The sequence below is a fragment of the Trichocoleus sp. FACHB-40 genome, from assembly GCF_014695915.1.
Taxonomy (GTDB): domain Bacteria; phylum Cyanobacteriota; class Cyanobacteriia; order Cyanobacteriales; family FACHB-T130; genus Funiculus; species Funiculus sociatus.
In genome coordinates, this window is the sequence record NZ_JACJPF010000060.1 from 57,672 (window position 1) to 115,342 (window position 57,671).

A 57,671-nucleotide genomic window follows, 5' to 3' on the forward strand; every position below is an offset into this window, starting at 1 on the left:
TATCCCCGCGTTGTCCTCAACAACTTGTACAAGCAAACGCCTCTCCAAGCCAACTTTGGGGCGAATATGTTGGCACTGGTGAATGGGGAACCCCAAACGCTCACAATCAGACAGTTCCTCACCGTTTTCCTAGATTTCCGGATTGAGTGCATCACCCGCCGCACCCGCTACGAACTGCGGAAAGCAGAAGAAAGAGATCATCTGCTGCAAGGGTTACTGATTGCCCTGTTGCACCTAGATGAGATGATTGAGTTGATCCGCCGCGCCGCCGACACACCAACGGCAAAGACGCAGATGATGGACAACTACGGGCTTTCTGAGGCGCAAGCGGATGCAATTTTACAGATGCAGTTGCGGCGACTAACTGCACTGGAAGCTGAGAAAATTCGCTTAGAACACGACGAGTTACAAGCGCAGATTGCCGACTTGCAAGATATTTTGGCACGACGCGAACGTATCTTAGAAATCATCCAAACCGAGGTGACGGAAATCAAAACCGTCCACGCGACACCTCGCCGCACCGTCATCGAACACGCGGAAGGTGAAATTGACGACACCGACTTAATCGCCAACGAAAAAGCCTTGATTCTGCTAACAGAACAAGGTTATCTCAAGCGGATGCCAGTTAACACCTTTGAAGCGCAAAGCCGCAACACCAGAGGTAAAAAAGGTACTGGCATGAAAGAGGATGATGGCGTTGAGCATTTCCTTACCTGCTGCGACCACGATAGCGTTTTATTCTTTAGCGATCGCGGGGTTGTCTACTGCCTCAAAGCTTACCAAATCCCAGCTTCTTCTCGCACAGCGCGGGGTATCCCCATCGTGCAAATGCTGCCCATTCCCCGCGACGAAAAAATCACTTCAGTCGTGTCGGTGAGCGAATTTAGCCGGGAAGAATACCTGGTAATGCTGACTAAAGGCGGCTACATCAAAAAGACAGAATTAGCTGCTTTCAGTAACATCCGCTCGAATGGCTTAATCGCCATCTCCTTAGAAGAGGGAGATCAATTGCGGTGGGTGCGACGCGCTAGAGTGGATGATAGCATCATCATCGGATCGCGCCAAGGCATGGCAATTCACTTCCGCACCAATCACGAGCAACTGCGTCCCTTGGGTCGTGCAACTCGCGGAGTCAGAGCAATGGCTCTCCGTACTGGAGATGAACTGATAGGCATGGATATACTGCCAAGTCAAGTAGTCGCCAAAATAGCGGAGATTGAAGAACCGGAAGCAGCTGAAGACGCTCCCATCCTCAACGGTAACGGGCCGTGGGTGCTAGTAATTACAACAGGCGGATATGGGAAACGGGTGCCAGTTGCTCAATTCCGGCTGCAAAATCGCGCTGGGATGGGATTAGTTGCCACTAAGTTCCGCAAGCCTAACGACAAACTAGCTGCTCTGCGAACCATAAATGAAGGTGATGAGCTAATGATGGTGACAAGCCGAGGCATTATCATCCGTCAAGCAACAGATGCGATTTCCCTGCAATCAAGAATGGCAACAGGGGTGAGAGTGCAACGACTTGATGAGGATGATGCGATCGCTGCGGCGGCGTTAGTTCCCCCCTCTACTGGTGATGAGGAAGAAGTTCCAGAAGAATAAACCATGAAGGAGGAAGGATGAATGATGTTGAACATATTTCGCCTTCCTCCTGTCTTGACAAAGCGCATTTCTTGGCGTTCACTCATCGCCTTAGTGAGTGGTATCTTGATGGGGTTAACCACTGCACCAGTAGGTGCGTGGTTTTTTGCTTGGATTGCCTTAGCGCCCCTGTGGGTTTTGGTTGTCGAAGAACGTAAAAAGTTAGAAGTAAAAGAGCAAAAAAAACGAAAATTCTTTCTTTTACCTTTTCCTGTCGCCCTTAAAAAGGGGGGTTGGGGGGATCTCCTTTTGCCTTTACTTTGGGGAATCGGCTATCACGGCGTAGCTTTATTTTGGATTACCGGAATTCACCCGATGACGTGGTTGGGAGTTCCCTGGCTGGCGAGTTTAGCGATCGCATTCTTCTGCTGGACTTTTATCATCCTTTGGGGAGCCGCATTAGTTACAACTTGGGCAACTTGTCAAGCTTGGATTAATCGAAACTCCAAATCCGCCTTAATTCGCGTTCTAATTGGAACAGCTTTGTGGTGCGGACTGGAAAGCCTTTGGGGTTCCGGAAGCCTGTGGTGGACTTCCCTTTCCTTCACCCAAAGCCCTCACAATCTGGCAATTTTACACCTTGGTCAAATCTCAGGCCCCAACACAGTAACAGCAGCAATCGTAGCAATAAATGGCTTAATTGCCGAAGCCTTCATTAACCGCAAAGAACGCCAAGAAAAAACTAATTCTACCTCTTCCTCTATATCTTCTGCACCTGGACGGTTCCTTCTCCACCTAGGCTATTTAGGTATTGCGGCTGGAATATTTGTAGGGTTGCATCTCATAGGATTTGGATTGTACAGCCGTCCCATACTCCAACCGCAAGCAGCAGCATTAAAAGTAGGAATTATTCAAGGAAATATCCCCAATAAAATCAAATTTGATCGGGCTGGCTGGGAGCGCGCCATAGAAGGATACACCAGCGGTTATAAAGCTTTAGCAACAGAAGTTGATGCAGTTATAATCCCAGAAACTGCATTGCCCTTCGTATGGAATCAGCCAGAAAGAGTTGGCAGTTCCTTCTACTCAGCTATTAAGGAAAACGGTGTTGTTGCCTGGGTGGGAGGATTTGGTAAGCAGGGAAATAACCTGACAAATAGCTTATTTACTATCACTGGCAATGGTGAAATTTTTAGCCAATACGACAAAGTTAAACTGGTGCCTTTGGGAGAATATATTCCCTTCGAGCAATTTTTAGGAAAGATTATTGATAAACTTTCCCCTTTAGATGCTCAGCTAATTCATGGTAAACAAAACCAAATATTTAATACACCTTTTGGTCGTGCCATCATCGGGATTTGTTATGACTCCGCCTTCCCCGAACTTTTCCGACATCAAGCGGCTGCGGGCGGGCAATTTATTCTTACAGCCTCTAACGATGCTCATTACACCTCAACTATGATGGGTCAACATCATGCCCAAGATTTGATGAGGGCGATTGAAACTGATCGCTGGGCTGTCCGCGCTACGAATACTGGATTTTCTGGTGTGATAGACCCCCACGGCAGAACGCAGTGGATTTCTAGAATGAATACCTATGAGATTCACGCACATACAATTTACCGCAGACAAACGGAAACTTTGTATGTGCGTTGGGGTGATTGGTTAACGCCATTGTTGTTGATTGGGGGCGCGATCGCGTGGTTCTTCAACACCTTCTGGAGAAATAATTATCGTCCGCGAGACTGATGGCAAACCAAAGTTTTGAAAGGCTACCATCGAAGTGCGATCGCATTTCGTAGATGAGAGGCAGTGGCATGAGTGACTTAGATCGACGGAAGCTTTTATCTGGGCTATGTCATGGAGCAATCTTTTTGAGTTCCACTATCGTATCTATCGGCATACCCATTGCAATATTGTTCATCATCGATGATCCAGTTGTCAAAGAGAACGCCAGAGAATCCCTAAACTTTCACATCAATCTTTATATTTATTCAGCCATTTGTCTGATGCTGAGTTTTATCGTAATCGGTATACCACTGTTTATTTTGCTAGGCATTGCAAGTTTTATAATGCCAATTATCGCTCTTGTCAAGGTTCTCAGCAATCCTAATAAACCCTACCGTTACCCGTTGATTTTTCGATTAGTGCAGTAGCAAATAATAGCGATCGCTCGGTGTAGATCCAGATTTACTAACTTAAAAAAAGACTTTTGGTAAACCGCGATCGCTTACTTCCTGAATTTTATGTATTACCGCTAATGGAACTCTCTTGAGCATCGGCCATCTGCTGCACATCAGCAATCATTTGCCTAACCTTCTCTGCATCTGGAGAAGTGAGTTGTTGAAAAACTGCTAAAGATTCCTGCAAGTAGGTTAAGGCTGTAATAAAATTTTTCTGAGCATATGCTAATAACTGTCCTATTTTCATCAAAGCTAATGCTTGAAAGTTCTCCTCACGCAGGTAATTCCAACATTTAAGAGCCTGCTGATAAAACTCAATTGCCTGTTGATATTGCTCTGAGAAAGTGTAAACATCACCCAGACTATGCACAGCTACGGCTTCAAGCCGGCAATCGCCAATTTCTTGTGTTAAGTGCAGGCATTGCTGATAAAACTCAATTGCTTGCTGGTACTGCTCTAAGGCAGTGTAAGCCTTACCGAGATTATTCAAAGTTAAAGCTTCACGCTGGTGATCGCCAATTTTCCGTGTTACTTTCAGACACTGCTGATAAAACTCAATTGCCTGCTGGTACTGCTCTAAGACAGCGTAAGCATTGCCTAGCATACCTAGCGAGGGGACTTCCCCCTGGCAATCGCCAATTTCCCGTGCAATTGCTAAGGACTGCTGATAAAATTCAATGGCTTGGTGGTACTGCTTTAGGGCAACATAAACATTGCCCAGACTGCGTAAAGTTTTGGCTTCACGATGGCGATCACCAGTTTCCCGTGCAATTGCTAAGGACTGCTGATAAAACTCAATGGCTTGCGCGTAATCCTCTAGGGTAGCGTAAACATCGCCCAGTTTATTCAAAGTCATACCTTTGAGGGGGCGAGTACCGATTTCCCCTGAAATTGCTAAGGACTGCTGATAAGACTTAATGGCTTGCTGGTAGTGCGCTCCTAAAGAGTAAGCATAGCCCTGAAAATTCAGAATTATGCCTTCTAGCAAGCGATTGCCAGTTTCCCTGGCAATTAAGAGTGACTGTTCTAAGAGGGAGATCGCTTGCTCAACTTGCCCCTGAAGAATGTAGACAACTCCTAATTCATACAGAACAGTCGCTTTTTTACCCTTTAAATCCTCATTTTTGTTTGTTAGCTCAAGTGCTTTTTCCAGGTATTCTGTCGCTTTTGTGAATTCAAACTGGCTGCGATTAGCCTCTCCTAACTGAATCAAAATATCAATCCGTGTCTGTAAATTATCTTCTGTTTCATGACAACCAGAGGGGCTGTATTCCATCAAGAGTCTATGTAACAGATCAACTCGCTCTTGTTTTTCAGGCAACTCTAACTCATCAAGGATTTTTTCAGACTGGAGAGTTTTGGCAAGGGCATCATCTTTAGTGGATTGAGCTGTATTGAAATGGAATATCCCTGATTTCCATGCCCAAAAATCAGGTGCAAATTTAGCTAGACGAGTAATGGCATAATCTGGCAAGCAAAAAAGAATAGGATGAGGGACGCTTTTAGTAAAGGAATCCCGAACAAAGTTGAGATCCTGTAGCACGGGTGGGTATTCCCCAAACATCCCAATTGATTTTTCTAACCCTTGCAGAATTAAAACTAATTTTTTATCAGGGTCAATATTTATATCTAGCAGATTTTGGATTATTGAATCCCTCAAAAAACGTAGCTCCGGGTTATCAAAATTTAGTAACTCAAACTGAATATCTTTGTATTTAGAATGTTTTTTGAGTGCTTTTATTAACGTATCTAAATCTTTATAAAAATTAATTTCTATAAATCCAATTGTAAAACCTTCAGCAAAATCTAGAAATGTCAACAGTTCAGATAATTGCTGCTGATTCATAGAAATAAATGTATCGACATCTGAATTTAATTCAGATAACTCTATATAATCATTAAGAAGATTGGAGAGCTTGTTTGAGAGCTTTTTGGAAGGCATCTATTTGCTTAATCACTGGGTTGACGTAGTTCCACCGATTGTTGCCGTTATATTCTAAAACAGATGTATTAAACAGCATCAATTGCCCTATTTCGTCTTTATTAATATCTTTATTTATGCAGACTTGTGCTAAGAGAGCATAGTGTTCTGTAGGAATAACCCGCTCAAAATTAAATTGTTCCTGTTTAACTGCATAGGTGACATCTTCAACCGTAATTTTATTGTGACCGCGAGTGCTAGCAGTTTGGCAAGCAGTTCGCATCATTTGCATTAACTGACGGACATGACCACCGCTGGCTCTTGCCAAATCTAGCAAGGGTTCGCGCGATTCAAATACAGCCTCAATTTCGACCCGATGCTCAATCAAACTGGCAACCGCGTCTAGTGCTTTTTGGTTATAATCTAAATCCACGCGATCGCGTTCAAATTCATAAATATTTACCATCGGCACAATATTGGGTTTATCGAAAACGTTATTTAAGTTTTTTTCTGAATAAAGTATAGAAATAGGTACCGTGTAGATAATCGTGCAGTGTAGTTCTTGTAACTGTGCTGCATAGTCAAAAAACAAATGATTGCCAACATTCGGTGGTACTCGATCTAAATTGTCAAAAATTATCAAAAATCCTTTGGAATGCGGAAATTTAGTTCGTAATTTTTTATAGCCATCACTCACTAAAAGATTAATATCGCTTTTGAGGCGAGAAATATCTCTTTCTAGAGCTTCTCTAATTGATATCTTTTTCTTTTCAGAACCTTTGATTTGAGCAGTTACTTTAGCTAATAATTTAGCAATAAAAGGAATCTCTGCACCTGCTTCTGCTGTTGTTTCTATACCAACCGAGTTTTCTATACTTGTTTCCGTCTCTTCAGTAATATCTTTAAACCAGGACTCAAAGCTATTTAGAAGTTGAGTGTCAAACTTTAAACCCAAAGTGCGTAATTCATACTCAACAAGCTTGATAATCACCAAATACAAATCTGTATAACGAGCATCGTTAATATCAATTTCTTCATCTGATTCTAAGTAAATCACCCGATAATCAGATTCCCATCGACTCTTAATGCGTCTCAGCTCTGTACTCTTACCGCAGCCTCTATGCCCTGTAAATAAAAGTGTAGTAAATTCTCCAGCTTCTTGAAAGTCTAAAATGGTGCTAACATCTTCAACCGCCTGAGTTTTCCGTACTGTTGATAAGTGAACATAGTATCGCTGGATATTTTCACCTTCTAGCGGGCGTACATCACAAACCCGATACGCAGCTTTAAGAGTCGTAGCACGATTGGGAGGAAGTGGAACCATCGGGTTAGCCTAGTTGTAGTAACTGAATAGAGCTATAAAAATTTATATAGCCAAATTCTAGGCGATTTGCTGTGCCATCTCAAACCCTATCGTGTCTTGCGGCAAAATCTACAATAGCGATGAGCAAGTAGCGCTTGCATACATACGCTTTGCGATCACTCCTTCCTCAAAATCTAGCAAAGAGCGATCGCACTCTCCTCGAGGAAAATGCGATCGCTCTTTAGTTATTGCCTGATACTACTGGTTCATCTGTGTCCCAGGAGTCGTCTGGGTTCCACGGTTCATCTGTGTCCCAGGAGTCGTCTGGGTTCCACGGTTCATCTGCGTCCCAGGAGTCGTCTGGGTTCCACGGTTCATCTGCGTCCCAGGAGTCGTCTGGGTTCCACGGTTCATCTGCATACCCGGTCTTGCAGGGGTATCATCGTTTCTTCCAGCAAATGTGTTGCGTGTCATCGTCGCCGCCATTTGCAAATGGCCCTGCACCCTTGGCAAAATCCTAGCAGCAAAAGTTCTCAGATCAGGATCTTGTCCCAGCAGCACTTGACGCTGGTACACCGCCTGACTTTCCATGTGACCGTTAAGCCCGCCCTCCATCATATAGGCTTTATCGAAATTCTCTCCAGACAACTGCTGAAGCTGCATCATTGCTGCTTCATACTTTGGCCCGGGAGTGGTTGGAGGAGTGATACCCTTTTGGGCGGCTAAGCTCATGAGTTCTTTATTTGCTTGCGTATGCTCGTTAATCATCTGCTGAGCGAATTGCTTTACCTCAGCGTTTGTTGACTTTCGCAACGCTAGTTGCCCAAGTTGTACTTCTGCCATTCCCCCGTGAGCAGCATCGATAACAAACTGCCTGTCTAAGGCGCTAAGTTGATTGTTTCTTGGCGACATTCCAGGTGCTGGCGACATCGGCCGGTTTGGTGACATTCCAGGTGCTGGCGACATTCCAGGTGCTGGGGACATCGGCCGGTTTGGTGACATCCCAGGTGCTGGCGACATTCCAGGTGCTGGCGACGTGGGTCGGCTTGTTTGAGCTACCGCTGAGTAACCCAAAGACGCAAATAATCCGGCTGCCACCAGGGCGGCAGTTGCTGTTGCCCGTCTAATCATTGTCAAAGTTCCTTATCTTTCTGAGTTTATATGTGTCCTAATACATTAATTAATCTGGTGAGAGACTAACAATTTTAGGACGGTTTTAAAGCGCCATTTTTTTGTTTTCTACCCAGACTAGGAGGAACATCTGAGCAGTAAACCATCTATTGTTAATGATGCTTTACTTTTGATAAATTCCCTCTTTCTTTAGGTATGTGTGTTTACCAATGAAAGCTAAAACTTAATTCTAAAGATAACTATTAAACACCTAACTATAGATAGATGAAGGTTTATCAAAAGGCGAAATTTAAAAAACTTTAAAAGCAGTGGTTGGGCAACATCCAAGTGACAAAGACGCTCTTGTGTAGCGAAAAGCTTGCATTGAACAATTTCGGAGTGGTAGCGTCACAGAGCTAGTTAAATTTACGTGGAAGCTGCAATATAGCCCAAATGATGAAGCGATCGCTCCTTAGCCTCACTCTAGGCTTAACTTTCCTAGAATCAGTCGTTCCAGTCGCCTTGGCCGCGCCACCCAGAAGCCCAGACCAAACTGTAGAATGTGAAATTTTGGTTGCGGGAGGCGGACTTTCCGGTGCCGCAACAGCATATGAAGCCTTGCTATCCGGGCGAACAGTTTGCTTAACTGAGATTACCGACTGGGTAGGCGGACAGATTTCCGCCCAAGGAACTTCGGCACTGGATGAACGCCCGACCCAGCGCCAGCAGCTATTTTATTCTCGCGGTTACTTGGATTTGCGGCAGCGGATCAAGAGTAAATATGGAGAACTCAACCCAGGCGACTGTTGGGTAAGCGAATCCTGCTTTTTGCCCAAAGATGCTCATAACATACTCTTCAATCAGTTAAAAGATGCCGCCAGACGGGGAAAAGGTACGCTGAAATGGTTTCCCTCGACGGTGGTTAAGGAACTAGACATCAACCAAAGTGGGAAACTGATTCAAGGCGCGATCGCTATCCAGCATCGTCCCGTTAAAGGCGCACCACCGCTAAACACTTCACCGCTGTCTCAAACCATCGAAGATTCCTATCGCTACGAGAACTCCCCTCAGTTTGAAAAAAGTATTGTCCGCTTCGTACCCCAGCAGCGGAAAAAGCAAACCGGGGGAACAGGCCCTGATTGGTATGTAGTTGATGCAACGGAAACCGGGGAACTGATAGGCTTGGCGGACGTTCCCTATCGGCTAGGTATCGACCCCCGATCTTATGTAGAACCATCGTCCTCCAGCGAAACAGGCGATCGCTACTGCACCCAAGGCTTTACCTACACCTTTGCTATGGAGGCAACCGATAAACCGCAAGCCCACACTCCGCCGCCGTTTTACGAACAATATGCGCCTTACTACAGCTATGAATTACAGCGATTGGCGGATTTTGGGCTTGTCTTTACTTATCGCCGCATTTGGAGTCCGAAAGAGGGACAACAAACCAAATTCGGGGGCGTTACTTATAGCGCACCAACACCTGGCGACATCTCGATGCAGAACTGGACTTGGGGTAACGACTACCGCCCTGGAACTGCCGAAGATAACTTAATTTACTCCCGCGATCAGTTGCAAGCTAGCGGACAGCTACAGCCCGGAGGGTGGATGGGAGGACTGCGGACAGAAACCCTCCGTAAAGGTGAAGAAAATGCCTTGGGATATTTCCATTGGTTGGTAGCTGGAACTACTGATTCTCAACTAGGCGCAAACGTCAAGCAGCCGCAACCAAATAATCGCTATTTGAGTGGGTTAGATTCCCCGATGGGAACAGCACATGGCTTGTCTAAGTACCCATATATGCGGGAAGGACGGCGGATTATTGGACGACCTGGTTGGGGACATCCCCAAGGCTTTACCTTGTGGGAAATTGATATTTCTCGCCGCGACTATAACGATGAATATTACCGCAACACTCTCTCACCACAAACCTATCGTAGTTTACGGGCAGCATTGGCTGGTTTTGAAGCAGCAAGTGCGATCGCAGGCACCAAGCCTTTAGATCAAATCATGCGGCGCAGTCGTTCCACAATTTACCCGGATTCTATCGGTATTGGTCACTATGCGATTGACTTCCATCCTTGCATGACTATGAGTCCGGCAGAAGCCCCAGGTAACAAAGAACGTGAGGGTGAACGGCGGGGTGCAGGACAAGCGTATCCGTTCCAAATTCCACTCAGAGCATTAATTCCCCAAAAAATCGACAATATGTTAGTCGCTGGGAAAAGTATTGCTACCAGCCACATCGCCGCCGCCGCCTATCGGGTGCATTCCTTTGAATGGTCAGCTGGTGCAGCTGCGGGAACAACAGCCGCTTTTGCCTTGGAAAACGGAATAATGCCTTATCAGCTAGTAGATGAACTGCCACGTCAAGAACCGCAATTAGAAGCGCTCAAACGTCGTTTGCAGAAAAATAGCAACCCAATTACTTTTCCAGATACCTCAATTTTTAACCAGAATTGGGAAGAGTGGAAGTAATATTTGCTAATGGCTAATGGCTAATTGTTTTTTATTAAAATAGCAATCCTATCTGAGGCATAAAATTCTTTCTTTTTCTTTTTAGAGTGCCTCGGCGGTTCGTTTTTTTACAAACCCATTAGGATTGCTATATTAGCAATTAGCAATTAGCAATTATTTTGCCGTTTCTACAGGTGCAGCCAACCACCCATCGCTGACACCAGCGTCGCGCAGCCGCATAGCACCGATATTGCGGCTGAGTACCGCTAAACCTGCCAAGTGAGCTTGCAAGCCTGCCGTACTAGCGCAGCAATCGGTGAGTATAATTGGTTCTACGCTGATGTCAAAAAGATCCATTGCGATTTTTAACACGCACATATCGGTATCAATACCGACGATGAAGATCCGCTTAATATCATGCTTTGAGAGATAGTCTGCTAAGGAATCCGGCAGTCCGCACAGTCCCGACTTGGAAAAAATGAGGTCTTCTTCTGCAAAGGTTTGGAGTTCTGGGACAATGTTTGTGTCTGGTTCGTGGTTGCAGCCGTCCCAGTTGAGGAAGCGACTATAGGGGCCATTTTGCGAGTTGATAAACCGAGTAAACAAAAGCGGTGTATAGTGCGATCGCGCGATCGCACGGGCGATGCGTTGTGGGATGTGATGAGTGAATTCGTTGATGAAACCGGGTTGCACATCAACGATCAGTAATGGCTCGGACATTTATTAAATGGTCTTATATACATTGAGGAATCTATCTTTCATAATTAGAAGAGTTATTAAAGGGAATTTCTACCCCTCTAAAGTTATAAACCCACTTTTGTAGCCTAATTTTAGGTTAGGTTGAGGCAACCGAAACCAAACAAAGGCTCATTAATGATTGCTAGTGGCTGATTGAATAATTACCATTAGCCATTAGCCATTAACCATTAGCCACTAACTACTTTTCAGACCAAATTGGCAATTGATTAATTTCTTCTAGGGTTAACTCGACATAGGTGATGTCATTTTCCTGGGCAACTTCTTGACCAAAATAGCCTTCCGGGCCATCGTGGGTGTGGGGGCCGCTGATACTAGCTGTATACTTGCCTTGCAGACGAGCTTGATTATATTCGCTGCCAACGTTCCACAGCCAGCGCGACGGGAAAATAATGCCGCCTATATCTTCAACCCAGTCTCGACGACCTCGCAGATGGTAGAAATGCTCGCTGGCATTAAAGCCAGTTCTGCCATTAAAGACACCACCAATCGAAACTATAATGATTTTTGCATCTAGCCACTTGTCAAGATAGCCAGCTGCACCCAAGGAAACTTCTACACCGCCACTCGTACCAGCGAGAATAATTTTAAAAGGTTTATTCTGAACCTGTGCGATAGGATGTTTAGCATTCATCCGTTCGATGATGGCATCGGCAATCCCCTGATTATAAACCTCGCCATAGCGAGGATCGGCTGAGATTGCGAATCGCCAGATATTGCGAATTTTGATCAGCACGTTTGCTATTCCAAACCAACCATCTGCCTTATTAGCAAAGTTCCATAGGGGAGCTAGCACCCGCTGACCTCCTAAACTTTTATTAGCTGCTGAGTAAGGGAAAACATCCCCTACGGCTACGCAACTGGGATGAATTTTAACTATCCGGTCTAGAAACTCTTCTTCTCCGGGAGTTAATTCATTAGCAGAAAAATCTCCCACTCCTGAAAGATAAACAATGTAACAATTTATTTGGGAAGATTTAACAACAGAAGTTACCGCATTGTTAGGTGGCAGGGTATAGGGCTGGTTTTTCTTCAATCCTACAGTTTCAGCCCCTTGCCCTAGCCACCACATCAGTGTTCCCACAGGCGATATGATTCCCCAAATTAGGAGGATGAATCCCGCTAGGATCAATAACCTTAAGGTTCCACCCCGAAGCCATAGAAGTATCCGCCCAATTAGTTGCAGCATTCAAGAATGTCTAGTTACCTGATTTCATTATCATGCCGCAAAGGTTGAACTTTTTTTTGTAATCTGCTGTCTGAAACTGTATGCTATCAAGTTGTCAGCAATTGCGATCGCAGGGATTCAACGTGAGTGACCAGAAATCAAAAGGCAGTTTTGGAAAGACGCTTTGGAAGGCCCTCTCTTTGGATGCAAATTTTTATGAAAATGCTCCCAATAATCCAACAACGAATCGCATAGCCCGCACAATGGTGATTTTCGCCGCAGTGTCTCACGCCTTGGGCAGTGCAGTCATTTTATTAATTAATCGGGCATCGCTTCCTGTGCTGGTTGTCGCACTTTTGATAGATGGCATCAGCGTCATGGCAGGCTATTATTTTTGGACTCTAACTATCTCCAAGATCGGGGATTGGCTAAAGCCGAATCACGTAGCGTTTGGAGATTTGCTGATTCCGATTGGCTTTGCCTATGCTCCCCAAGTGCTGAACTTCTTAACGTTGATTCCTTTGCTTGGGCGGGGTATTGAGTTGGGGCTATCTGTCTGGAGTTTGCTGGCTGTTATTGTTGCAGTACGCCAAGGTTTAGATATTACTACGGTTTGGGCGGCGTCCATCTGTTTGGTGGGGTGGCCTCTGGTTCAGATAGCGATTGGCTCTGTACAGGTACTTCAACAGGATTTGGTAGGGCGCTTTTAAGGGATAAAAAATTTAAAATGCCAGACAAGCGTGGTGGGAGACGTATTACCCGAAGCGTCGCCAGCCTAGAAGTTGGGGGAGGTTAGGCTTTGGTTTGCGGGATTTCTGTAATAAATCGTTAAAATGAGATAAATAGCTGTAAGTTAATTTTGTTAAAGTATTTTCGGAAACTGCCTTATGACTAGCAGACTTTCAGCGGTTGACGCGATCGCCTCTGCACCAATTCAAGCTCCTGAACGGTCTAGTCAAGTTGTCCGCAAACAATATCCCAATTACAAAGTCATCGTGTTGGACGATGATTTCAATACGTTTGAACACGTTCACGAGTGCTTGGTGAAGTATATTCCCCAGATGACCAGCGATCGCGCTTGGGAACACACCTACGAAGTCCACTTTGAAGGTCAAGCACTCGTTTGGGTTGGCCCCCAAGAGCAAGCCGAACTTTACCACGAGCAACTTTCTCGCGCTGGGTTAACTATGGCTCCTCTGGAAGCGGCGTAAAAAAGATAGCTAATGGCTAATAAACAATTAGCCATTAGCCATTAGCCATTAGCCATTAGCTATAATTGTTGCCATTGCTTTTTCAACTGCTTGCAAGGCTTGGTCTATTTCTTGAGCTGATACAATTAGCGGCGGGACAAAGCGGATTACTTTGGGGCCTGCGGGGACGAGTAACACACCGTTAGCGATCGCTTCTTTGACGACATCAGCACTCGTTAGCTGAGTTTCGGTATTTAATTCCATACCGTTAATTAAACCCCAACCGCGCACTTCGCTAATTTGGTCGGGATATTTAGATGCGATCGCTTTCAACCCTGCTCTTAACTGTTCGCCGCGTTCTTGCACATTAGCAAGCAGATTTTCTTTCTCTAGGGTTTGACAAACAGTTAAAGCTACAGCACAAGCAAAAGGATTTCCGCCAAAGGTGCTGGCATGATCTCCCGGCTGGAAGACATCACAGAACTTCTTGCACATTGTGGCACCAATCGGGATGCCACCGCCTAATCCCTTAGCAGAAGTGAAGATATCCGGTTCAATTCCCAGATTTTCATATCCCCAGAATTTGCCGCTGCGACCCATGCCAACTTGCACTTCATCTAAAATTAGCAAGATGCCGTTCTCATCGCATATTTTCCGCAATTCTTGGAAGTATTCCACATCGCCGGGACGCACGCCGCCTTCTCCCTGCAAGGCTTCCAGCATAATTGCGGTGACGGCTTGATCGCCTTCGTCGAGGGTAGCGATCGCATTCTTGATCGCCCCAATATCGTTGTATGGCACGTAGAAAAATCCCGGCATCAACGGGTCAAAATTCTTCTGATACTTCGGTTGACCTGTGGCGGTAATTGTTGCTAGAGTGCGCCCGTGGAAGCTGGCGTGAGCAGTCAAAATAATCGGCTTTTGTATCCCTTTTACCGTGTGGGCGTACTTCCGAGCTAGTTTAATCGCTCCTTCGTTCGCTTCAGCCCCAGAGTTGCAGAAAAACGCCCGATCAGCACAAGAATGCTCAATTAGCCATTTTGCCAGTTCCCCTTGCACGGGGATGTAATACAAGTTAGAAACGTGATGCAGAGTCTGAATTTGCCGCGTTACTGTTTCCACCAAGGCTGGGTGAGCGTGTCCTAGAGTACAGGTAGCAATCCCGGCTACAAAGTCCAGGTACTCGCGTCCCTCGGTATCCCACAGACGGCAACCTTCACCCCGTTCTAAAGCGATGGGATACCGCCCGTAGGTGGTCATCACAGACTCGTTAAAGCCTGCTGGATCGTAGGGGGAAGATACTACTGGCCCTGACTCGGCTGGTATTGACGGATCTTGAATGAGAGTTTCTATCACTGGTTACTCCTGGTGAATTTTTTATGGTTATTTCGCATCTTAATGGGAATTCTCAAAAAGTTTTGTCTAAACGGAACATCAAACCATGACAAAGCAATTATTACATCTAAAAATACTGGTTGCTGGTGCGATCGCTCTGTGCTAACGTAACTGCGAAAACTCTACATCTGTAAATGTAAACTGGAGCGTGGAATGCTGCGATCGCTCCTCACGTTTGTTTGTACCAATCAGCTAAATCAGATGATGCGTCTATTATCCTTAGCGAAACCCCCCGTCTGGTGCTTTCCGCAGCCGTTTATTCTCGCTAATCTTAACCAAACCAGCCAACAGCCTCAAGCAAACATTGCAGAATTAGTCCCGATTCTGATTATTCTCCTGCTAATTGCCACAGTTGTTGCCCTAGTGACACAGCGGCTTCGCGTTCCCTACGTCACGGGTTTAGTGTTGGCAGGTTTGCCGATTACGGAGCTATTTTCTCGTCGGATTGGACTAGATCCTTCCCTGGTGTTGAATCTTTTCCTGCCAATTCTCATCTTTGAAGCTGGCATCAATACAGATGTCAGCCGTCTCCGAAGCACATTTAAACCAATTGCCCTCTTAGCTGGCCCAGGGGCTTTACTTTCTTCTGCGATTATTGCCGTTCTGTTGAAATTTGGGCTGGGGCTAGATTGGATACCGGCGCTACTAATTGGAGTCATTCTCGCAAACACTGATACAGTTTCAATGATTGCCGTTTTTAAGGAGATACCTGTACCCTCCCGGCTTTCCACCATCGTTGAAGGAGAAACCCTATTCAACGATGCCGCTGCCCTAGTTTCATTTAACCTGATTCTGGCAGTTTATTCGACAGGTTCGCTCACGGTATTAGAAGGAATCCAACAACTGTTATTTGTTGCCGTAGGAGGCAGTCTCGTCGGCTTAGTCTTGGGCTACTTAAGCATACCTGTATTTATTCGTTTACACGACCCCCTTAGCAGTCTCTTACTAACAGTTGCAGTTGCATTAGGAACCTTCCAGATTGGGCAATCTTTAGGGGTATCCGGTGCTGTGGCTGTGGTTGTGGCTGGATTAATTTTCGGGAATATTGGACTTTCTCGCAGCACGTCTGCTTCCGAGCGAATTGCGTTGTTGAGTTTTTGGGACTATGCCAGTTTTGCGGTCAATACCTTTATTTTTCTGCTGATTGGTGTAGAAATAAACCCGGTGACGTTCTGGAGGACTTTGCCAGCGGTTCTGCTTGCGGTTTTGGCTTACCAAATTGCGCGAGTTATCACTGTCTATCCGTTATTGGCTGGGGTGCGTTTGTTTGACCGTCCGATTCCATTGCGTTGGCAGCACGTCCTATTTTTAGGTAACATCAAAGGCTCTCTTTCAATGGCTCTTGCCCTCAGTTTACCTACAACACTACCGGGGCGAGAGCAGTTGATCGCCTTAGTGTTTGGTGCGGTGCTGATATCTCTCGTAGGGCAGGGCGTAAGTTTACCTTGGTTTGTACGGCGGTTGCAGCTATCCCATTTCTCAGATTCTCGCCAGCAGGTTGAGGAATTGCAAGCTCAGTTGATTGCTTCTAAGGCAGCTCAAGATGAACTGGATAGTCTCCTGAAAAAAGGAGTTTTGCCAAAAAGTGTTTATGAAGAAATCCGAGCCGCATATCAGGTGCGAGTGGCAGGGGCAGAAAAAGCGCTGCGGAATCTTTATAATCGTCGTCCGGGAGAATTAGTTGAAGGCGATCGCTCAAAACTTGACGCGATTAGACGACGATTGCTATTGGCAGAAAAAGGGGCGTTGAATGAGGCAATTCGGCAGCGAATTCTTTCTGAGGAAATCGTGCAAGGGCGGATAAAAATGATTGATGAACAACTGATGAAACTAGAAGATGATTAGGTGCAACCGTTGATAAAATCGATGGCTTGATGTAATGATCCTGGCTTCGTTACCATTAATATCGTCGCTCCCGGCTCTAACACTGTACTGCCGTTGGGAATCTCTAAATCCATGTGGGGATGGGATTGATAACCAATAATTAAAGATCCCGTAGGAAATTGGGGTTCTTGAGCGATTTCAGCAAGGGTACGACCGACAACATAGCACTTTTCTGGAATCGAGAGTTTTAAAACTTCTATTTGACCCTGCTCAAAGTGCATCATTGATTCTACTTGCGGATACTCAATCGCATTCACCATTGTGGAAACTCCCAAATCGACGGTACTGATGATATGAGAAGCCCCGACAAGGCGTAGAGGTTCGGCAAAATCACGGTGGCGCATTCGACTCACAATATGGGAAACGCCGTAGTGTTTAGCGAGAGTGACCATTGCTAGATTTAAGGCATCGTGCCGGAGAACGGCTGCTACGGCATCAGCTTTGTGAATCCCGGCTTCTAATAGCACTTCGGTACTGACAGCACTGCCTTCAAAAGCCATTGCGCCGACTTCTTCGCGGGCATAACGGCAGGCACTCGGATCGATATCAATTACGGCGACGGTATGCCCCAGTTCTACCAGCCGTTGCGCCAAATCCAACCCAACAAGTCCGGCTCCGCCAATGAGTACGTACATAGTTTATCTCTACGAATGTTGACTTTATGTTTCACTTTACAAGTTGGGAACAGTTATCCTGCGATGGAATCCTCATTTTTTTTACCCCTATTTTGATCTAAGTGAGTACAGGAACTGTACGCGATTCTCGGACAGCACTTGAACAAAAATATCGACGTATCCGCCAAGAGCTAATTGGCGGGACGATCGCTCTCGGCGGCGTAGCCCTCGGCGGCACTCTCTGGTATAAGCTGGTTGAAGGCTGGTCGTGGTCAGACGCGGCTTATATGACTGTGATCACCCTGGCAACTGTGGGGTATGGGGAAACTAATCCTTTAGGCGATCGCGGTCGGCTGTTTACCATTACCCTGATTTTGATGGGTGTGATCAGCATTGGTTATATCGTCAATCGGTTTACAGAAGCCCTGATCCAAGGCTACTTTCAAGAAGGAATACTACTGAGGCAACGGAGGCGTTTGGTGGATTCCTTAAATGAACATTACATCCTTTGCGGATTTGGTCGCACCGGGCGGCACATTGCTGTAGAATTTGCTGCCGAGGGCATCCCATTTGTGATTATTGACTCTCAGCCAGAGCAAGTAGAGGAGTCGCAGGGGCTGGGTTATATTGCCGTACAGGGCGATGCTACTCTGGATGATACTCTGCATCGGGTAGGAATTGAGCGGGCGATTTGTTTGGTGGCGGCGTTACCTTCGGATGCGGAAAATCTTTATACGGTGCTTTCGGCAAAAACGCTGAATCCGCAAATTCGCGCGATCGCGCGTGCTAGTACGGAAGAAGCTGTACAAAAGTTGCAACGCGCCGGGGCTGATGCTGTTGTTTCTCCTTATATTACTGGCGGTAGGCGCATGGCTGCTGCTGCCCTTAGACCCCAGGTGATGGATTTTGTGGATGGGATTCTCACGGGGACAGATCGGGCTTTTTATATGGAAGAGTTCTTAATCGATCCCCAAAGTTGTCCGGTTGTCGGGCAATCTTTAAGGGAAGCGAGGTTGCGATCGCAATCTGGTGCTTTAGTTCTCGCGATTCGTCGCGCTGATGGCACTCTTATTGGCGGCCCCACTGGTGAAACTCAATTAATGCCTAAAGATTTACTAATTTGCATGGGTACTGCTGAACAATTACGAATGCTCAGTCAAATTCTTATTCCCATCAGTTCCCGCAAGTTCCGCCCACCTAAACACACTTAAAATTAAGCTTATGTCCAATTACTAATTACCAATTATTACCTTCATTAATCCTAAAACTGATTATGCTTTCAAGAAAATCTTTGGTTCTCCGCAAAGTAAGGAGCTTCTAATCAGTTTCTTAAATGCTCTCCTCTATGATGCTCAACCTGTCATCAAAGATTTAAAAATCATCCATCCTTATCAAGTTCCCCGCGTTTCTGGCTTAAAAGTGCAATAGTAAACAAAATCTTTTTCAATTTTGGGCTAATAAAAGGTAAAAGGTAAAAAGAAGGACTTTTTTACCTTTTACCTTTTACCTTTTTACCGCCGCCGTTCTCTAAACACGATCATGTTTTGCCGCATCGTCACGTTATAACCGCTGAAAAAGTTTTGTCCTAAAAGTGGCGCTCCGGCTACTAAAACTGTAAAATCTTCTATTACAGCACCGCCTACGTCAATAGAAGATACACGTCCTACTGGTACTTCAATAGTCTCACCATTAGCTACTTTTACTCGTGTTGTACCAGTCTTGCGAAACCCTATTTGATTTGCCATCTGTGGGGTAATTATTGTTACACTTGCCCCAGTATCTACCATCATCGGGAATCTACGCCTGTTGTTAAAAGTAACTTCAACTACGGGTATTCCCGACTGCCGTCCTATAATTGGAACTTCAAATATCTGTTGGTTCCTTCTTTGTTCCAAACGCTCTCTTCTTTGAACCAATTGGTTTGTGCTTGCGGGACGTTCATTTAGAGATGAGTCTAAAGCAGCTGCTAAAACTTTTTCAGAGGTGTCCCCATAACTGTTATAGGCAACAGTGGTAAATGCTAGTGTGCCAGATAGTAAAAGGAGTGTGGCACCAAATCGAGAATGTTTTTGCATCATAGTGTGTAATAGATGCGCTCAAGAGCGTCAAAAAGTGAGTTTTACAAAACTGAATTTTACACTACGCTGAACTTGCAATTCGCGTAAGCAACAACTGTTTGGCTTTACTGAAGTTATGGTAAAAACAGTAACAAGAAATACCTAACTTCTCAGGAGCGGCATGACATCAGTAGTCACTTTTGTTTATCGCCACAAAGTCAGAAGATCCAAATTTATCTACAAGTGAAGTTGCAGTTTTCCAGATTAATTAGCAAATAAATTTGCCAAACTCCAGATGATCCCAATCGCACCCCTGACGCAAGAGCTAATAAACAAGAGCTTTCATCGATTATTAATCTAGCTTTAGGGCGTTAACTGGCACTTCGTCCCAAGAATCGACTGTTCGCAATCTAGCAATCCAACCTGCACATTTTTGAACTTCAGTCAAGTTCTGTTTATAGGAATCATGACAATCTTTTGCCTGCTCCTCATCACAACAGGCAATGCAGGCATGGATCATACCAGACGGGTCGATCTGTTCGTTTACCCAAATCGTCATTAGGCCATTCCCCCTGAATTTTAAATGGATGGACTGGTTGAGTAGAGTTATTTGTTCAACTCAAGAAAAATCGCTTACCTCAAGGGCTGCACTCGCGCTTGTTCGAGGGATTTTATATTGATTTGTGCTTAATCTACTTATACCAAGTCGTGTTATCTCATACACCAGACCGTAATCGCAAGGCAAAGGTGTTTTGCAATTGTGGATTCAGTTGTGTAACTGATTGACCTGCATTGATACCAATACCATTAACCACAGATATACAATACCACCGTTAAATCTTAGACAAAATTGGGAATTCTAAGAAAGGAACCGGAAGCGGTAGCCTTCTTAGCGCATCACTCAATTGGCTCAAGGGAGGGAAACGTTACCAAGCGTTCTGGACAGCGATCCATCCCCAAGACAAGCGAAGGAGTTAAGAATCGCCATCCTATTAGGTTAACTGCGAAAGGCAGTAGGACTCTAGTTCAGTCACAAATTTAGTTTCATGAAATCTCGACTTCTCCGCTTTGCGTCCCTTTTCTTACTAAGCCTGGTACTCGTCACAGCTTGTAATGGCACGACAACCGTAACTTCCCGCCCAGAACAGCCGCCCTTGGAAGTCGGCTACAATCGCTGGACTGGGCTGTTTCCGATAGCGATCGCATCTGAAAAAGAATTCTTCACGGCTCAAGGGGTGAAAGTCAAACCCGTCTATATCCAAAACTTTTTAGATTCGGTGTCTGAGTTCGCTGCTGGAAAATATGATGGAGTCGCCATCACAGTAAGTAGCCTGATGAACATTATTGGGAAAAACCCAGATGTGCAGATTGTGATGGCAACCGATGAATCGGCTGGTTCGGACTCAATTGTAGTTCGCCCAGATATTAAAAGTGTCCCTGAGTTGAAGGGCAAGCGGCTCGGAGTCAGGTTAGGCGAAGGAGAATTATTTGTGAGCGAAATGCTCCAGAAACATGGTTTGACTACCGATAATGTAACCCTAGTCAACGTAGAAGGAGAAGCGGTTCCAGCACGTTTTAAGAGCGGTGATATTCAAGCAGGACATACTTGGGAACCGTATTTATCTGAAGTTACCGAATCGGGAGGGCGAGTATTATTCAGCAGTAAGGATACACCCGGCTTAATTTCAACTGTAATTGTGTTTCGCACCTCCGTAGTACGCGATCGCCCAAAAGACGTTCAAGCTTTTATTCGCGCTTGGTTCCAAGCTCAAGATTACTGGCAGGCAAATCCCGAAGAAAGTAAGGCGCTGATTGCGAAAACGCTCTCCATCAAACCTGAAGAAGTTTCCACTGAGGGTGTCAAGTTGTACACCTTAAAAGACAACATAAAAGCGTTTACTCCCGGTTCTACAACCGAGTCGTTGTACCATACCGCCAAATTGTACGCCGACTTCTATATTCGCACCGGAGGGCTAAGCACTGCGCCAGATATTCAAAAACTGATTGTTCCGTCTTTTGTACAGCAGTTGCAGCCAGGAAGTTGACATAACAGGCAACATCACCCCATTCAATGAAAAATTAACAGTTTTTCTGTATGAAATCTCGGTTTATCCGTTTTGTGTCTCTTTTATTGCTCAGCATTGTGCTGGTTACAGCCTGCAATGGCACAACCTCTACAAACTCTAAGCCTGAGCTTCCACCCCTGCGAATTGCCTACAATCTGTGGCCAGGATATTTCCCGATGGAGATCGCTTCAGAAAAAGGATTTTTTGCCGCTCAAGAGGTGAAAGTTGAACCTGTGTATTCAGAAAACTATTTAGGGGTTGTCTCTGATTTTAGTGCAGGTAAATATGATGGCATCATCGTAACATTGGGTGGTGTTATGAGCATCATTGGGAAAAACCCAAATATACAAATTGTTCTGGAAACCGATCAATCGGCTGGTGCTGACACCGTAGTGGTGCAACGCGATATTAAAAGTGTGGCTGATTTGAAGGGCAAGCGACTCGGCGTGAAGTTAGGCGACTACGGAGAATTGTTTGTTGTCAAGATGCTGGAGAGTAATGGTCTTACGACCGATGACGTGACGCTAGTCGATATAGAAGGGGAAGCGATTCCAGCACACATAAAAAGCGGTGATATTCAAGCCGGACAAACTTGGTATCCCTACACATTAGAGGCAGTGAAAGCCGGAGCGCAGGTACTATTTACCAGTAAGCAAACGCCTAGGTTGATTCCGAATGTCATCTTATTTCGCAGCAATGTAATACGCGATCGCCCTGGACAGATAAAAGCATTTGTCCGAGCTTGGTTCCAAGCCCAAGATTACTGGAAAGCCAACCCAGAAGCAAGCAAAGCACTGATTGCTAAGCGGCTGAAGATTAAACCTGAGACCGTTTCAACCGATAACATTCAGTTGTCCACCTTAAAAGAAAACTTAAAAGCGTTTACTCCAGGTTCCACAGAAGAGTCGTTGTACCATACCGCCAAATTGTACGCCGATTTCTCGATTCGCACTGGAGGATTAACTGCTGCGCCAGATATTCAAAAACTGATCGATCCGTCTTTTGTGCAGCAGTTGCAGCCAGGAAGTTGACCGCATTTAGTCACACACATCAACAGGTTTTAGGATGAAATATCGATTGCTACGCTTTGTATCTTTTGTATTACTCAGCATTGTACTCGTCACAGCTTGCAATGGCTCGACAACAGTGACTTCTCGCCCAGAACAACCGCCCCTGAGAGTTACCTACAATCTTTGGTCTGGGAATTTTCCAATAGCGATCGCTCACGAAAAAGGTTTCTTCCAAGAGCAAGGGGTGAAAATCGAACCCGTGTATATAGAAAACTATCTACAATCAATTTCTACCTTCAGTGCTGGCAAATCTGACGCGATAGCTACCTCAATGGGTAGCATCATGAACATTATTGGGAAAAACCCAGACGTGCAGATTATTCTGGCAACGGATCAATCGGCTGGCGCAGACGTTTTGGTGGTGCAAAGCGATATTAAAAGCATGAACGGCTTAAAGGGCAAGCGGATCGGCACTAAATTAGGGGATTTTGGAGAATTATTTGTCACCACGCTGCTGGAGAAAAATCGCCTCACTACTGATGACGTGACCCTAGTCAATGTAGAACCGGAATCGGTTCCAGCGCGTTTAGAAAGCGGTGATATTCAAGCTGGAAATACATGGGAACCATACACATCGCAAGCAGTTAAAGCCGGAGCGCAGGTGCTAGTTAGCACTAAGCAAACCCCTGGATTGCTTCCGAATGTCATCGCGTTTCGCACTTCGGTATTACGCGATCGCCCAAAAGACATTCAAGCTTTTATTCGCGCTTGGTTCCAAGCTCAAGATTACTGGCAGGCAAATCCCGAAGAAAGTAAAGCACTGATTACTAAAACCCTATCCATCAAACCTGAAGAAGTTTCCACCGATGGAGTCCAGTTGTTCACCTTACAAGACAACTTAAAAGCGTTTACTCCCGGTTCAACCACCGAGTCGTTGTACCATACCGCCAAATTGTACGCCGACTTCTATATTCGCACCGGAGGGTTAAACAGTCAGCCAGATATTCAAAAACTGATTGATCCGTCTTTTGTGCAGCAGTTGCAATCGGGAAATTGACCGCGTTCAGTCACACACATAAACAGGTTTTATCATGAAATATCGATTGCTACGCTTTGTATCTCTTGTATTACTCAGCATTGTGCTAATCACCGCCTGCAATAGCACGACAACATTAGTTACTTCCCACTCACAGTCTTTGCCTCTTAGGGTCGGATATAATCTTTGGGCTGGACAGTTTCCGATGGCGATCGCCCAAGAAAAAGGGTTCTTCCAAGCGCAGGGTGTTAAAGTCGAACCCATTTTTTCAGAAAACTATCTCCTACCCCTGTCTAACTTCAGTGCTAATAAAAATGATGGGGTTGCGCTGCCATTAGGTAGCGTTATGAGTACCCTTGGGCAAAACCCAGATGCAAAAATTGTTTTAGTCACTGACCAATCAGCGGGTGCTGACGCAATGGTAGCTCAGCGCGATATAAAAAGCGTGGCTGATTTGAAGGGTAAGCGGATCGGCACTAAGTTAAATGATTTTGGAGAACTGTTTGTCACCAAGATACTAGAAACTAAAGGTCTTTCTACTCAAGATGTCAGCTTAGTCAATATAGAAGCGGAAGCAATTCCAGGTTTCTTAAAAAGTGGTGAAATTCAAGCGGGGCAAACCTGGGGGCCCTATTTGTCTCAAGCAGTCAAATCTGGGGCTAAAGTGCTATTCACCAGTAAGCAGACGCCTGGGTTGATTCCAGATGTGATCATGTTTCACAGCAATGTGCTACGCGATCGCCCTCAAGATGTGAAGGCATTTATTCGAGCTTGGTTCCAAGCCCAAGATTACTGGAAAGCCCATCCAGAAGAAAGCAAAGCAATAATTGCCAAAACCCTGAAAATTAAACCTGAAACCATTTCAACAGATGGCATCCAGTTGTTTACTTTGCAAGACAACTTAAAGGCATTTACTCCAGGTTTGACAACAGAGTCGCTGTATCATACAGCCAAATTGTACGCCGACTTTTATACTCGTACCGGAGGGCTAAGCGCTGCACCGGATATTCAAAAACTAATCGATCCGTCCTTTGTGCAGCAGTTACAAAAGGTAAATTGACCGTGAAACATTTCCAACTTTCTACCCTACGCAATAAGCTGATCTTTTCTTTCTTGGGTGTGGCGCTCCTTCCCTTGCTGGTACTGGCATTCTTGAATCAGCGAGCCACGCAAAAAGTGTTGACGGACAATGCTAATCAAACCCTCTTAGCAGCAGCCACCCAAACTGCTCTCAGTATTGATGCTTTTATTAACTCTAATCTAGACGCTGTACGAGTGGAGGCACAGTTGCCAGTCTTCAGCAAGTACTTAAGTTTACCTACTAATCAGAGACAAAGTATCGCCGCAGAAGTCGAGGGCGCTTTACGTTCGCTCAGCCGTAAAGATACTTTGAATATCTCGTCATACGCGCTGCTCGATCGTCAGGGGCGAGATGTAATTGATACCTATACACCAGATATCGGTATAGATAAATCTGACTGGGATTACTTTCAGAAACCGCTCAAAACTGGCTTACCCTATGTCTCGCCCATCCAGTTTTCTCCAAGTAGTAATGACATCGGTTTGTACTTCAGTAGCCCGATACGAAATGCGTCGGGAAATATCATCGGTGTCTTGCGTATTCGTTATAACGCTGCTGTTGTCCAGCGATTGGTTAGCCAAAATACCGACCTGGTGAGAGGAACCGCATCCTTGGCGATTTTGCTGGACGAGTACCATATCCGTTTAGCTCAAGGCAATGCACCTGAGTTAAATTTTAAATCAGTCACGCCCCTGCCACCTGGCCAAGTGAAAGCTCTGCAAGCAGAAGGACGGTTGCCGCAGGGGAAAATGGCAGACCTGTCAACAAATTTGCCTACTTTTGAGCAAGGTCTAGATAACGCTGCAACATCCCCTTACTTTACAACCGTCTTAGACGCTAGAAGTAATAAGCCGAACGCAGCAGCAGTTACCAAGTTAAAGACGCAGCCGTGGTTTGTGGTTTTCGTCCAGCCTGAAGCGGTATTTCTTGCACCAATCGAAGCCCAAATCCGCGACACGCTGTTGCTGGCTCTAATTATTACCGGGGTTGTGATCGTCGCTGCTGTTACGATGGCACAACTGCTGGCTAAGCCGCTGATTTACCTAAGTAGCACGGTTACGCAATTTACTACTGGCAACCTCAACGCTCGTAGCTCGATCCAATCAAAGGACGAAATTGGCATCTTAGCATCAAGTTTCAATCATATGGCACAGCAGGTCGGTAAACTGCTGCAAGGCTTAGAAGAGCGTACTAACGAACTGGAAGTGAGCCAGCACGTTACAGTAGCGGTGAGCGAACTCTCGAAAGCGCTTCTCGATCCGGAACTGCTATTGCGGGAAGCGATCGCCCTGATGCAAAATCGCTTTGGTTTACACTATGTTCAGATATATCTATTAGATCCAACAAACAGCAAACTGGTTAGGTGGGCTGATTCTGGCAGTTACGATATACTCAGGCAAGACGAAAGTGCCTATATCTCGCTGGAGTGCGATCGCTCTGTTGTCGCTCATGCCGCCAGAACACACCAACCCGTCTGGGTGGATGATATCAGTAATGTATTGACAGAAAAAGAATTACAACCTGGTCAAGGGGGTTCCGAGGTAGCAATCCCGCTGATCAGTCGTGGCACGCTTTTGGGAGTGCTTAATATCCAAGATTACCAAAGCGATCGCTTCAGCCAAACCGATCTTGATACATTCAACACTTTGGCTGGACAAATCGCTACGGCTTGGGAAAACGCTCGCTTATTTGAAAAAATTCAAAAAGCTGAAGCTAAATACCGAGACAAAGCTAAAGAGTTGGAACAAACGCTACACGAGTTAAAACAAACTCAAACCCAATTGATTCAAACCGAAAAAATGTCTAGTTTGGGCCAATTAGTGGCTGGCGTAGCCCATGAAATTAATAATCCGGTTAACTTCATCTATGGGAACGTTACCCCTGCCAATGAATACCTGCAAGATTTATTGCAATTGCTGGATTTGTATCAGCAGTATTACCCCGATCCTGCCCCGAAAATTCAAACGCATATTGAAGACATTGAGCTGAACTACCTGACCGAGGACTTTCAGAAAATCTTGTCCTCTATGAGAGTGGGAGCTGAGCGTATACGTCAAATTGTTCTTTCTCTAAGAAACTTTTCTCGTTTGGATGAAGCGGACATGAAAGAAGTTGATATTCACGAAGGCATTGATAGTACGCTGGTGATTTTGCAAAATCAACTCAAAAATAAACCGGGGCATCCTGAAATTCAGGTAATTAAAGAGTATGGCGAATTGCCCTTGGTCGAGTGCTATGCCGGACAAATCAATCAGGTATTTATGAATTTACTCACGAATGCGATTGATTCTCTAGATGAGTACAACCGTAAGCGATCACTAGAAGAAATAAAAGACGATCCCGGCACTATCCGGATTTGCACCAAGGTTGTAGACCGCAATCAAGTAGAAATCCGGATTATAGACAATGGTTTAGGTATTACACCAGAGGTTAAGCAAAGACTATTCGATCCTTTCTTCACCACAAAAACTGTTGGTAAAGGGACTGGGCTTGGCCTAGCGATTAGCTACCAAATTATTGTTGAAAAACATAAGGGAAATTTAGAGTGTATTTCTGCACCTGGAAAAGGGGCTGAATTGGCGATGAAGATTCCGATTAGAGTTTAGAATAAGTGTTTTTTTAAGAGAGCGATCGCGTTTAGCAATCTCATACCACTAATTCTCTATTAAATATACATAGTACACCGTTTTTGTCAACCTGCTATTAAAAACCTAACCCCCAACCCTCTTCCCGGAATTGCGTCCTTAATCTTTACCTCCCAACTCAGCCACCGGAAATACAAACTGAGAATTTAAGCCTGTCTTATGCTAATAAATCAGCGTTTAAAGATATCACCTTCTCCGTCAAATCTGGTAGCATTACAGCGCTTATCGGTCCTTCCGGCTGTGGCAAAACTAGCTTTTTAACTTGCCTGAACCGCCTCACCGATTTAACTGCAAGCTGTCGATTATCAGGGCAGATTCTGCTGGGAAATCAAGATGTCCAAGAAATCGATGTAATTTCATTGCGTCGCCGCGTGGGAATGCTATTTCAAAAACCCAACCCGTTTCCGCTTTCAATTATCAGAAATATCGAATTTCCGCTTAAGGAACACGGAGTGAAAAATCGAGAAAAAATCAATGAAGTTGTAGAGGATGCTTTGCGTGATGTCGGCTTATGGGATGAGGTGAAGGACAGGCTGAAATCTCCTGCCCTTGCCCTCTCCGGCGGTCAACAACAACGGCTGTGTCTTGCCAGAGCGATCGCGCTCAAACCTGATGTTCTCCTAATGGATGAGCCTTGCAGCGCCCTCGATCCGCTTTCTAGTGAAGTGGTAGAGGATTTAATCGCTAATCTGCGCGGTAAATACACGGTTCTCGTCGTCACTCATAATCTGGCACAGGCAAAGCGCATTGCTGATGATGTGGCGCTATTTTGGGTTCAGGATGGCGCTGGACAATTGATCGAATCCGGTTCAGTTACCCAGGTATTTGCATCCCCACAGCACCCTCTAACGGCTGCCTACGTCACTGGCAGAAGAGGTTAATGGTGCAGATGCTAGGTTGGTGAGGGATTCTCCAGCCACTCGGCAAATCCGCCAGTCGGGTAAGACATCTGCACCAATGCGCTCATAGAAAGCGATCGCGGGTTGATTCCAATCCAGCACGCTCCACTCCATCCGGCCGCAGCCACGGTCAACTGCAAGCTTTGCCAAATAGCTAAAAATCTGTTTACCAATACCTTGACGACGATATGCTGGGAGAACAAATAAGTCTTCCAGATAAATTCCCGGCTTAGTGAGAAACGTCGAATAGTTATGAAAAAACAGGGCAAACCCGACCGCTTGCCCATTATATTCAGCTATAATCGCCTCCACGTAGGGTTTAGAGCCGAATAAGTGTTCTTTCAGGTCGTTAACGTTGCCAGTGACAGCATGAGATAGTTTTTCATACTCTGCCAGCCTCTCAATCAAGCGAAACAGCACTGGCACATCAGCTGGAGTAGCTGGGCGCAAATTCAAATCATTGATCATTTGTAAATAGCTAATAGCTAATAGCTAATTGTAAATTACCATTAGCTATTAGCTAATAACTTAACTAAGCCAGCCTTTCAAGCGTTTAGCGACTTGAGGACGGCGCAGTTTCCGCATTGCTTTGCTTTGAATCTGACGCACTCGTTCGCGGGAAAGATTGAACAAACAGCCGACTTCTTCTAATGTGTAGGGTTCGCTGCTAGTTAAACCATACCGCAGAGAGATGACATCTTTTTCGCGCTCGGTGAGAACGTCTCCTAAGACTTCCCAAATTTCCTGACGCATCATCGCTTCGCTCATTTGTTCTTCGGGAGATTGGTTATCACCATCTTCCAGAAGATCCATCAGTTCGGTTTCTTCACCTTTACCTATGCGATGATTTAGAGAAAGGGATCGCCTCCGCAACTGCAACAACTGCCGCAACTGGTTTGGCTCAATTTCTAGAGCCTTCGCCATTTCCTCTTCTGTAGGATTGCGGTGCAATTCTTGCTTTAATTCCCGCTGTGCTTTTTTGAGTTTATTCAGCTTCTCAACAATGTGGATTGGCAAGCGAATTGTCCGAGCATCATTCGCAATTGTCCGGGTAATTGCCTGACGAATCCACCAATAGGCATAGGTAGAAAACTTATAACCTTTGTCTGGGTCGAATTTTTCCGTCGCGCGGTTTAATCCGAGTGCGCCTTCCTGAATCAAATCCAGAAATTGAACGCCCCGATTTAAATAACGTTTAGCAATAGAAACAACCAAGCGCAGGTTGGAGCGAATCATCTTCCTTTTCGCTACTCTACCGCGATAAAGGTGATGCTCAAGCTGCCTTTCCGTCATGCCATCTGCTGCTGCTATTTCTGCCTTTGTAGGCTTGCGTCCCAACTCCTCTTGCAATTTTTCTTGAAGCGCCTCTATTTTTACTAAAAATTGGACGCGATGCGCTAATTCTACTTCTTCCTCTGGTTTCAGAAGTGGATAGCGTGCCATCTCTTTAAAGAAAGCTCCCACTGTGTCGTCGGAAACCGTTTTGCGGTAGCCGGAAGGGCGGCCAGCCGCTAATTTATCCACTTCTTCTGAGATTTCAGCTTCGACACTGCCTATTTCATCAGATTCCTCTAGATGGTGTTGGGGAATATCTGCAAAATCGCTATCAGATATAGATTCCACGTCACTTGGGTTCAGTTCAGCAATATTCATAACAAGGTCTGAGTCGGTATTGGATAAAGCGAGTGTGTTTAGATGATTGCTCTCTTTGTACATATCCATGACGGACTGAAGACAAGCTCTCTAAGCAAAGAATCAAGGCTCAATTTTTACTTCTCCTTTTTACTTCTCTGCTATTTTTGTTGTTCATTTATCTGATAATGACTTAAGCAAATCAGCTACCAGTATTGAAACAATCAAAATGTCTTTTTCCCACCTGTTGAGAAAGCAAATTGCTTTTTTAGGCTACCAAAATATTCTTTTCTGATTGTTCTCCTGATTACAGAATATATAATTCCTTTAGATTTGGTGGAGATTTGGATAAAAAATCAGGAGAAATGAAGGTAAAGCTTTAGTCTATCAGACGGTTGCCTTTAGCTTTCACGTCGTGGATAAAATTCCTTGAAATAACTTATAGCAAATGCTTATGTTTGGGATTTTTGATAGTTTTGCTGCCTCCTTTTGTAACTGAGCGATTCTAAAAGTTTTTAAAATTTAATTGGTTATGCCAACAGGATCTCATATAATTATTAGCTTCGCTCTCTATCAATAGGGAGAAAAACACAGATGCGCTCTTTGGATGATAGATAGAGGGTAGCAAATTTACTTAGGGCTGGGGGTTGGGGGCTGGGGACTGGGGACTGGGGATTAGGGATTAGGGGCTGGGGACTAGGGATTAAATAAGACTCATTGATGTCAATTTAAGAAGAGCTTGGCGGTTAAAACCGCAGCTATACAGACAAAACCAGGATGGTGCGAGGGTTTCAAAAGTCTTGATTTTCCGTTAGTCCGCGTGCGCGGACTTGGTTTTTGTAGCCGCGAATTCATTCGCCGGGGCTTAAGTTGACTTTTCCCAATCCCCAATCCCCAGTTCCCAATCCCCAATCCCTGAAAGGTCAACAGCCAGCTAAAATTAACTGGTTACAGTAAGCGCAAGGAAGGGGTTTGCCGGGTGATGGCATCCGACTGCCAAGGTGGAGGGGAAAGAGTATGTCGTCAAATCCCAATTTCGTGCTACAAGGCAGTGCGCTGGAGAGTAGAGCGTCCTACCAGTCTGGTTCTCCAGAGAATCAGTGGGTTGAAGTGCTGGTAGATTGTCCAGAGGCAGAAGCGCAAAAGAAATTGTATACGTACCGCTTGCCAAGTGAGTTGCAAGTGCAGCCAGGGGATATTCTGAGTGTGCCGTTTGGGGCGCAGGTGCTGGGAGCGATCGCTATCCGCATAAAAGACGCACCACCACCGGAACTGAATAGCGCCAAAATAAAGGATGTTGAGGATGTGGTCAGTGCTGGGTTTTTCCCGCCTAGCTACTGGCAGCTGCTCAACCGAGTAGCTGAATATTACTATACTCAGTTAATTCAAGTGATTCGGGTAGCATTGCCACCAGGATTGCTAGGGCGATCGCAGCGAAGAATCCGCCTTATTAAAAAAGACAAGGGAGATTTCCCAATCCCCAATCCCCAATCCCCAATCCCCAATCCTCAATACCTTAGTCCACCGGCTCGCCAAATTCTAGAAATCCTGCAAGCTCAAAGTGCTGGAGACTATAGTTTCGCCTACCTGCAACGTCAAGTCAGAGGAGCATATCGAGCAGTACGGGAGTTATTGCGGAATAACTTGGTAGAAAGTTACCTAGAACCGCCCAGAAAAGGACGCCCAAAGTTACAGAAAGCAGTAACGCTGGTTGTAGATGTCTTCCCGATGGATGTGACGCAACGCCAACGAGAAATTTTGGAAGTGCTGCGAAGACGCGGCGGTGATTTATGGCTGACAGAGTTGCTGCAAATTTGCAACGCCAGTTCATCCACCGTCAAGACCCTGGAGCAAAAAGGTTGCGTTGTAATTCAAGAGCGGGAGATGTTGCGGAGTGCAGCAGAACCCGCTTTAGCTGAGGATAAACCGAAAGAGTTGACAAATGACCAAGCTCAGGCATTGGAAGTTATCACAAGTTTATCTGGGTTCGCTGAGGTGCTGTTGCATGGGGTGACGGGGAGCGGGAAGACAGAGGTATATTTACAAGCGATCGCGCCCATCTTAGAATCAGGACAATCAGCACTCGTTCTAGTGCCAGAAATTGGTCTTACGCCTCAGCTAACCGACCGATTCCGCGCCCGTTTTGGCAATAAAGTCTGCGTTTATCACAGCGCCCTTTCCGATGGCGAACGTTATGATACTTGGCGGCAAATGCTCGCAGGTGCAGCTCAAGTAGTAATTGGCACCCGTTCAGCCATCTTTGCCCCCTTACCGCAACTGGGGCTGATCATCTTAGATGAAGAACACGACTCCAGCTTTAAGCAAGACCAACCAGCGCCAACCTACCACGCCCGCACCGTCGCTACTTGGCGTGCTGAGTTGGAAAATTGCCCCCTACTTTTAGGTTCCGCCACGCCTTCTTTAGAAACCTGGGTGAATATTAACCAGGGGTTAAGCAGAGAGTCGGGGATTGTACTTTCCCCCAATCCCCAATCCCCAATCACCCATTACCTCTCATTACCAGAACGCATTCAATCGCGTCCGCTACCACCTGTAGAAGTAGTAGATATGCGCTCTGAGTTGCAGCAGGGGAATCGATCCATTTTTAGTCGGTCGCTGACTGAAGGACTGCAACAACTGCAAGAACGAGGACAGCAGGGGATTTTATTTATCCATCGCCGGGGACACAGTACCTTTGTTTCTTGTCGCAGCTGTGGGTATGTGGTGGAGTGTCCGCACTGCGATGTTTCTCTGGCGTATCACCACACCCATGAGGATGCGGCGGAACTGTTGCGATGTCACTACTGTAACTTTGTGCGATCGCATCCTCAATCCTGTCCCGAATGCGGTTCCCCCTACCTGAAATTTTTCGGCAGCGGTACCCAGCGAGTCGCCCAAGAATTAGCGCAAGCTTTCCCCCAATTGCGTTTCATCCGATTCGATAGCGACACCACCCGCACCAAAGGCGCTCACCGAACCCTGCTGACCCGCTTTGCTAATGGGGAAGCCGATTTGTTAGTGGGGACTCAAATGCTCACCAAAGGTCTAGATTTAGCTCAGGTGACACTCGTGGGAGTTGTCGCTGCCGATGGTTTGCTAAATCTACCCGACTACCGAGCTTCAGAAAGAGCATTTCAAACCTTGACACAAGTTGCAGGTCGTGCTGGTCGAGGCAATGACCCCGGTCGAGTAATTATTCAAACTTACACCCCAGAGCATCAAGTAATTCAGGCAGTACGCCGTCACGAGTACCAGTCTTTTATCGAGACAGAATTACAACAACGAGAGGCGCTGAACTATCCCCCCTACGGGCGTTTAATTCTGTTGCGGCTAAGCAGCACTGATGCCGCCCAAGTTCAGGAAACTGCCGAAATGTTGGCAGCGACACTTACTCAGAAAGATGAGGATAGCACTGGTTACGAGATATTAGGGCCAGCACCCGCTAGTATCTTACGGGTGGCGAATCGATACAGATGGCAAATTATGCTGAAGTTTGCGCCGGATTCGCTGCCACATTTGCCCGATTTTAATCAATTGCGTCTTCTTTGCCCGTCCTCAGTCAGCTTGACAATTGATGTTGACCCTCTAAATCTGATGTGATGGGTGATGGAAAGTTAGGAGTTATTAACTCTTAACTCCTAGCTACTTGCAATTACCAATCGCCTAAGTTAGCTCATCGGGATTAACGCCCATAGCTCTTAACCGTTCTGCTAAGCGTTCAGCGCGTTCCATCTGAGATTGAGCCTGAGCCAATTGTGCGATTTCTGTACCATCCAGCACCAAGTTTCCCTGAGCATCCCACCAACGCAACCAGGGAAATTCCATAGAGGTGGTTCTTGAAAATTTTTCACAAATTTGCCATCCGACTCTGGTAACTGGGTGTGGTCGGGAAGGGTGAAACCGACGGCAAATGGTGTCTCGGCTGAGGTCATGGGCTGCCCTCTGAATGTAGCGGTTTACCAATTAATATTGCACATTTCTAAAATATAGTTTTCATTACAAGTAGATAGAATTAATTTGAATTTGGCACAGCGAGTAGGGAAAATTAAAAAGGTATTTCAGTTCTGATTGCTTAAATGATGCGCGTAATTGGTTTGATAAGCGGCACATCAGTAGATGGTATTGATGCTGCTTTAGTGGAAATTTCTGGTAAAGACTTGGATATAGAAGTGGCTCTGTTAGCTGGAGCTACTTATCCTTACCCAGATGCCCTGTCCAAGCAAATTCTAGAGGTTTGTGGCGGGGCATCTTTGTCAATGGCAGAATTTGCCCAATTAGATGATGCGATCGCATACGCTTTTGCACAAGCCGCCCAAAACATCCAAAACGGCAACCCGACCGCCGAATTAATTGGCTCCCACGGACAAAACGTATACCACCGCCCGCCCACAGACGATTTGGAATTGCCGATTTTAGATTCTGGATTAAAAAAAATCCCAAATCCAAAATCCAAAATGGGGTACAGTTTGCAATTAGGTCGGGGTGCCTTAATTGCCCATCTGACAGGCATTCCAACTGTAAATAATTTCCGGGCTGCGGATATTGCCGTCGGTGGACAAGGTGCGCCTATGGTACCAGCAGTAGATGCTTATTTATTGAGCCACCCCGACAAGCACCGATGTGTCCAAAATATCGGCGGTATCGGTAATGTCGCTTATCTACCAGCGCGTCAGGGCAACTGGCTAGAAGACATCCGAGGCTGGGACACTGGGCCGGGAAATGCGCTTCTAGACTTAACGGTGCAGCATTTTACCAATGGAAGCAAAACCTACGATCAAGATGGTGCGTGGGCGGCAACAGGTACTCCCTGTAAGGCGTTGGTTGACCAATGGCTAACCCAAGACTACTTCCAGCAGTCACCCCCCAAATCTACGGGTCGAGAGCTATTTAGCTTTGAATATTTACAACACTGTATAGCAGACGCTTCGGCTTATGAGCTTAGTACCGCTGGCTTGTTGGCAACGCTGACTGAACTCACCGCGGCGTCAATTGTTCACAGCTACCGGACTTTTCTGCCTCGGATGCCCGACGAGGTGTTATTGTGTGGTGGCGGTAGCCGCAATCTCTACTTAAAACAACGCCTACAAGCAATTCTGGAGCCTGTTCCGGTGTTAACAACGGATGAAGCTGGTGTGAGCGCCGATTTTAAAGAAGCGATCGCCTTCGCCGTTTTAGCATACTGGCGTAATCTAGGAATTCCCGGCAACCTTCCCCAAGTCACAGGTGCTGATAAAGCAGTGCTGCTGGGCGATGTCCATCTTCCCCACAACTCAAAAGACGCAAGGTGAGGAATTATTAATTCAAAACTCAAAACAACAGACGCAATAAATCGCGTCTGTACAATCCCAGTTCTTCGCTCTCGTGAGTAATAATACTAAAATCAGCGAGGGCATAAAGCCACAAAAGTATATGGGATTGTTCGTCACAATAGTCCGGTTATACTAAATTTACTTGCCGCTTTTAATCTAATTTTATCCGGGAACGGCAATAGGGTTAATTTGGATATCTAGAGGTGGTGGCATCATGGGATGAGAGTGTCAGAGGTTGAGTTCAAAAATTCTCCCGCTCTCCCACTCTTCCCTGAACCCACTCCCGATCCCAACCGTATTGCCTGCAACGGAAGAATAGTTCCTGGCGGTGTTTCATATAGGCAGCAAGGTAGACAAGCGTGGGTCACACGTTTTTAATGGAGGCAGGACGCTGGAGGCTACAGGGAACTTGGCTGGAGCGCAACGAGATGCCAATCACCGTGAGAGGCAGAACCTTAGTAGCTTGGGGTAGAGAAAATTGGTTCACAATGGTGACAATGCTGAGCTTTCCTAGTACCGAGCGCCAGGAAATTTCTTTGCAGTATCGCGGGCGTTTTGATGCAGGCGATCGCCAATATACCTTTGTTCTACAGCACAACGTCTTAGGTCGCGTTGAAGGCGAGGGCTGGGTTACGCCAGAATCAATTGTTCAGCGCTACTGGGTATTAGGCGATCGCCAACGGCGCAGTGGCTTTGAAACCCTGCACAGGATGAACGACAACACCTACTACCTATCCAGTGGCATCATGGCTGGTCATTTTTTAACCAGCACGATGGAGGGTACCCTAGAGCGTCTGCCAGAATCAAACTATTCTTAATCGCTCACTCGCTTTGGGGTGCGGGCAGTCAGCAAAAAGTATAAAGTGTGAAGTATAAAGTGTGAAATATTAAAGTATGAAATATCAACCAGTAAATTTCCACCTCTAGTTTTTCCTCGCTCTTTGTCTAAAAACTCATAACCGTTTCATTTTATAGACTTGAGGCTTGGCCCTTAAGCTTTCATCTTTTAGAATCTACGCCCTCGCCTCCTTACCTAGAAGGATTAGGGTAAATAAATGATGCGGTGTAAGTCCTGTCGTTAAGACTTGAAACTTCCTCGTTTTTGGTAAAAGCCGTTATACCATTTTGGATTGGAAATTGGGAATTGGTAATTGATCTTCTCCCCCAGTCCCCAATCCCCAATCCCCAGTCCCCAATCCCTCCCCGACAGATGCTCCGCGTTTTAGGAGCCTAACTATGACGCCAGATCCCAACAATGGTCGCTTACTTGCCAATCGCTATCAACTCGTGGAGTTGGTAGGTAAAGGCGCAATGGGCAGAGTTTATCAAGCCAAAGATATGTTACTGGGAGGTGTCACCGTAGCCGTCAAGTTTCTCTCCCAGACACTGCTGAATCAAAAAATGCGCGATCGCTTCGAGCGAGAAGCCACCATCTGCGCTGTATTAGGAGAACAAAGCATACACATTGTCCGAGTCAGAGATTATGGCGTAGACGAAACCGAAATTCCGTTCTACGTGATGGAATTTCTCCAAGGAGATAGCCTGAGCGACGTTCTCAGAGATCGTCCCCTATCCGTGCCGAGGTTTTTAAATATAACTCGCCAAATTTGTTTAGGTTTAGAGCGCGCTCACCAAGGCATTCTTTTAGATGGCGAACTCTGCCCAATTATTCATCGGGATATTAAGCCGAGCAATATTTCCATCGTTCAAGACACCACTTTAGGTGAATTGGTCAAGATTTTAGATTTTGGCATCGCCAAACTGCTCCAATCAGATAGTTCTCAGACCAACTCATTTATGGGTACTCTGGCGTATTGTTCTCCTGAGCAAATGGAAGGTAGAGAACTCGATAATCGCTCTGATATTTACAGTCTGGGCGTAATGATGTTTGAAATGCTCACAGGTGAAATGCCCTTAATGGCCGAAACTCACTCATTTGGCGGTTGGTACAAAGCCCATCATTTCATACCTCCTAGAACCTTTGAGTCAGTTAACCCGGATTTAAAATTGCCAAAGGCACTAGAAACTTTGGTACTTAGCTGTCTAGCCAAAGCACCAAGCGATCGCCCGCAAACCGCCGCGCAAGTCCTACAAGCATTACAACCTTTAGAACAACGCTTTGGTCAAGGTCGGCAACTTGGTCAGCGCATTGGTGCAGTTTTATCCAAACTACCAGTTGTCGCTGAGCCTAAACCCAAGCATCTACCCTCAGCTGATGAAGTCTGTCGCTTAACTTCCTGGCCCAAAAACAAACCCATTGCAGAAATTGTATTTCCCCATCTGCTTCGCACTAGCCAAGAGAGTTTAGCAACCCTCTGGGTAATGCTGCACAAACAAGAAATTCACAATCGTGTCATCAGCACTCGCTACAACCAGTTTCTGTTTTTGATGTCTCCCCATCCAATGCTGCTGTGGATTACCGCCCTCTACAACCGCGAACTTGGCCCACGTTGGCTCTCTTGCTACCTAGATTTAAAAACCCCAATGGGTCAGCAAATGGTGCGACAGTTAGGCGAAAGCGGGTGCTACCGTATTTTGTTCTTTGCCCTAGAAGAACCCCCTCGCTGTGCCAATGTGATGACTTCCACGATTGCCCCTCTGCAACGTCAAATGCTGCAAGAATGGGCAAATACCAGTCAGACTTTAGTATCAGCAGCCCAACCGCAGATGAGTAAAAGTCTTCTCAAGCAGGAGTTCGAGAAGCTAAAGCCGAAGATTCTGATCAAGCTTGAATCTATTCAAACATCAGATTATTCTTCAGATATCTCAGGATGATAAAAAGTTAAAAATAATTGTAGGTTCGGCCTTTGGTTCTTTGTTACCCAGCACTCAAAAATGCGTTTAGGTTTTAGTTTCGTTACCTCAAACCAACCAACAGTGTTTGAGTTTTTAGCTAAAAGATTGGTGTAAATTAAGCAACTTCCAAATTCCAGACCGGAATATTTTCTTGCTGAAGTGCGTAATTGAACAAACTAATCAAAAAATCTAATCTTGTACTTCAGCAAATAAAATAAGCAGCGGTTTTAACCGTAAACAGTTTTAAAAAATACGCTTTATCGAAACTTGAACTAAAGTTGACGCCCCGGCATCCCCAGCTTCTTTCCTTCTTGGAACAAAGCAAGAGACGGAGGTCGCCTACTGCGACACGGGATGCTCTACTCAAATTGAGCATTTGGCTCTAAGCCCCATTGGTGCTTTAGAAGATGCTTGTATGTCGCTTCGCGCATCATCATTTGTTCGTAGAGCTTGACCAAGAAGTGCTGAGCCTGCTCCCGGCTCATATTCTCCACCTGAGTTTCAAAAGAGCGAATACTGAATTGTTGTTCCAGAGACAGTTGTATAGGCTGGTTCATAGCTAACTCCAACTTTAGAGTGAGTGTGTTGTTTAGTAGATGAAGCACCGAAGTAGTAAGGCTTGACGGGGGCGAACAGGTTTTGTTTCTGCTCTTATTACGAAAGATAACAATTATTTGACAAAATGCCCATCTGTCTTCGTGTGTACTTCTGTTATACCAAAAGAATGAAAATCAGCCCGGAGACTTTAATTCCAGGGCTGATGTAGTTTTATCAAGTTGTCAAAGGCAAAATTGCTCAGTACGAACATATGACTGAGTAAATCTACTCAGTCATATGTGCTGAGCTGTTAGCTCTAGTTATAGGTAGCTGACTAATGACTAATCACCGCTTGAGGAGTCAAGTGCCACAATCACCACGGTGATATTGTCTCTACCCCCTTTATCTTTAGCCGCCTGAACGAGGTTCTCGGCTGCCTTTTCCAAGGAGGGCAATTTAAGGTAAGTCCCAATCAGATTATCCGAAAGTTCTTCGGTGAGTCCGTCACTACACAGCAACAGCTTGTCGTCCGCTTGCACATCCATTGGTTGGATATCAATCTGACGCAAATCCTTACGACCTAGACACTGGGACAAAACGTGACGCCAGGGGTGCATCTTAGCTTGTTCTGGGGTCAATTCCCCTGCTTTCATCGCTCGCGCTACCCAGGTATGATCCTCAGTAATTTGCTCTAGCTTGGAGCTTCGGAGGCGATAAAGGCGAGAGTCCCCAATATGAGCTACCCAGGACTGATTTTCCCGGAAAACCACCACTACGCCCGTCGTACCCATGTCTGAGCGCTCTGGATGATCGTCTTGATCCTGAATTATGGCGTGATTCGCCTCGAAAAAGGCTTTTTCTAATAAAGCTTGAGAAGACTCACTTGAATGCCAATGCTCATTCAAATAGGTATGAATGGCGTGAGTAGCGATTTGACTCGCCTCTTGGCCTCCTGCGTGTCCTCCCATGCCATCAGCAACGATGAAAAATCTCCCATCAGGATCGATGTGGTAATCATCCTGGTTTACGGAACGAACAAGTCCCGGATCGGAGAGGCCCGTGAAGCGACATATCATAAATGATCCGCTGGCATCAGCAACTTTACTTTACAGTAATCAAAACATACGATCAAATCGGTCGAGGCGCATGAGCTGGCGGATCAGGACAAACCCCAGAGCCACTGAAACCAGAATAACTGCCACCGCCAGCCCGACATGACCATTAACGAATAGGATGGTGGCTGACAGGGTGAAAGCACTGATTAGTAAAGTATAGTTGGTTAAGAGCTGAATACTGCTCATCCGCCGCATAATCCGGTCTGATTCTATAGATCGCACCCGAATTCGCAGGTCGCCGCGCTCTAATTTTTCAATCGTATCTTCAATGCGCCGGGGCAAACTCAAAGCTGAACTGCTGACTTGAGCTGCTTGACGCCCCAGTTCATTGAGAAAACTGTTGCGATCGCTTCCATTACTCTCTGTCATAATCTGCATTGCAAAAGGTCTTGCAACCTCCATAAAGTTAAATTCTGGGTCTAAGCCCTTTCCTACACCTTCTAAAGTAGAGAACGCTCGCATCACAAAGGTGAAAGTTGCTGGGAAGCGAAACGGTTGGTCGTAGGCAATTTCATAGAGGTCTTCGCTAATGGCAGCTACTGATTGGTTTTCAAACGGCTTATCCATGAAGTGATCCAGCATATACTGAACCGAGCGCCGTACTGGCCCCATATCGTCTGTTGGCGCTAAAGCCCCCAGTTCGACCAGAGATGTTACTACTCTGTCAGCATCTTTTTGGGCAATGCCAAAAAGCGTTTCCATTAGTTGTTCGCGGATATTGGACTTGATGCGTCCCATCATCCCGAAGTCATAGAAAATCAAGGAACCTTCAGCACTTACTGCTATATTTCCTGGGTGAGGGTCGGCGTGAAAAAACCCGTCGTTGAGGAGTTGTTGCAGGTAAGCTCTTGCGCCCATTTGAGCGAGTTCCTTCCTGTCTAGTCCAGCTGCTTCTAAGGCTTCATAGTGGCTAATTTTAATCCCTGGAATATACTCCAAAGTCACCACCCGTGGAGACGTATACCGCCAGTAAACACGTGGTACTTTTACCCAATCATAGGCGCGAAAGTTACGACGAAATGTATCGGCGTTACTGCCTTCATTTAGGTAATCAATTTCTTCCCAGAGAATTCGGCAGCACTCTTCATAGATTCCCAACCAGTCGCGGCCCCGGCCCCACTCTGGATGATTTTGAAAGAAACGGGCAATTCCTTTGAGGATTTGCAAATCAATGTTAAACAGCTGCCGCAATGCTGGACGCTGTACTTTGACTACGACTTCTTCGCCGCTATGTAGAGTTGCTTTGTGTACTTGCCCCAGACTAGCTGCGGCGAGGGGAATTGGGTCAAAACTTTTGTAAAGCTCTGGGATTTTTTTCCCTAAATCCTTTTCAACAATCGCTACTGCTTGTTCGTAGCTAAAAGCGGGTACTTTATCTTGCAGCTTGGAAAGTTCCTCTACATATTCTGAGGGGAACAAATCGGCTCTGGTAGAGAACAGCTGCCCGACTTTAATGAAAGTCGGGCCCAAATCCAAGAAAGTTTCTCGAATCCAGATTGCTTGCGCTGTGCGTCTTTGGGCTTGTTTTGCCTCGGTGATTCCGCCGGGATAGCTCCAAGATTTGTTGTAGCGCCAGATTCTAAACATGAGGCTTAAAACAAAGCCCCAAATGTCTATAAAGCGGCGTTGGCGGGAATAGCGATCGCTACTCCATCGGTAAGCCTGATCCGTGTGGGCTTTACCGACAGCCCGCTGTTTACTTGTCACAACAGCCGCTTTTGCCTTGGATTTCACAGGGTCACTAGGATAGGCTGACACTCGGATTCCTAAAAACTTGGTTTATTAAAGGTCTTGGCGCACAGAAATGGAGTTTTGAGTTTTGATTTGGATAATTAACAACCAACAAAACTGAATTTTTACTCAGAACACACAGGCGAGATGCCTGTGCTACACATTCACACAGAACGGCTGCGATAGCGTTGTAACTCGGAACGGAAACGAGCAACTTCTGCTCTGAGTTCATCAATTGTCGCTTGCATATCTACAGGCTGGCTACCCTGCGGCACAATGGTTGTAGTGGTTCGCCCCCGCATGACAGTTTCCATTTGAGCGTCCGAGCGTTCGGTGACTTTTATGGTAAATTGCCGTAGAGACTCTCGTTGTTCGGCATCAAATTTACCAATTTCCGAAAAAGCATTGGTTAGAGCGTTCTCTACCTGCTCGTTAACTGCTTCCGCCACTGCTCTGCCAACAAAAAAGGCATGAACTACAGGATTATTCATGGAAAATTTTAATGTGCGTCCGCTACAAATTATAACTTGATTGCTCTCAATACTACCTATAGCTGAGGTTGCAGCTCAGATGGCAGTGTCACTGGAGCAGGTGCCACTGGGATGACAATAGCAGATGGCGGTGATAGCAAGCTATTTTGAGGAGTAGGCTCAGGGATATCTGAGATCGGCCAGTCGTTGCGGGCGGGAAAGGATTGCTCGGTGTGTAGGATAGAAGAACCGGGTGATATGGCGGCATGATAGCGAATTGCCAAGCCAAACCCAGCACCAGCACAGGTAGCGATCGCAGCTGTCATTATTAACGTCTTGGGTGGGGTGAGCTTTGGCGGTTTTAAGTTTGGTAGGGCTGGGGTAATCTTTACCTTACTGAGTTTTGTAGAGAGGCGATGAATTGCCTCTTGAGGTTTAACGTTCGGTAAGGATATTTTCAGTTTGACTGGGGCGATGGGGCGCTTCGTCTTTACTGGAGTTTTTGCTTTTTTCGGGGCTGTGCTGACTTGTGTTTTGTAGGGGCGGGATTTTCCTGCCAATTTTGGGCTTAAATTCCAGTTCACCCCTTTGGTAATATCTTGTTCTTGTTTCTGCTTCTGTGGGGCTGGGGGCTGGGGGCTGGGGGCTGGCTGAGGCAGGACGGGTATTGGGGGAATCTCTGGGATACTGCTAGAAGGCAGCAGGGCTAGCCAATTTTCTACCGTTTGGGGACGAGATTCGGCTTTCATTTCCAAGCCACTCCCAAGGGCAGCGATCGCTTTTTCGCCCAAATTTGGTTGCAACTGTCGCAAATCTGGCAGAGGAATTTTCTCTCTTAACGATGCCGGAATCGGGGGTTCACCTGTCAGCAAGCAATACAGAGTTGCCGCCAAAGCATAAATATCTGTTGCTGGAGTACGCTTTTTCTTGGGAAAATACTGTTCAATTGCGGCATAACCAGGACTCACCAAGCTGGCGTGAGTTTGGATCATTCCTGGTGTAAGCTCTCCGGCAATACCAATTACCAGCACCACATCATCAGTACCCTGACGGCGGATGATGTTTTGCGGTTTGATATCCCGGTGCAGTAAACCTGCTTTGTGGACTAAACTCAGGGCATTGCCAATTTGACGAATATAGTCTATGGCTTTTTCTTCTGGCAGCGGCTTAATATCTGTGATTTCCGCCAGAGTCTGCCCCTCGATGTACTCCATTACGATAAAAGACTGTCGGGACTCTTGAAAAAGGTCGAGAACCCTAACCAGGTGAGGATGCTTGACTTTAGCAAGGCGACGGGCGCTACTCTCAAATTGCTGCCTAAATCGCTCAAAATTGGGATGAGTCCATAGGCTCTCATTGAGGGTTTTGATGACGACCGTTTGCCCTGATTTGGCATGAGTCGCCCGGTAGGTAATCCCAAAGATACCTTGACCCAGAGGGGTGCCTAGTATATATTTGCCGTTCTTCAGGACTGCGCCAGCCGTTAAGTTCATTAAGTAATTGTTACGGTGTTCCCAACTATGCTACCGCCAAGCAAAGCGATTATATATTAAAAATTAAGAATTATAAGTTAAAGGAAGGATTTTTAACTTATAATTACGAGCTTTTAATTTTATCCGACAAATCTACCGGGTTTTGGTGTGGCTTTAAAGTGGATAATACTTTGCGAGGAAACTTTCGGCATCAGCGCGATCGCGTATTTCTCCGTCAAGAGTTGCCGCTAAGAGATGATCCAGCATTTGCTTGAACTCGCGCCCCGGCTTGTAGCCCAATGCCTTCAGGTCGTTACCATTCAACGGCGGCTGTATATGAGCATATTGGGTGAGATATTGCCAAATAAGCCGCCGAATCGGACGCTGACTCTGCACAGCAATTAAAATCAAAGTTGGCAACCCGTATTGCTTCAGCACTCGCGTAATTTCGCTGGGGCGAATGCACGCTGGCAAAGATTCCGCGACATTAGCTTGATCCAGATCCATCTGTTGTAGCCGCTTGATAGTGTCATCGGGTAGCTGGAGATTTTTGGCGACTTTCGGGCGATATTCCGGCGCGAGGTGAGCAATTAAAACTTCCAGCCGCATCTGCCAATGGTCAAGGGTTTTCTCAGGATCGAAGCGACGTAGACACCGCTCTAGTAAACGCACTTGCTTCCACAACTGGTCATCTAGTTCTAGGGTAGAATGCAGGCACTTGAGCGCTTCTAGATCGCCCAGTAACTTTAAAGCCCCTTTCCAGTAGGGAGCCTGTAAGATGTATTTCAGCTCTGCCTTAAGCCGTGTTTGTAGGGCGGGTGCTTTACTATTTTCGATAAGCGATCGCTCGTAAATTCCACTGTCTAACGCATAGCGGATATAGCGTTCCGTCTGGGTTTCAAGCTGAAATCCTAGCCGCACCGCAAACCGCACCGCACGATAAATTCGGGTAGGATCTTCGATAAAACTATTGGCGTGGAGAACGCGAATTTGACGCGCTCGCAAATCCCGCAAACCGCCAAAAAAATCCAACAATTCACCTGCACGAGGTGACGTAAGTCTTACAGCTAAAGCATTGATAGTGAAATCCCGCCGATATAAGTCTTGGCGAATCGAACTAGCCTCAACTTCCGGATTCGCCGCCGGGTAAGGATAAAACTCTGTCCGCGCCGTGGCAATATCCACCCAGAGAGAGTCTAACACTGGATCGAGGTGCCACAACAGCGCCGCAGTTTGAAATTGACCGTGGACTTCCAGACGCGCCTCAGGGTAAGTATTTTGGAGTGCCTTAGCTAGTTCCACACCAGCACCGACATCAGCGGAACGGTGGAAGCCATCAACCACCATGTCGATATCTGACAGCAACAAAGTTTCATCAGGATCGGCTAGTAATAAATCTCGCACGGCACCGCCGACAAGGTATAAATGCCAACCGCGTTTTTGGGCTTGTTCGGACGCTTTGGCGAGGAATTCCCACAGAGGAGGCGCAAGGCGATCGCGTAACTGAGTGCTGAATGATGTAGAGACGCGATATATTGCCTCTTGAGTGTTGAGTGTTTTATTGTACTCAGTCTTCAGTCCTCGTTCCTCAGTCCTACCTTGGTGCAATTGGCGCAAAACATCGGTGCGCGTGACAATTCCCACCAACTGCCCATTTTCTAAAACTGGCAAGCGTCCGACATCGTAAGTCACCATGATGGACTCAATCTCTGGCAGTGAGGTATCCGGGGTAATCGTGTTTAAATTCGTAGTCATGTAGCCTTTGACTGGTGCATGACTAAAGCCGTGATGCAGCGCCAGATCGATATCTCGCCGGGAGATAATTCCTACTAGGGGGATTGGGGATTGGGGATTGGGGATTGGGGTTTCTCCCACTCTTCCACTCTCGTGTTGAGCTTCTACCACACACAGACCAGAATGCCCGTAACGTAATAAAATACGCTGAGCTTGCTCAATTGTGGTGTCAGGGCGAATCGTCCGGACTGGCGATGACATTAATTCTCGCGCCGTGGGTGGCTGGGGAATTTGCGCGATAAGTTCATTTACTAACCGTTCGAGAGTTGCTTGGGGATCGACTCCGCGAGTTGCCACTGATGCAGCTTGAGAATGTCCGCCACCGCCCAACGGTTGGAACAATTCATTGAGATTGGTGCCTTCAATACGCGATCGCCCAATCACAGTCAATCTTTCTTCACCAGGATCTCCTACTGGAAACGTAGCTGCCAGCAACAAAGCATCACTTTCGGTAATATCAATAAGTCGAGAGGCAATGCTTGACAATCCAGGCACAAAATCAGCAGTTTGCAGCAGCACCCAGGAAACTTTATAGTCCTCAACAGTTGATTGCAACTTGTCCAGCGCCGAAGCGAATAATTCCTGCAATTGGGGAGACAAGCCGGGATCGACGTACTGGGCGATTACGGACAAACTTGCCCCTTGTTCCATCAACCAAGCTAATGCGATCGCATCTCTGGCTGTCGTTCCCTCATAAGTCAGCGAACCAGTATCAACGTGAATCCCCAAAGCCATCACCGTCGCTTCTGAGGCGGAAAGCTGAATTTCTGCCTGCTTTAGCTGTTCTACAATTAAAGTCGTCGTGGCTCCTACGCGGTCGATATAGGTGCTAGTGGCGGGAATATCGCTTTCAATGTCTTGGTGATGGTCATAGACGACAACTTCCGCCAAATCTGGTAAATCGAGCCATTCGGCGGCTTTACCAATGCGATCGCGCTTTTGAGTATCCACCACTGTTATCGACCGAATCTGTTCCGGACGAACAGACCGTCTTTCGATCAACGCATACTCATCCCGATGCAATGCCAAAAAATCCCGCACTGCTGGATGACTTCCGCCAGTCAGCACGATTTTCGCTCCCGGAGAAAGGCTCGTTAGCCCCACCGCCGCTGCCAAAGCGTCAAAATCCGCTGTTGTGTGGCACAAAATTAGGTGCATAATCATTACTTAATAGTTAATACTCAATAGTCCTTAGTCATTAGGCATTAGTCCTTAGTCCAGTGGTGTCAACTTAAGCCCTGGCGAATGGAATTCGCGGCTACAAAAACGAAGTCCGTCTGCCTTGGCTAAGGCTCTGATCAAGATTCTTATAACCCGCCTGCGCGGGTTTTGTTTGTATAGCTGCGGTTTCAACCGCCAAGCTAACATTAAGTTGACACCAATAGTCCTTAGTCCTTTCCCAATGACCAATACGTATGTTTCTTTTTTGCATGAGAGCCTTTTGCATGAGAGCCTTTTTTTGATACGGTACTACTAATCGCGGTTAATTTTAGCCAGCCCGTCGCTGTCTTGGGAGAAGAAGAGATGACAATTTTATTTCAGTTGGTACTAGGTGCTTTAGTTTTGTTGTCATTCATTATGGTCATTGGTGTCCCAGTCGCCTATGCCTCACCTCAGAACTGGGATCAATCGAAACGGCTTATTGTCCTCGGTTCTGGTGCCTGGATTGCGTTGGTACTTCTGACCGGGGGCCTGAGCTTTTTTGTAGTTTAAAAGTCACAGTTATTCAGTGGTCAGTGGTCACGGAAACGTTCCAACGCTTACAGATAACTGACGAGTGACCACAGACCACAGACCACAGACCACAGATAAAAAGCTGATATCTAAAAACATGGCAGTTTTCGAGGGAACGTTTACTCAGACTCAATCCCTGCGGTTTGCACTCGTCATTGGTCGCTTTAACGACATGGTGACAACCAAACTGCTAGAGGGTTGCCAAGATTGTCTGAAGCGCCACGGCATTGATGTCAATCCTGAAGGCACTCAAGTTGACTATGTTTGGGTGCCTGGTAGTTTCGAGGTGCCTCTGGTGGCTAACCAGTTGGCGCTCTCGCGCCGATACGATGCCATAATTTGCCTGGGCGCAGTCATCCGGGGTCAAACTCCCCACTTTGATTATGTTGCCTCGGAAGTCTCTAAGGGAATCGCCGCCGCTGGGTTTCAAACTGGGGTGCCGATAATTTTTGGCATCCTGACAGTGGATACTATGCAGCAAGCCTTGGAACGGGCGGGTATCAAAAATAATAATGGCTGGAATTATGCCATGAATGCTATAGAAATGGCGAGTCTAATGCAGCATATCAAAGGCAATGTGGGGGCAGGTGCCTACGGTGACAATGCTGCTCATGTAGTGACAACTCAGGCGCTGCCATCGTCGAACCGCGCGATCGCTGAGTCAACTGTTGAACACAAATCTTCGTCCATATAGCGATCGCTACCAAGAAGACTTAAGGATTGTTCGTCAATGATGTTCGCGAACAATCCGTTTTCAAAATAATGCGATCGCGTCCCTGGTTTTTTGCCTCATAAAGTGCCTCATCCGCCATAGCAATTAAGGTTTCCGGCAAACAATCCTCAGTAGGGATGGCGCTAGAAACACCCAAACTTAGGGTAACGTAGTCCCTCACCTTTGATTGAGCGTGGGGTAGTTTAAGTTGTTGCACCTCCAGGCGAATTGCCTGCGCCACTGCGGTTGCTCCCTGAGCAGAGGTATTAGGCAAGATTGCCGCAAACTCTTCGCCACCATAGCGAGCCACCAAGTCTGCTGGACGCTTAACTGCACGGCTTGCAGCTTTAGCCAACTGTTGCAAGCAATCATCGCCGGACTGATGCCCATAGCAATCGTTGTATCGTTTGAAATAGTCTACATCAAACAAAATTAAGGATAAAGGCTGTTGTTCCCGTGTCGCCCGCTTCCATTCGTGGGAGAGATAGTCATCAAAACGACGACGATTGGCAAGCTGGGTTAAGCCATCTATACTGGCAAGGCGTTCTAATTTCAAGTTTGCCTGTCTGAGAGCCGCTTCTGCTTTTTTGTGCTGAATCATCGAACCAAATTGGGCTGCGACCGCATTCACCAGAGAAAGCGATCGCTCATCCGGTGCCATTTCATGCCTTTGGAAAAACACCAATACTGCCAGAACTTGATACTTGATAGTGCATCCGCACCGCTTTGCGATCGCAATCGGAATTCCCAGCGCACCTTTGAGTCCCGCTTCCGCAGCAATTCGACTACGATGAAAAACCCGATTGTTCTCCCGCGAAACATCTGCTATCCATTCCAGTTGTTGAGAAAGCCAAACCCGTCCGACAAGCCCCTCGCCCAGAGCAAAGCCAAACGTTTCGCTTTGCTGTCGAAATTCATTCAATAGGACATCGCTGGCATACCAAGCGCGACTGTATTCGATTACAGTTCCCTCCTCATTCGGAATCCAAGCTTCCCCAAAATCCCAACCAATAGTTTGACAAACGTTTGCCAAAATCGCTTCTAATGCCTCTTCCACATCAGCAGCTTCACTAATTGCTTGAGTCGTAGTCAACAAAAGTTGCAATTGGGCATTTTGGGCTTGCAACTGTAACTGAAACCGCCGCAAACGCAATTGATTTTCAATCCGTGCCAAAACCTCGACATATTCAAAAGGTTTTGTGATGTAATCCACCCCACCCAACATAAATGCAGTCACTTTATCAAAATTTGCATCCAAAGCACTAATAAAGATCGTCGGGATATCACAAGTTTGCTTGGAAGCTTTTAGGCGCTGGCAAACTTCATATCCATCCATGTCCGGCATCTTAATATCAAGCAAAATCAACTCAGGAGGACTTGAACGCACAGATTCAAGAGCCAGTTTGCCATTAGGAGAAACTCGCACTTTGTACCCGTGACTCGACAAAATTTGAGTTAATAAAGTAATATTTTCAGGGGTATCGTCTACGACTAATATGTTGGCTTTAGATTTAAAATGCTGCCCCTGATTCATAAGTTTTTTATGGTAATAGGTAGTAATAAATAGGTTGGGGAGCCACTCCCGCTGCTGCGTTCCCCACGTTGAGGGGCGTGGCGTTTGAGGAACGAAACCCAACATCATCTAATAAATGGTTGGGTTTCCCTATGGCTCAGCCCAACCTAAGAATTCTATATCTTAGATTAATTATTATTCTAAAGTTACTTTCGACCCAAAAGAAAATAAGTTTTCATTTCCCCTTTACCTTTAATTAGTACAGTACCTCGTTCTTTAAAAATAAATTTTTCCTTTAACCGCTCATAAACTGCTGCTGTTACCTGAGTTTCACCGGGAATACCGTTTGACTCCATACGAGAAGCAACATTAACTGTATCACCCCAGAGATCGTAGCTGAATTTACTCAAACCAATAACCCCAGCTACCACCGGGCGGATATTAATACCAATACGCAGACGAAAATCATCGTTGGCTTGGGCGTTGAATCTAGCAAGAGCAGCTTGCATATCTAGTGCCATTTGCGCGGTTGCTTCAACATGATCTAATCGGGGTATCGGTAGCCCTCCAACTACCATGTAAGCGTCCCCAATTGTTTTAATTTTTTCCAATCCGTGTTGTTTAGATAATAAGTCGAAATCACTAAAAATATGATTAAGAATTTCTACTAATTCGGTGGGACTTTGGTGAGAAGCAAAATCAGTAAAACCTGCTAAATCGGCAAACATGACACTAACATCCGAAAAGCTATCAGCAATTACCTGGTGTTTTTTTTGTAACCGTTCAGCGATAGGCTTTGGCAAGATATTTAATAAGAGTTTTTCGGTTTGTTGTTGGGCTATTTTTCGGGCGGTAATGTCTGAAACTGTTCCTTCGTAGTAGAGTAGCTTTCCCTTAGAGTCACGCACTGCACGAGCATTTTCAGAAATCCAAATAATCTTGCCGTCTTTGCGATTAACTTGAGATTCAAATCCGAGTACAGCATGGTTTGCTTCCATTGCTTCACTAAAATCGCGCCGCCGATTAGGGTCTACATAAAGCTGCTGTTCGACATTTTTGAGACTTGTCATTAAATCTGGCGGAGAGTCGTAGCCATAAATTTTTGCTAGTGCTAGATTGGCACTCAGGTAACGTCCGCAAGGTGTAGTTTGGTAGATACCCTCTACCGCATTTTCAACAATACTGTGATAGCGTTCTTGCGTAATTCGCAGTATCTCTTTAGTTTGCTTGCGTTGAATTAAAGAAGCCAACTGTGTCGCGACTGCGGCTACTAAATTTATAATCCGGGAATTGATGGTCGCAAAATTTTTGTTAAAAAAAATTAAAATCGCTAATACTTCATTATCTAGTATAATAGGAACCCCGAAACTGGATTTTAAGCCAAATTTAACAATTTGAGGATACCGAATAAATAGGTCTTTTTCTATAAAAACATCTTCTATCCACTCTGCTTGTTTTGATGCCCAAATTCTACCTTGAAACCCAACATTGGGAGCAGAAGCCACTGTTAAGCTGTGATTTTTAAACTCAAATAAACTAACCTCGCTACCATACCAAGCTTGGCTGCATTCTAAAACTTTGCTATCATCGGGAATCCAAGCTTCTCCATAATCCCATTGGATTGTCATACACACTAAACGCAAGACAGCTTGCAAAGCTGAGCGAACGTCATCATGGCGACTAATGGCTTGGGTTGTTGCAAGTAAAAGACGAGTTTCAACTTCTGCTTGTCGGCGTGCGTCTAGGTGCTGTTGCAGTAGTGTATTCTGCTCTATCATTTGTAACTGGAGTTCGCGCAGACGTAGTTGATTCTCGATTCGAGCTAAAACTTCTAAAGGCTCAAAAGGTTTTGTAATATAGTCCACTCCGCCAACTGTAAAGGCATTAACCTTATTTATAGCTTCATCTAAAGCACTGATAAAAATTACTGGAATATCACGAGTTTGCTTTGAAGCTTTCAGATGTTGGCAAACTTCATAACCATTCATTTCTGGCATATTGATGTCGAGCAAAATTAGATCGGGAGGATTGCTCTGACAAGAGTTTAGGGCAAACTTTCCACTAAGGGCAACTCTCACTTTATAGCCATTTTTAGATAAAATTTGAGTTAACAGTTTTAAATTGACTTGGTTATCATCTACTACTAAAAGATTACCTTTAGATGTAATAGCCTCTGTTGATTTCATGTTTTACCCCCAGGTTGAAGTAAAGTTAATAATTGATCAAATTGATATTGGTTTGCTAAAGAAAGTAGAGCATTTGCCAAAACTTCATTTTGTAGATGCACTTGTTCCAAGAGTGCCGTAATTTGTTCCAAGTCTCCCTCAACGATCGCCTGACGCAACCTCGCCAATAAATCTTTAGACAAAACGGCGATATCGGCGGCACTCAACGCTAACGGCTTGGCTGAAATTGCATTGGGTACAGCAGTTGATTCCTCATAAATAAAGGATACGCCTAAATGTTTGTGTAGAGACTCAAATATCTCTTCTTCTTGGAAAGGTTTGCGGATAAAATCATCGCATCCCGCTTCTAAAACAGCCGCTTCCTCAAATTCCAAGGCACTAGCAGTTAGGGCAATAATAACTGTACGGTGATTGGACGGGAATTGGGAATTGGGAAATCTTCCTTCCCTTGTCCCCAGTCTTTTTTGCCTAGCTTGAATGCGTCGAGTCGCTTCATAACCATCCATCACTGGCATTCGCATATCCATCAAAATTAAGTGAGGTTGCCACCTTTCCCAAATTTCTAATGCTTCGGAACCATTGTTTGCTGTTTGCAGTTCAAAGCTCAGGAAATTGAGGAGTTTAATCAACAATTGACGATTATAATCATTGTCATCTACAACGAGTATTCTATAGCAAGGTTGGTTGGGGGCTACGGCAATGACGCGGCGGCTTTGGTGCTGGTTTTCAACCTCGCTTGGGGCAACAATGCCCGCTGAAATGTCAAATTTAAACGTTGTACCTTGTATAGGTCTAGTAGTTTTGTTTTCTTTCGATTTATGCGGAAATTGCTGGATTGTGGAAGCGGGAGATAAGGCGGAATTTTTATTAGAAATTGAAATATTGAGTTCCCAGTCAGCCAAACTGGGAGTAAAGGCTTTGCCGCGACTGATGACGGTCATTTCACCTCCCATTAAGCGAATGAATTGGTAGCTGATACTTAATCCTAAGCCTGTCCCTTCCTGAACTTGTTGACCGGATACGGTTTGCACGAAGGGTTGAAATAGATTGTGGAATTCATCGGCAGCAATACCAACTCCTGTGTCTGAAATTTCAAAGGTGATTAGGGCTTGGGAAGAAGAGTTTTGAGAATTCAAAATTGAGAAATCAGAACTATTCTCAGCCTCCAAGTTTACTCTGAGTGACACACTTCCGTGGGCGGTGAATTTAACAGCATTACTGAGCAGGTTAATCAGCACTTGCCGCAATTTTACTTCATCAGTACGAATATGTTGGGGGACATCAGAGGCAAGTTCAAATATTAACTGTAAGCCTTTATCTTTGGCTTTTAGAGAAAACATATTTTCGACATCAGCTAGTAAGCGGTAGAGGTCGAAGTTACTTTCATTAAGCGCCATGCGTCCGGCTTCAATCTTGGAGAGATCAAGCACTTGGTTGATCAGGGTGAGTAGATGTTCGCCGCTACGATGAATGATGCCGAGATTTTCTTGTTGTTCGGTAGAGAGATTTGTGGAGCGATTTAGCAGTTGGGAGAAGCCGAGAATGGCGTTGAGGGGGGTTCGCAATTCGTGGCTCATGTTGGCTAGGAAGCTGCTTTTAGCGCGGTTGGCGGCTTCGGCAGCATCATGAGCTAGTTGAAGTTCTTGTTGTACTCGTTTGCGATCGCTAATGTCTCGGCCTTCTGAGATGAGTAGTGTCACCTCTCCGGCTTCGTCGAGTATGGGACGGAGTGAAAAATCGATAGCAAGAACCCGATCCTCTCGGCCCAAAACGTCAACTTCATAACGAATAAACTCACCTTTTGCAGCTTGGGCGATCGCTACTTTTAATTGTGCTTGCGTTTCCGGGGAAATTGTCCACCATCTTGCTTCCCAGAACGGCTTACCGACAACATCCGATCGGATAGCGCCCGCAAAATCCAAGGCTGTTTGGTTGGCTTCCAAAAGAATTCCATCCGGTTGAAGCAGCCCCACAAACTGAAAAGCTTGATCGAAGATAGCACGAAATCTTTTTTCGCTTTCGCTCAGTGCTTCTTCTACTTGTTTGCGATCGTTAATATCCCGTCCTACTGCTTGGTATTCAACAATGTGACCAAAGTCATCAAATATTGCCCGGTTGATCCACTGCGTCCAACGCACCTCCCCGCGAGCAATCACCCGATTTTCATTGGTGACGACGGGATTTTCCTTACTGACGCAATTCATCATTTGAGCCACATATTCGCGGTCTTGTTCAAACACAACAGGTTCGTAGTGATTGTTAATGAGTTCTTCCCGTGTTATCCCAAAAAACCGACAGAAGGCTTCATTGACAAAGCTTACCGTGCCGTCTGGCAATAACCGGACAATCAGTTCCGTCTGCTGTTCGAGGATAGCGCGATAACGGGCTTCTGATTGCCGCAATGCCGCTTCCGTTTGTTTTATTTCGGTAATATCTGTGGAAATCCCGCAGATGGCATAAATACTGCCGTCGTGATGTTTAAGGGGAACTTTTACAGCCAAAAAGTGACGCTCTTTGTTGTTAACAACACCGACTTCATCAAAACGAAGTACAACACCACTTTCAATAACCTGCCTATCATTCTGTCTGATTGATTGGGCCATCTCTTTTGAGTAGAATTGGAAATCATTTGTCCCGATAATTTCTGCTTCGGGAATGCCAAATAACTCTACGCATAAACGATTGGCGTAGATGTAGTTGCTGTTTAAATCTTTGATGTAAATAGATGCACCAACATTTTCTATAATTGCCGATAGTTTTTGTTTACTGTTTTGTAATGACAATTCTATCTGCTTGCGTTCGGCAATTTCTTGCTGTAATTGTGCATTGGCTTGGGCTAGTTGAGCCGTGCGTTCAGCAACCTGGAGTTCTAGAGTTAGGTTGTAATCGGCTAAGAGTTGTTCTGCCTGTTTGCGAGAGGTGATATCAATGAGCAAACCATCCCAGACGATATCGCCATTGGGCTGCCGTTCGGGGCGGGAGGAGCCTTGTACCAACTTGAGGCGACCGGAGGGAGTAATAATGCGATACTCCATTAACCAAGGCTGTAGGGTCTGCGCTGACACCGTAATGCTTTCTAATAGAGGCGCGATATCATCAGGATGGACGATATCAAACACAAGTCGGGCATCCTGCACCAGAGCCTCTGGTTTTTGTTCGTAGAGTTCCTCAGTGCCTGGGCTGGCATAGGTAAATTCGTGTGTTTTGTCAGGATGCAGCACGTAGCGATAAATAACACCAGGTAAATTCTCTGCAAGGCGACGGAACTTGGCTTCGCTTTCTTGCAGGGCAGCTTCTACCTGTTTGCGCTCCGTAATATCGGTGATAGTTCCTATGTAACTAATGACATTGCCATCAGCATCTTTTTGGGCGATCGCTTGCCCAAATACCCAGAGAACGCTGCCATCCGGTCGCGCAAAGCGGTACTCGCATTTAAAGGGGATATCTCGCTGTACCAAGTTATACCAAGTAGCGATGACGCGATCGCGATCGCCGGGGTGTAGATTCTTCGCCCAACCCGCCCCAAAAGCTTCTTCTTGAGAAACTCCGATCATTTCAAAACTGCGCTCATTCCCATACAGGCAATTGCCTTGGGCATCGTGGCGAAAAATTCCGACAGGGGCTGCTTTTGCTAAAGCAGCATAGCGTTGTTCGCTTTCTTGCAGTGCTTTTTGGGCTTGTTTGCGATCACTAATATCGTGAAAAGCGGTAATGGCGTAGGCAACATTCCCCTGACTATCAAATACCGGAACTGTTCGCATCTCCAAAGCGATCGCCATTCCATCTCGACGAATTTCCATATCATCCACCATGACCGCTTCTCCCTGAAGCGATCGGACGCAGGGGAGGCGCTCGCCCGGATAAAGTTGGTCAGTTCCCGCAAGATAAACTTGATAGATAGCAGAGCGATTTTCCTGTCTCGTGTCGAAAATTATATCTGTACCCAATAGCTGCTTTCCCATCTGATTTGTATAGGAAATGCCATCCCGATTGATCACAGCAACTCCAACAGGTAACGCCTCCAACAGTTGATTTATTCGCTGCTCGCTCTTCTCCAGTGCCTCATTTAAGCTTTTCATCTCTGTAAAAGATACTTGCAGTTCTTTCGCCATTTGATTGAAAGACTTGGCAAGTTCGCCAACTTCATCAGAACGGTCAATTTCAACCGTTTTATCCCACTCTCCTTTCGCAACTTTCTTGGCGGCATTATTCAGCCTAAGAATCGGTTTAGTCACCCAAGAGGCAGTTTTCATGCTTATGACTATAGAGCCAATTAAAGCCAAAATACAAAACAGAATAGTTTTGTGGTTATTGGTGTTTATTTGCCCCATAAAATCCGCTTCTGGAACAACGGCTACTATGAACCAATTTAAGCCAAAATCATCTTTCCAGGGGGTTACACGCACAAATTGGCGTTGGTTGTTTTCTTTGATTTGCAGCTGTTGAGTATTTTTAATCTGGTCGAAACTACCCAATTGTTTTGTTAAATAGCGAACGGTTGCCCGCATCAGCGGATCTTTGCTCGCCGATACTGGAATTCGTTGTACTTGCCCATTAACTACGGTGTAGTTTGCCTGATTACTTGAACTAGCTACTAATAATCCATTTGGTTCTAAAATGAATATCTTGCCGGAGCGACTAATACTTAAACGCTGCAAAAACATATTAATATCGTTTAAGTACAAATCAACAGCAGTCACCCCGCTTAACTTACCAGATTGGTTAGAAAATGGCATTGCTGCCGTAATGGTCAGTCCTTTGTTTGCCTCCCCAATAAAGGCATAAATTTCGCTCCACGTTGCTTTACCTTTTTGGACAGCTGCTTTATACCAAGGGCGACGGCGCGGATCGTAGTTGGGAACAACATTTAATTGTTTGGTGCGGTTTCCTTGGTTGTCTGTGCCGTAAGAAACATAACTACCGTTGGTTGTACTGTCGGTTACTTCGATAATGTAGGAAAGCGTGCCATCTCGCCTAACTGGGCCTGCACCGATAAACTTGCCTTGTTCGTTACCTGTATAAATAAAACTAACGGAATTAAATGTCTTAATTCGTTTGAGAAAATAAGCGTCCAAACCTTGCAAGTTCTGGGAGTCTAGGTTGATTTTTCCTAATTCCAAGTCATCGGCAACGACTTGTGCAACTTTTTGGGGAAGCTCAGTATAAGATTCAAGGTGTTGCCCAGTGCGATCGCTCACCTGGTTCATCAACTGATTGGCAAGATCATTCACCGCCTGTTGCCCATTTTTAAATGAGAAATAAGCGACCAATCCCACTGTGGCGGAGATTTGGACAATGAAGGGAACAATCAGAACCGTTTGCAGGGGGAGTTTTCCTACGACCTTGGTGACAGACCAATTTAGCCGTTTGAGTAACATAGTGCCTTTTATTTTTTCAGTTGGTAGCTCATGCCCCTGAAAATGAAGGAAGTTCTAATTTAACTTCACATCTGGGTTCTGTAATCTCGGAGAGCAAACCTATTGCAGGCTAGATCGCCTTATCGGTCGCTGTTTTTCTGGGATAAATTTGCCCAGTGCGATCGCATCCACAGACAGCCAAGCTAGCTGTCTGGTTGAGGTAATAGACCTTACTATTGGAATTGCAAATCCTACCCTAGAGAGTATTGAATGTCAACTACCTTTGGTGGGATAATATCTTATTCAAGTTAACATTTTTATCAAAGAGGTTTCCAGTAGGGCTACCCAAAACAAAAAACACTGTAAAATTCTTCGCCCAAAAGGTAAAAAACAGTTGACAAATTCCGAGAATTTTGCGAACCTAAATAAAGAGCAAATTTTTGCGGGTATAGCTCAGTGGTAGAGCGTCACCTTGCCAAGGTGAATGTCGCGCGTTCGAATCGCGTTACCCGCTTTTTATAGTTAAAATAATAGCGGAAGCTGTGACAGGTTAAAAGTAGAGCTGCAAATCTTAGTATTTACGAGCCGTGACCTGTTTATACCAAGGTTCTCAGTGTTAAAATTCGCCTAAGTAGTATGTGACTTAAAGCGAATTTAGTAGAACCTTCCTCCAAAGGCAGTTGTTAGGTGTCTACGGAATCAACCGCTTGGATGAACCTGCTGCACAAACATACTTTAGGTAAGTGTTAAAAATTTTTGTTTAATTAGCGCTTGTGCCATCTCAGAAAGATCAGAAAATAGACTTAAATATCGATTATCCGTGTCCGTGCCGAAGGCGGGGGCGGCTGGTACCCATTACACTAACAGAAGCATTTGGCTGCGATCGCTGTCAGCAAATCTTCGTAGTAGAAGAAAATGGGTATGTAATTGAGCAACTTTCCACAAGCTATCCTTACA

The 57,671-nt window shown here is 45.7% G+C and carries 42 protein-coding genes, 1 tRNA gene and 1 pseudogene (2 of these 44 cut by a window edge); 23 read left to right on the plus strand and 21 right to left on the minus strand.

From position 1 onward, the window contains the following. From gyrA to H6F63_RS13930, 3 genes are all read left to right on the plus strand, one after another. A protein-coding gene (gyrA, locus tag H6F63_RS13920) for a DNA gyrase subunit A (RefSeq protein ID WP_190638200.1) crosses the window boundary here: on the plus strand, nucleotides 1-1,602 show its 3' portion. 945 nt of this gene lie to the left of the window's left edge; 1,602 of the gene's 2,547 nt are visible here — the last part of the coding sequence; the start codon falls outside the window, past its left edge; the stop codon is at nucleotides 1,600-1,602. Nucleotides 1,603-1,626: 24 nt separating this feature from the next. Further along, entirely contained in the window at nucleotides 1,627-3,330 is a 1,704-nt protein-coding gene (gene lnt, locus H6F63_RS13925) for an apolipoprotein N-acyltransferase (RefSeq protein ID WP_347276797.1), read from the plus strand. 68 nt (nucleotides 3,331-3,398) lie between these two features. Next, nucleotides 3,399-3,737, plus strand: coding sequence for a DUF4870 domain-containing protein (locus H6F63_RS13930; RefSeq protein WP_190638203.1), 339 nt, complete (start codon nucleotides 3,399-3,401; stop codon nucleotides 3,735-3,737). A gap of 88 nt (nucleotides 3,738-3,825) precedes the next feature. On the opposite strand, the gene H6F63_RS13935 is transcribed toward H6F63_RS13930, so the two are convergent. From H6F63_RS13935 to H6F63_RS13945, 3 genes are all read right to left on the minus strand, one after another. Continuing rightward, on the minus strand, nucleotides 3,826-5,610 hold the full coding sequence (locus H6F63_RS13935; protein ID WP_190638205.1) for a tetratricopeptide repeat protein: 1,785 nt from the start codon (nucleotides 5,608-5,610) through the stop codon (nucleotides 3,826-3,828). Between the two features lie 52 nt (nucleotides 5,611-5,662). Further along, nucleotides 5,663-7,009, minus strand: a complete 1,347-nt coding sequence (locus H6F63_RS13940) for an AAA family ATPase (RefSeq protein ID WP_190638207.1) — start codon at nucleotides 7,007-7,009, stop codon at nucleotides 5,663-5,665. Nucleotides 7,010-7,246: 237 nt separating this feature from the next. Beyond that, a complete protein-coding gene (locus H6F63_RS13945) occupies nucleotides 7,247-8,119 on the minus strand; it encodes a DUF4142 domain-containing protein (protein WP_199298017.1) in 873 nt (290 codons plus the stop codon). A 435-nt stretch (nucleotides 8,120-8,554) separates the two neighbouring features. Here H6F63_RS13945 and H6F63_RS13950 point away from each other — a divergent pair, with 435 nt between their 5' ends. Further along, a complete protein-coding gene (locus H6F63_RS13950; protein WP_190638275.1) occupies nucleotides 8,555-10,576 on the plus strand; it encodes an FAD-dependent oxidoreductase in 2,022 nt (673 codons plus the stop codon). A gap of 153 nt (nucleotides 10,577-10,729) precedes the next feature. Here the strand turns inward: H6F63_RS13950 and H6F63_RS13955 are convergent, their stop codons facing one another. Together H6F63_RS13955 and H6F63_RS13960 are read right to left on the minus strand one after the other, a co-directional pair. Next, nucleotides 10,730-11,275, minus strand: a complete 546-nt coding sequence (locus H6F63_RS13955; protein WP_190638209.1) for an isochorismatase family cysteine hydrolase — start codon at nucleotides 11,273-11,275, stop codon at nucleotides 10,730-10,732. A 217-nt stretch (nucleotides 11,276-11,492) separates the two neighbouring features. Next, nucleotides 11,493-12,500: a hypothetical protein gene (locus tag H6F63_RS13960; protein ID WP_190638211.1), complete on the minus strand. Its 1,008-nt coding sequence runs from the start codon at nucleotides 12,498-12,500 to the stop codon at nucleotides 11,493-11,495. A gap of 80 nt (nucleotides 12,501-12,580) precedes the next feature. Between H6F63_RS13960 and H6F63_RS13965 the strand changes: the two genes are divergently transcribed. Together H6F63_RS13965 and clpS are read left to right on the plus strand one after the other, a co-directional pair. Continuing rightward, the gene (locus H6F63_RS13965) at nucleotides 12,581-13,189 is read left to right on the plus strand and encodes a hypothetical protein (protein ID WP_199298018.1); all 609 of its coding nucleotides are present in this window, start codon (nucleotides 12,581-12,583) and stop codon (nucleotides 13,187-13,189) included. Nucleotides 13,190-13,366: 177 nt separating this feature from the next. Then, complete coding sequence (gene clpS / locus H6F63_RS13970; RefSeq protein WP_190422493.1) at nucleotides 13,367-13,690, plus strand: ATP-dependent Clp protease adapter ClpS; 324 nt, start codon at nucleotides 13,367-13,369, stop codon at nucleotides 13,688-13,690. 48 nt (nucleotides 13,691-13,738) lie between these two features. Here the strand turns inward: clpS and H6F63_RS13975 are convergent, their stop codons facing one another. Then, nucleotides 13,739-15,025: an aspartate aminotransferase family protein gene (locus tag H6F63_RS13975; RefSeq protein ID WP_347276796.1), complete on the minus strand. Its 1,287-nt coding sequence runs from the start codon at nucleotides 15,023-15,025 to the stop codon at nucleotides 13,739-13,741. Between the two features lie 192 nt (nucleotides 15,026-15,217). Here H6F63_RS13975 and H6F63_RS13980 point away from each other — a divergent pair, with 192 nt between their 5' ends. Then, nucleotides 15,218-16,909, plus strand: coding sequence for a sodium:proton antiporter (locus tag H6F63_RS13980; protein WP_242019776.1), 1,692 nt, complete (start codon nucleotides 15,218-15,220; stop codon nucleotides 16,907-16,909). On the opposite strand, the gene H6F63_RS13985 is transcribed toward H6F63_RS13980, so the two are convergent. After that, nucleotides 16,906-17,583, minus strand: a complete 678-nt coding sequence (locus tag H6F63_RS13985; protein WP_190436186.1) for a TrkA family potassium uptake protein — start codon at nucleotides 17,581-17,583, stop codon at nucleotides 16,906-16,908. The genes H6F63_RS13980 and H6F63_RS13985 overlap by 4 nt on opposite strands. A gap of 101 nt (nucleotides 17,584-17,684) precedes the next feature. On the opposite strand from H6F63_RS13985, the gene H6F63_RS13990 reads away from it, so the two are divergent. Both H6F63_RS13990 and H6F63_RS31020 read left to right on the plus strand, forming a co-directional pair. Next, nucleotides 17,685-18,773 carry an NAD-binding protein gene (locus tag H6F63_RS13990; protein ID WP_190638213.1) on the plus strand — a complete coding sequence of 363 codons (1,089 nt, stop codon included), beginning with the start codon at nucleotides 17,685-17,687 and terminating at the stop codon, nucleotides 18,771-18,773. Nucleotides 18,774-18,807: 34 nt separating this feature from the next. Further along, a pseudogene (locus H6F63_RS31020) lies at nucleotides 18,808-18,981 on the plus strand (PD-(D/E)XK nuclease family transposase); the annotation flags it as partial. Nucleotides 18,982-19,073: 92 nt separating this feature from the next. Here the strand turns inward: H6F63_RS31020 and H6F63_RS14000 are convergent. After that, nucleotides 19,074-19,640, minus strand: a complete 567-nt coding sequence (locus H6F63_RS14000) for a retropepsin-like aspartic protease (protein ID WP_190638215.1) — start codon at nucleotides 19,638-19,640, stop codon at nucleotides 19,074-19,076. A 331-nt stretch (nucleotides 19,641-19,971) separates the two neighbouring features. Further along, entirely contained in the window at nucleotides 19,972-20,178 is a 207-nt protein-coding gene (locus H6F63_RS14005; protein ID WP_190436177.1) for a glycogen debranching protein, read from the minus strand. Nucleotides 20,179-20,665: 487 nt separating this feature from the next. Between H6F63_RS14005 and H6F63_RS14010 the strand changes: the two genes are divergently transcribed. The 6 genes from H6F63_RS14010 to H6F63_RS14035 all read left to right on the plus strand — a co-directional run bounded on the left by H6F63_RS14010 (nucleotide 20,666) and on the right by H6F63_RS14035 (nucleotide 28,338). Next, a complete protein-coding gene (locus H6F63_RS14010; protein ID WP_190638216.1) occupies nucleotides 20,666-21,664 on the plus strand; it encodes an ABC transporter substrate-binding protein in 999 nt (332 codons plus the stop codon). Nucleotides 21,665-21,714: 50 nt separating this feature from the next. Further along, a complete protein-coding gene (locus tag H6F63_RS14015; protein ID WP_190638218.1) occupies nucleotides 21,715-22,716 on the plus strand; it encodes an ABC transporter substrate-binding protein in 1,002 nt (333 codons plus the stop codon). Between the two features lie 34 nt (nucleotides 22,717-22,750). Next, nucleotides 22,751-23,752: an ABC transporter substrate-binding protein gene (locus H6F63_RS14020; RefSeq protein WP_190638220.1), complete on the plus strand. Its 1,002-nt coding sequence runs from the start codon at nucleotides 22,751-22,753 to the stop codon at nucleotides 23,750-23,752. A gap of 34 nt (nucleotides 23,753-23,786) precedes the next feature. Further along, nucleotides 23,787-24,791, plus strand: coding sequence for an ABC transporter substrate-binding protein (locus H6F63_RS14025; RefSeq protein WP_190638222.1), 1,005 nt, complete (start codon nucleotides 23,787-23,789; stop codon nucleotides 24,789-24,791). A 2-nt stretch (nucleotides 24,792-24,793) separates the two neighbouring features. Then, the gene (locus H6F63_RS14030) at nucleotides 24,794-27,418 is read left to right on the plus strand and encodes an ATP-binding protein (protein WP_190638224.1); all 2,625 of its coding nucleotides are present in this window, start codon (nucleotides 24,794-24,796) and stop codon (nucleotides 27,416-27,418) included. A 224-nt stretch (nucleotides 27,419-27,642) separates the two neighbouring features. Continuing rightward, nucleotides 27,643-28,338 carry a phosphate ABC transporter ATP-binding protein gene (locus tag H6F63_RS14035; RefSeq protein ID WP_347276798.1) on the plus strand — a complete coding sequence of 232 codons (696 nt, stop codon included), beginning with the start codon at nucleotides 27,643-27,645 and terminating at the stop codon, nucleotides 28,336-28,338. Here H6F63_RS14035 and H6F63_RS14040 read toward each other — a convergent pair. Both H6F63_RS14040 and H6F63_RS14045 read right to left on the minus strand, forming a co-directional pair. Then, nucleotides 28,303-28,824, minus strand: a complete 522-nt coding sequence (locus H6F63_RS14040) for a GNAT family N-acetyltransferase (protein WP_190638227.1) — start codon at nucleotides 28,822-28,824, stop codon at nucleotides 28,303-28,305. The genes H6F63_RS14035 and H6F63_RS14040 overlap by 36 nt on opposite strands. 60 nt (nucleotides 28,825-28,884) lie before the next feature. Beyond that, nucleotides 28,885-30,009 (minus strand): RNA polymerase sigma factor, RpoD/SigA family, encoded by a 1,125-nt coding sequence (locus tag H6F63_RS14045; RefSeq protein WP_190638228.1) that lies wholly within the window; start codon nucleotides 30,007-30,009, stop codon nucleotides 28,885-28,887. A 996-nt stretch (nucleotides 30,010-31,005) separates the two neighbouring features. Between H6F63_RS14045 and priA the strand changes: the two genes are divergently transcribed. Further along, nucleotides 31,006-33,588 (plus strand): primosomal protein N', encoded by a 2,583-nt coding sequence (gene priA, locus H6F63_RS14050; protein WP_190638230.1) that lies wholly within the window; start codon nucleotides 31,006-31,008, stop codon nucleotides 33,586-33,588. A 63-nt stretch (nucleotides 33,589-33,651) separates the two neighbouring features. Here priA and H6F63_RS14055 read toward each other — a convergent pair whose 3' ends face one another. Then, on the minus strand, nucleotides 33,652-33,951 hold the full coding sequence (locus H6F63_RS14055) for a hypothetical protein (RefSeq protein WP_190638232.1): 300 nt from the start codon (nucleotides 33,949-33,951) through the stop codon (nucleotides 33,652-33,654). A gap of 113 nt (nucleotides 33,952-34,064) precedes the next feature. Between H6F63_RS14055 and H6F63_RS14060 the strand changes: the two genes are divergently transcribed. The 3 genes from H6F63_RS14060 to H6F63_RS14070 all read left to right on the plus strand — a co-directional run bounded on the left by H6F63_RS14060 (nucleotide 34,065) and on the right by H6F63_RS14070 (nucleotide 38,072). After that, on the plus strand, nucleotides 34,065-35,276 hold the full coding sequence (locus H6F63_RS14060; RefSeq protein WP_190638235.1) for an anhydro-N-acetylmuramic acid kinase: 1,212 nt from the start codon (nucleotides 34,065-34,067) through the stop codon (nucleotides 35,274-35,276). 380 nt (nucleotides 35,277-35,656) lie between these two features. After that, nucleotides 35,657-36,115: a hypothetical protein gene (locus tag H6F63_RS14065; protein WP_190638237.1), complete on the plus strand. Its 459-nt coding sequence runs from the start codon at nucleotides 35,657-35,659 to the stop codon at nucleotides 36,113-36,115. 418 nt (nucleotides 36,116-36,533) lie between these two features. Further along, nucleotides 36,534-38,072 carry a serine/threonine-protein kinase gene (locus tag H6F63_RS14070; protein ID WP_190638239.1) on the plus strand — a complete coding sequence of 513 codons (1,539 nt, stop codon included), beginning with the start codon at nucleotides 36,534-36,536 and terminating at the stop codon, nucleotides 38,070-38,072. 380 nt (nucleotides 38,073-38,452) lie between these two features. Here H6F63_RS14070 and H6F63_RS14075 read toward each other — a convergent pair whose 3' ends face one another. The 6 genes from H6F63_RS14075 to H6F63_RS14100 form a co-directional block, all read right to left on the minus strand. Next, the gene (locus H6F63_RS14075) at nucleotides 38,453-38,650 is read right to left on the minus strand and encodes an NblA/ycf18 family protein (protein WP_190422536.1); all 198 of its coding nucleotides are present in this window, start codon (nucleotides 38,648-38,650) and stop codon (nucleotides 38,453-38,455) included. Between the two features lie 321 nt (nucleotides 38,651-38,971). Continuing rightward, a complete protein-coding gene (locus tag H6F63_RS14080; RefSeq protein WP_190638240.1) occupies nucleotides 38,972-39,706 on the minus strand; it encodes a Stp1/IreP family PP2C-type Ser/Thr phosphatase in 735 nt (244 codons plus the stop codon). Between the two features lie 39 nt (nucleotides 39,707-39,745). Then, nucleotides 39,746-41,479 carry an AarF/UbiB family protein gene (locus H6F63_RS14085; RefSeq protein ID WP_190638242.1) on the minus strand — a complete coding sequence of 578 codons (1,734 nt, stop codon included), beginning with the start codon at nucleotides 41,477-41,479 and terminating at the stop codon, nucleotides 39,746-39,748. Nucleotides 41,480-41,640: 161 nt separating this feature from the next. Beyond that, nucleotides 41,641-41,967: a DUF6825 family protein gene (locus H6F63_RS14090; RefSeq protein ID WP_190638244.1), complete on the minus strand. Its 327-nt coding sequence runs from the start codon at nucleotides 41,965-41,967 to the stop codon at nucleotides 41,641-41,643. Between the two features lie 56 nt (nucleotides 41,968-42,023). Continuing rightward, on the minus strand, nucleotides 42,024-43,439 hold the full coding sequence (locus tag H6F63_RS14095; RefSeq protein ID WP_190638246.1) for a serine/threonine-protein kinase: 1,416 nt from the start codon (nucleotides 43,437-43,439) through the stop codon (nucleotides 42,024-42,026). Nucleotides 43,440-43,592: 153 nt separating this feature from the next. Then, nucleotides 43,593-46,370, minus strand: coding sequence for a CBS domain-containing protein (locus H6F63_RS14100; protein WP_190638286.1), 2,778 nt, complete (start codon nucleotides 46,368-46,370; stop codon nucleotides 43,593-43,595). A gap of 366 nt (nucleotides 46,371-46,736) precedes the next feature. On the opposite strand from H6F63_RS14100, the gene psbZ reads away from it, so the two are divergent. Continuing rightward, on the plus strand, nucleotides 46,737-46,925 hold the full coding sequence (gene psbZ, locus H6F63_RS14105; protein ID WP_190422543.1) for a photosystem II reaction center protein PsbZ: 189 nt from the start codon (nucleotides 46,737-46,739) through the stop codon (nucleotides 46,923-46,925). 118 nt (nucleotides 46,926-47,043) lie between these two features. Then, nucleotides 47,044-47,640: a 6,7-dimethyl-8-ribityllumazine synthase gene (gene ribH / locus H6F63_RS14110; protein WP_190638287.1), complete on the plus strand. Its 597-nt coding sequence runs from the start codon at nucleotides 47,044-47,046 to the stop codon at nucleotides 47,638-47,640. 19 nt (nucleotides 47,641-47,659) lie between these two features. Here the strand turns inward: ribH and H6F63_RS30060 are convergent, their stop codons facing one another. From H6F63_RS30060 to H6F63_RS14125, 3 genes are all read right to left on the minus strand, one after another. Beyond that, the gene (locus H6F63_RS30060; protein WP_242019778.1) at nucleotides 47,660-49,300 is read right to left on the minus strand and encodes a diguanylate cyclase; all 1,641 of its coding nucleotides are present in this window, start codon (nucleotides 49,298-49,300) and stop codon (nucleotides 47,660-47,662) included. A 77-nt stretch (nucleotides 49,301-49,377) separates the two neighbouring features. Further along, on the minus strand, nucleotides 49,378-51,357 hold the full coding sequence (locus H6F63_RS29630; protein WP_190638248.1) for an adenylate/guanylate cyclase domain-containing protein: 1,980 nt from the start codon (nucleotides 51,355-51,357) through the stop codon (nucleotides 49,378-49,380). Beyond that, nucleotides 51,354-56,735 (minus strand): PAS domain S-box protein, encoded by a 5,382-nt coding sequence (locus tag H6F63_RS14125; protein WP_190638250.1) that lies wholly within the window; start codon nucleotides 56,733-56,735, stop codon nucleotides 51,354-51,356. The genes H6F63_RS29630 and H6F63_RS14125 overlap by 4 nt, the downstream gene beginning before the upstream one ends. A gap of 421 nt (nucleotides 56,736-57,156) precedes the next feature. On the opposite strand from H6F63_RS14125, the gene H6F63_RS14130 reads away from it, so the two are divergent. Beyond that, nucleotides 57,157-57,228, plus strand: a tRNA-Gly gene (locus H6F63_RS14130). Between the two features lie 259 nt (nucleotides 57,229-57,487). After that, nucleotides 57,488-57,671 carry the beginning of a hypothetical protein gene (locus H6F63_RS14135; protein WP_190422557.1) on the plus strand. The gene runs 233 nt beyond the window's last position, so 184 of the gene's 417 nt are visible here — the first part of the coding sequence; the start codon lies at nucleotides 57,488-57,490; the stop codon falls past the right edge of the window.

Bases quoted from the DNA above. Each gene is read 5' to 3' on its own strand.
- lnt (WP_347276797.1), top strand. From the start codon at position 1,627: ATGTTGAACATATTTCGCCTTCCTCCTGTCTTGACAAAGCGCATTTCT.
- H6F63_RS13930 (WP_190638203.1), top strand. From the start codon at position 3,399: ATGAGTGACTTAGATCGACGGAAGCTTTTATCTGGGCTATGTCATGGA.
- H6F63_RS13935 (WP_190638205.1), bottom strand. From the start codon at position 5,610: ATGAATCAGCAGCAATTATCTGAACTGTTGACATTTCTAGATTTTGCT.
- H6F63_RS13940 (WP_190638207.1), bottom strand. From the start codon at position 7,009: ATGGTTCCACTTCCTCCCAATCGTGCTACGACTCTTAAAGCTGCGTAT.
- H6F63_RS13945 (WP_199298017.1), bottom strand. From the start codon at position 8,119: ATGATTAGACGGGCAACAGCAACTGCCGCCCTGGTGGCAGCCGGATTA.
- H6F63_RS13950 (WP_190638275.1), top strand. From the start codon at position 8,555: ATGAAGCGATCGCTCCTTAGCCTCACTCTAGGCTTAACTTTCCTAGAA.
- H6F63_RS13955 (WP_190638209.1), bottom strand. From the start codon at position 11,275: ATGTCCGAGCCATTACTGATCGTTGATGTGCAACCCGGTTTCATCAAC.
- H6F63_RS13960 (WP_190638211.1), bottom strand. From the start codon at position 12,500: ATGCTGCAACTAATTGGGCGGATACTTCTATGGCTTCGGGGTGGAACC.
- H6F63_RS13965 (WP_199298018.1), top strand. From the start codon at position 12,581: ATGCTATCAAGTTGTCAGCAATTGCGATCGCAGGGATTCAACGTGAGT.
- clpS (WP_190422493.1), top strand. From the start codon at position 13,367: ATGACTAGCAGACTTTCAGCGGTTGACGCGATCGCCTCTGCACCAATT.
- H6F63_RS13980 (WP_242019776.1), top strand. From the start codon at position 15,218: ATGCTGCGATCGCTCCTCACGTTTGTTTGTACCAATCAGCTAAATCAG.
- H6F63_RS13985 (WP_190436186.1), bottom strand. From the start codon at position 17,583: ATGTACGTACTCATTGGCGGAGCCGGACTTGTTGGGTTGGATTTGGCG.
- H6F63_RS14000 (WP_190638215.1), bottom strand. From the start codon at position 19,640: ATGATGCAAAAACATTCTCGATTTGGTGCCACACTCCTTTTACTATCT.
- H6F63_RS14005 (WP_190436177.1), bottom strand. From the start codon at position 20,178: ATGACGATTTGGGTAAACGAACAGATCGACCCGTCTGGTATGATCCAT.
- H6F63_RS14010 (WP_190638216.1), top strand. From the start codon at position 20,666: ATGAAATCTCGACTTCTCCGCTTTGCGTCCCTTTTCTTACTAAGCCTG.
- H6F63_RS14015 (WP_190638218.1), top strand. From the start codon at position 21,715: ATGAAATCTCGGTTTATCCGTTTTGTGTCTCTTTTATTGCTCAGCATT.
- H6F63_RS14020 (WP_190638220.1), top strand. From the start codon at position 22,751: ATGAAATATCGATTGCTACGCTTTGTATCTTTTGTATTACTCAGCATT.
- H6F63_RS14025 (WP_190638222.1), top strand. From the start codon at position 23,787: ATGAAATATCGATTGCTACGCTTTGTATCTCTTGTATTACTCAGCATT.
- H6F63_RS14040 (WP_190638227.1), bottom strand. From the start codon at position 28,824: ATGATCAATGATTTGAATTTGCGCCCAGCTACTCCAGCTGATGTGCCA.
- H6F63_RS14045 (WP_190638228.1), bottom strand. From the start codon at position 30,009: ATGAATATTGCTGAACTGAACCCAAGTGACGTGGAATCTATATCTGAT.
- priA (WP_190638230.1), top strand. From the start codon at position 31,006: ATGTCGTCAAATCCCAATTTCGTGCTACAAGGCAGTGCGCTGGAGAGT.
- H6F63_RS14060 (WP_190638235.1), top strand. From the start codon at position 34,065: ATGATGCGCGTAATTGGTTTGATAAGCGGCACATCAGTAGATGGTATT.
- H6F63_RS14070 (WP_190638239.1), top strand. From the start codon at position 36,534: ATGACGCCAGATCCCAACAATGGTCGCTTACTTGCCAATCGCTATCAA.
- H6F63_RS14075 (WP_190422536.1), bottom strand. From the start codon at position 38,650: ATGAACCAGCCTATACAACTGTCTCTGGAACAACAATTCAGTATTCGC.
- H6F63_RS14080 (WP_190638240.1), bottom strand. From the start codon at position 39,706: ATGATATGTCGCTTCACGGGCCTCTCCGATCCGGGACTTGTTCGTTCC.
- H6F63_RS14090 (WP_190638244.1), bottom strand. From the start codon at position 41,967: ATGAATAATCCTGTAGTTCATGCCTTTTTTGTTGGCAGAGCAGTGGCG.
- H6F63_RS14095 (WP_190638246.1), bottom strand. From the start codon at position 43,439: ATGAACTTAACGGCTGGCGCAGTCCTGAAGAACGGCAAATATATACTA.
- H6F63_RS14100 (WP_190638286.1), bottom strand. From the start codon at position 46,370: ATGCACCTAATTTTGTGCCACACAACAGCGGATTTTGACGCTTTGGCA.
- psbZ (WP_190422543.1), top strand. From the start codon at position 46,737: ATGACAATTTTATTTCAGTTGGTACTAGGTGCTTTAGTTTTGTTGTCA.
- ribH (WP_190638287.1), top strand. From the start codon at position 47,044: ATGGCAGTTTTCGAGGGAACGTTTACTCAGACTCAATCCCTGCGGTTT.
- H6F63_RS30060 (WP_242019778.1), bottom strand. From the start codon at position 49,300: ATGATGTTGGGTTTCGTTCCTCAAACGCCACGCCCCTCAACGTGGGGA.
- H6F63_RS29630 (WP_190638248.1), bottom strand. From the start codon at position 51,357: ATGAAATCAACAGAGGCTATTACATCTAAAGGTAATCTTTTAGTAGTA.
- H6F63_RS14125 (WP_190638250.1), bottom strand. From the start codon at position 56,735: ATGTTACTCAAACGGCTAAATTGGTCTGTCACCAAGGTCGTAGGAAAA.